46 protein-coding genes, 1 tRNA gene and 1 pseudogene (1 of these 48 running past the window's edge) are annotated in these 57,671 nt (G+C 64.6%); 27 read left to right on the top strand and 21 right to left on the bottom strand.

The window, feature by feature from the left end; all coding sequences use genetic code 11:
- Window positions 1-991, top strand: the 3' portion of a protein-coding gene (locus LCM4576_RS16760; RefSeq protein ID WP_071033218.1) for an MFS transporter. The gene continues 431 nt to the left of window position 1, outside the view; the window shows 991 of its 1,422 coding nt (coding positions 432-1,422); its start codon lies beyond the left edge, outside the window; its stop codon occupies window positions 989-991.
- 33 nt (window positions 992-1,024) lie between these two features.
- Here LCM4576_RS16760 and LCM4576_RS16755 read toward each other — a convergent pair whose 3' ends face one another.
- Both LCM4576_RS16755 and LCM4576_RS16750 read right to left on the bottom strand, forming a co-directional pair.
- Window positions 1,025-1,720 (bottom strand): RlmE family RNA methyltransferase, encoded by a 696-nt coding sequence (locus LCM4576_RS16755; protein ID WP_071033217.1) that lies wholly within the window; start codon window positions 1,718-1,720, stop codon window positions 1,025-1,027.
- Window positions 1,720-3,078 (bottom strand): Ppx/GppA phosphatase family protein, encoded by a 1,359-nt coding sequence (locus tag LCM4576_RS16750; RefSeq protein WP_071033216.1) that lies wholly within the window; start codon window positions 3,076-3,078, stop codon window positions 1,720-1,722. Before LCM4576_RS16750 ends, LCM4576_RS16755 begins: the two co-directional genes overlap by 1 nt.
- Before the next feature lie 264 nt (window positions 3,079-3,342).
- Between LCM4576_RS16750 and LCM4576_RS16745 the strand changes: the two genes are divergently transcribed.
- Together LCM4576_RS16745 and LCM4576_RS16740 are read left to right on the top strand one after the other, a co-directional pair.
- Complete coding sequence (locus LCM4576_RS16745; RefSeq protein ID WP_071033215.1) at window positions 3,343-4,275, top strand: YbhN family protein; 933 nt, start codon at window positions 3,343-3,345, stop codon at window positions 4,273-4,275.
- Window positions 4,276-4,477: 202 nt separating this feature from the next.
- Window positions 4,478-4,551: transfer RNA gene (locus LCM4576_RS16740), tRNA-Gln, on the top strand.
- Between the two features lie 176 nt (window positions 4,552-4,727).
- On the opposite strand, the gene LCM4576_RS16735 is transcribed toward LCM4576_RS16740, so the two are convergent.
- Complete coding sequence (locus tag LCM4576_RS16735) at window positions 4,728-5,177, bottom strand: cupin domain-containing protein (RefSeq protein WP_071033214.1); 450 nt, start codon at window positions 5,175-5,177, stop codon at window positions 4,728-4,730.
- A 424-nt stretch (window positions 5,178-5,601) separates the two neighbouring features.
- Window positions 5,602-7,131, bottom strand: coding sequence for a winged helix-turn-helix domain-containing protein (locus LCM4576_RS16730; RefSeq protein ID WP_071033213.1), 1,530 nt, complete (start codon window positions 7,129-7,131; stop codon window positions 5,602-5,604).
- Window positions 7,132-7,382: 251 nt separating this feature from the next.
- Here LCM4576_RS16730 and LCM4576_RS16725 point away from each other — a divergent pair, with 251 nt between their 5' ends.
- The gene (locus LCM4576_RS16725; protein ID WP_041011524.1) at window positions 7,383-7,616 is read left to right on the top strand and encodes a hypothetical protein; all 234 of its coding nucleotides are present in this window, start codon (window positions 7,383-7,385) and stop codon (window positions 7,614-7,616) included.
- A gap of 509 nt (window positions 7,617-8,125) precedes the next feature.
- Here LCM4576_RS16725 and LCM4576_RS16720 read toward each other — a convergent pair.
- The gene (locus tag LCM4576_RS16720) at window positions 8,126-9,028 is read right to left on the bottom strand and encodes a LysR family transcriptional regulator (RefSeq protein ID WP_071033212.1); all 903 of its coding nucleotides are present in this window, start codon (window positions 9,026-9,028) and stop codon (window positions 8,126-8,128) included.
- Between the two features lie 131 nt (window positions 9,029-9,159).
- Here LCM4576_RS16720 and LCM4576_RS16715 point away from each other — a divergent pair, with 131 nt between their 5' ends.
- Window positions 9,160-9,942, top strand: coding sequence for an aspartate/glutamate racemase family protein (locus LCM4576_RS16715; protein ID WP_071033211.1), 783 nt, complete (start codon window positions 9,160-9,162; stop codon window positions 9,940-9,942).
- 89 nt (window positions 9,943-10,031) lie between these two features.
- On the opposite strand, the gene LCM4576_RS16710 is transcribed toward LCM4576_RS16715, so the two are convergent.
- From LCM4576_RS16710 to LCM4576_RS16700, 3 genes are all read right to left on the bottom strand, one after another.
- A complete protein-coding gene (locus LCM4576_RS16710; protein WP_071033300.1) occupies window positions 10,032-11,465 on the bottom strand; it encodes an aldehyde dehydrogenase family protein in 1,434 nt (477 codons plus the stop codon).
- Window positions 11,466-11,624: 159 nt separating this feature from the next.
- Window positions 11,625-12,032 carry an ACT domain-containing protein gene (locus LCM4576_RS16705; RefSeq protein ID WP_071033210.1) on the bottom strand — a complete coding sequence of 136 codons (408 nt, stop codon included), beginning with the start codon at window positions 12,030-12,032 and terminating at the stop codon, window positions 11,625-11,627.
- Window positions 12,029-12,496, bottom strand: coding sequence for an N-acetyltransferase (locus LCM4576_RS16700; RefSeq protein WP_071033209.1), 468 nt, complete (start codon window positions 12,494-12,496; stop codon window positions 12,029-12,031). The genes LCM4576_RS16705 and LCM4576_RS16700 overlap by 4 nt, the downstream gene beginning before the upstream one ends.
- Before the next feature lie 345 nt (window positions 12,497-12,841).
- Between LCM4576_RS16700 and LCM4576_RS16695 the strand changes: the two genes are divergently transcribed.
- The gene (locus LCM4576_RS16695) at window positions 12,842-13,903 is read left to right on the top strand and encodes a YeiH family protein (protein ID WP_071033299.1); all 1,062 of its coding nucleotides are present in this window, start codon (window positions 12,842-12,844) and stop codon (window positions 13,901-13,903) included.
- 25 nt (window positions 13,904-13,928) lie between these two features.
- Here LCM4576_RS16695 and LCM4576_RS16690 read toward each other — a convergent pair whose 3' ends face one another.
- The gene (locus LCM4576_RS16690; protein ID WP_040983369.1) at window positions 13,929-14,438 is read right to left on the bottom strand and encodes a GAF domain-containing protein; all 510 of its coding nucleotides are present in this window, start codon (window positions 14,436-14,438) and stop codon (window positions 13,929-13,931) included.
- A gap of 90 nt (window positions 14,439-14,528) precedes the next feature.
- Here LCM4576_RS16690 and LCM4576_RS16685 point away from each other — a divergent pair, with 90 nt between their 5' ends.
- The 8 genes from LCM4576_RS16685 (at window position 14,529) to LCM4576_RS16650 (ending at window position 23,516) form a co-directional block, all read left to right on the top strand.
- Window positions 14,529-14,957, top strand: a complete 429-nt coding sequence (locus LCM4576_RS16685) for an NUDIX domain-containing protein (protein WP_071033208.1) — start codon at window positions 14,529-14,531, stop codon at window positions 14,955-14,957.
- Window positions 14,954-15,931: a GlxA family transcriptional regulator gene (locus LCM4576_RS16680; protein WP_071033207.1), complete on the top strand. Its 978-nt coding sequence runs from the start codon at window positions 14,954-14,956 to the stop codon at window positions 15,929-15,931. The genes LCM4576_RS16685 and LCM4576_RS16680 overlap by 4 nt, the downstream gene beginning before the upstream one ends.
- A gap of 297 nt (window positions 15,932-16,228) precedes the next feature.
- Complete coding sequence (locus tag LCM4576_RS16675) at window positions 16,229-17,527, top strand: Xaa-Pro peptidase family protein (protein ID WP_071033206.1); 1,299 nt, start codon at window positions 16,229-16,231, stop codon at window positions 17,525-17,527.
- A 27-nt stretch (window positions 17,528-17,554) separates the two neighbouring features.
- The gene (locus LCM4576_RS16670) at window positions 17,555-18,232 is read left to right on the top strand and encodes an isochorismatase family protein (RefSeq protein WP_071033205.1); all 678 of its coding nucleotides are present in this window, start codon (window positions 17,555-17,557) and stop codon (window positions 18,230-18,232) included.
- 5 nt (window positions 18,233-18,237) lie between these two features.
- Entirely contained in the window at window positions 18,238-19,209 is a 972-nt protein-coding gene (locus tag LCM4576_RS16665; RefSeq protein ID WP_071033204.1) for an alpha/beta hydrolase, read from the top strand.
- A 363-nt stretch (window positions 19,210-19,572) separates the two neighbouring features.
- Complete coding sequence (locus LCM4576_RS16660) at window positions 19,573-21,213, top strand: ABC transporter substrate-binding protein (protein ID WP_071033203.1); 1,641 nt, start codon at window positions 19,573-19,575, stop codon at window positions 21,211-21,213.
- A gap of 190 nt (window positions 21,214-21,403) precedes the next feature.
- Window positions 21,404-21,802: a hypothetical protein gene (locus LCM4576_RS16655; RefSeq protein ID WP_071033202.1), complete on the top strand. Its 399-nt coding sequence runs from the start codon at window positions 21,404-21,406 to the stop codon at window positions 21,800-21,802.
- Between the two features lie 28 nt (window positions 21,803-21,830).
- Window positions 21,831-23,516: a hypothetical protein gene (locus LCM4576_RS16650; protein ID WP_071033201.1), complete on the top strand. Its 1,686-nt coding sequence runs from the start codon at window positions 21,831-21,833 to the stop codon at window positions 23,514-23,516.
- Between the two features lie 156 nt (window positions 23,517-23,672).
- On the opposite strand, the gene LCM4576_RS16645 is transcribed toward LCM4576_RS16650, so the two are convergent.
- Window positions 23,673-24,455 (bottom strand): hypothetical protein, encoded by a 783-nt coding sequence (locus LCM4576_RS16645; protein WP_071033200.1) that lies wholly within the window; start codon window positions 24,453-24,455, stop codon window positions 23,673-23,675.
- Between the two features lie 150 nt (window positions 24,456-24,605).
- Between LCM4576_RS16645 and LCM4576_RS16640 the strand changes: the two genes are divergently transcribed.
- The 6 genes from LCM4576_RS16640 to LCM4576_RS16615 are packed head-to-tail and all read left to right on the top strand — an operon-like array spanning window position 24,606 to window position 30,562.
- Entirely contained in the window at window positions 24,606-25,232 is a 627-nt protein-coding gene (locus tag LCM4576_RS16640; protein WP_071033199.1) for a DUF4129 domain-containing protein, read from the top strand.
- On the top strand, window positions 25,229-26,443 hold the full coding sequence (locus LCM4576_RS16635) for a hypothetical protein (RefSeq protein WP_071033198.1): 1,215 nt from the start codon (window positions 25,229-25,231) through the stop codon (window positions 26,441-26,443). Before LCM4576_RS16640 ends, LCM4576_RS16635 begins: the two co-directional genes overlap by 4 nt.
- Window positions 26,430-27,383, top strand: a complete 954-nt coding sequence (locus LCM4576_RS16630; RefSeq protein ID WP_071033197.1) for a MoxR family ATPase — start codon at window positions 26,430-26,432, stop codon at window positions 27,381-27,383. The genes LCM4576_RS16635 and LCM4576_RS16630 overlap by 14 nt, the downstream gene beginning before the upstream one ends.
- The gene (locus LCM4576_RS16625; RefSeq protein WP_071033196.1) at window positions 27,380-28,684 is read left to right on the top strand and encodes a DUF58 domain-containing protein; all 1,305 of its coding nucleotides are present in this window, start codon (window positions 27,380-27,382) and stop codon (window positions 28,682-28,684) included. The genes LCM4576_RS16630 and LCM4576_RS16625 overlap by 4 nt, the downstream gene beginning before the upstream one ends.
- Window positions 28,681-29,697: a stage II sporulation protein M gene (locus tag LCM4576_RS16620; RefSeq protein ID WP_071033195.1), complete on the top strand. Its 1,017-nt coding sequence runs from the start codon at window positions 28,681-28,683 to the stop codon at window positions 29,695-29,697. Before LCM4576_RS16625 ends, LCM4576_RS16620 begins: the two co-directional genes overlap by 4 nt.
- Entirely contained in the window at window positions 29,684-30,562 is an 879-nt protein-coding gene (locus tag LCM4576_RS16615; protein ID WP_071033194.1) for an RDD family protein, read from the top strand. Before LCM4576_RS16620 ends, LCM4576_RS16615 begins: the two co-directional genes overlap by 14 nt.
- Before the next feature lie 15 nt (window positions 30,563-30,577).
- On the opposite strand, the gene LCM4576_RS16610 is transcribed toward LCM4576_RS16615, so the two are convergent.
- Window positions 30,578-31,264 carry a D-lyxose/D-mannose family sugar isomerase gene (locus tag LCM4576_RS16610; RefSeq protein ID WP_041011546.1) on the bottom strand — a complete coding sequence of 229 codons (687 nt, stop codon included), beginning with the start codon at window positions 31,262-31,264 and terminating at the stop codon, window positions 30,578-30,580.
- Window positions 31,265-31,472: 208 nt separating this feature from the next.
- Here LCM4576_RS16610 and LCM4576_RS16605 point away from each other — a divergent pair, with 208 nt between their 5' ends.
- Window positions 31,473-32,531, top strand: coding sequence for a D-TA family PLP-dependent enzyme (locus tag LCM4576_RS16605; protein ID WP_071033193.1), 1,059 nt, complete (start codon window positions 31,473-31,475; stop codon window positions 32,529-32,531).
- 102 nt (window positions 32,532-32,633) lie between these two features.
- Here the strand turns inward: LCM4576_RS16605 and LCM4576_RS16600 are convergent, their stop codons facing one another.
- From LCM4576_RS16600 to hutI, 8 genes are all read right to left on the bottom strand, one after another.
- The gene (locus tag LCM4576_RS16600) at window positions 32,634-33,446 is read right to left on the bottom strand and encodes a heme ABC transporter permease (RefSeq protein WP_071033192.1); all 813 of its coding nucleotides are present in this window, start codon (window positions 33,444-33,446) and stop codon (window positions 32,634-32,636) included.
- 219 nt (window positions 33,447-33,665) lie between these two features.
- Complete coding sequence (locus tag LCM4576_RS16595; RefSeq protein ID WP_071033191.1) at window positions 33,666-35,435, bottom strand: glucan ABC transporter ATP-binding protein/ permease; 1,770 nt, start codon at window positions 35,433-35,435, stop codon at window positions 33,666-33,668.
- Window positions 35,436-35,810: 375 nt separating this feature from the next.
- Window positions 35,811-44,390 (bottom strand): GH36-type glycosyl hydrolase domain-containing protein, encoded by an 8,580-nt coding sequence (locus LCM4576_RS16590; RefSeq protein ID WP_071033190.1) that lies wholly within the window; start codon window positions 44,388-44,390, stop codon window positions 35,811-35,813.
- 269 nt (window positions 44,391-44,659) lie between these two features.
- Window positions 44,660-45,247 carry a HutD family protein gene (locus LCM4576_RS16585; RefSeq protein ID WP_071033189.1) on the bottom strand — a complete coding sequence of 196 codons (588 nt, stop codon included), beginning with the start codon at window positions 45,245-45,247 and terminating at the stop codon, window positions 44,660-44,662.
- A 115-nt stretch (window positions 45,248-45,362) separates the two neighbouring features.
- Window positions 45,363-47,036: a urocanate hydratase gene (hutU, locus tag LCM4576_RS16580; RefSeq protein ID WP_198540258.1), complete on the bottom strand. Its 1,674-nt coding sequence runs from the start codon at window positions 47,034-47,036 to the stop codon at window positions 45,363-45,365.
- Window positions 47,037-47,067: 31 nt separating this feature from the next.
- Window positions 47,068-47,883, bottom strand: a complete 816-nt coding sequence (hutG, locus tag LCM4576_RS16575) for an N-formylglutamate deformylase (RefSeq protein ID WP_071033187.1) — start codon at window positions 47,881-47,883, stop codon at window positions 47,068-47,070.
- Between the two features lie 220 nt (window positions 47,884-48,103).
- Entirely contained in the window at window positions 48,104-49,639 is a 1,536-nt protein-coding gene (gene hutH, locus LCM4576_RS16570; protein ID WP_071033186.1) for a histidine ammonia-lyase, read from the bottom strand.
- Entirely contained in the window at window positions 49,636-50,865 is a 1,230-nt protein-coding gene (gene hutI, locus LCM4576_RS16565; RefSeq protein ID WP_198540257.1) for an imidazolonepropionase, read from the bottom strand. Before hutI ends, hutH begins: the two co-directional genes overlap by 4 nt.
- Window positions 50,866-50,962: 97 nt before the next feature.
- Here hutI and LCM4576_RS16560 point away from each other — a divergent pair, with 97 nt between their 5' ends.
- Both LCM4576_RS16560 and hutC read left to right on the top strand, forming a co-directional pair.
- Complete coding sequence (locus LCM4576_RS16560; RefSeq protein ID WP_071033185.1) at window positions 50,963-52,318, top strand: formimidoylglutamate deiminase; 1,356 nt, start codon at window positions 50,963-50,965, stop codon at window positions 52,316-52,318.
- A 15-nt stretch (window positions 52,319-52,333) separates the two neighbouring features.
- A pseudogene (gene hutC, locus LCM4576_RS16555) lies at window positions 52,334-53,082 on the top strand (histidine utilization repressor).
- A gap of 199 nt (window positions 53,083-53,281) precedes the next feature.
- Here hutC and LCM4576_RS16550 read toward each other — a convergent pair.
- Window positions 53,282-53,626 carry a RidA family protein gene (locus tag LCM4576_RS16550; protein ID WP_071033184.1) on the bottom strand — a complete coding sequence of 115 codons (345 nt, stop codon included), beginning with the start codon at window positions 53,624-53,626 and terminating at the stop codon, window positions 53,282-53,284.
- 221 nt (window positions 53,627-53,847) lie between these two features.
- On the opposite strand from LCM4576_RS16550, the gene aztA reads away from it, so the two are divergent.
- From aztA to LCM4576_RS16530, 4 genes are all read left to right on the top strand, one after another.
- Window positions 53,848-54,672: a zinc ABC transporter ATP-binding protein AztA gene (aztA, locus tag LCM4576_RS16545; RefSeq protein ID WP_071033183.1), complete on the top strand. Its 825-nt coding sequence runs from the start codon at window positions 53,848-53,850 to the stop codon at window positions 54,670-54,672.
- A complete protein-coding gene (aztB, locus tag LCM4576_RS16540) occupies window positions 54,672-55,547 on the top strand; it encodes a zinc ABC transporter permease AztB (RefSeq protein ID WP_071033297.1) in 876 nt (291 codons plus the stop codon). Before aztA ends, aztB begins: the two co-directional genes overlap by 1 nt.
- 28 nt (window positions 55,548-55,575) lie before the next feature.
- Window positions 55,576-56,517, top strand: coding sequence for a zinc ABC transporter substrate-binding protein AztC (gene aztC, locus LCM4576_RS16535; RefSeq protein WP_071033182.1), 942 nt, complete (start codon window positions 55,576-55,578; stop codon window positions 56,515-56,517).
- A 149-nt stretch (window positions 56,518-56,666) separates the two neighbouring features.
- Entirely contained in the window at window positions 56,667-57,005 is a 339-nt protein-coding gene (locus LCM4576_RS16530) for a TIGR01244 family sulfur transferase (RefSeq protein WP_040986559.1), read from the top strand.
- Here the strand turns inward: LCM4576_RS16530 and LCM4576_RS16525 are convergent.
- Window positions 57,002-57,469: an Lrp/AsnC family transcriptional regulator gene (locus LCM4576_RS16525; protein ID WP_040986687.1), complete on the bottom strand. Its 468-nt coding sequence runs from the start codon at window positions 57,467-57,469 to the stop codon at window positions 57,002-57,004. The two genes, LCM4576_RS16530 and LCM4576_RS16525, sit on opposite strands and share 4 nt — an antisense overlap.
- Window positions 57,470-57,671 lie beyond the last annotated feature (202 nt).

Genomic DNA, 57,671 nt, shown 5'->3' with positions numbered 1-57,671 from the left:
GCCGCCGATTGGCGGCTTCATCACCACCTATTTCACCTGGCACTGGATCTTTCTGATCAACGTGCCGATCGGGTTGCTGGGCATGTGGCTCGCCACGCGGTTCTTACCCGAAACCGAGCCGACGGAGACCCCGCCGCTCGATTTCCCGGGATTTGTGCTCAGCGGTCTCGCAGCGTCCGGCGTCGTCTTCGGCCTTTCCGTCGTCAGCCTGCCGGCGCTGCCGCCGATGGCCGGCTTCATCACGGTGGCGGTCGGGGTGATCTCCGGCTTGCTTTATCTGCTCCATGCCCGCCGCGCCAAGAACCCGCTGCTGGCGCTGGAGCTGTTCCGCAACCAGGTCTTCCGGTCCTCGGTGCTCGGCGGCTCGCTGTTTCGCGTCGGTATYGGCGCGGTGCCGTTCCTTCTGCCGCTGATGTTCCAGATCGGCTTCGGACTGACGCCGTTCCAGTCGGGCATGATCACCTTCGTCTCGGCGATCGGCGCCATCGGCATGAAGTTCGTCACGGCACTGCTGTTCCGGCTTGCCGGCTTCCGGCGCGTGCTGATCTGGGGCTCGCTGGTCGCGGCCGCCTCGATCGCCATCTACGGCCTGTTCACGCCGCAGACGCCCTACGCGCTGATGCTGGCGATCCTTCTGGTCGGCGGCTTCATCCGCTCGATGTTCTTCACCGGCGTCAATRCACTTTCCTATGCCGAGATCACGCCCGCAGACTCCAGCAAGGCGACGCCGATCACCGCGGTTTTCCAGCAATTGTCGATCGCAATGGGCGTGGCGCTGGCCGGCGGCATCCTCGAAGTGTCGACCTCTATCCATGGCGGGCCRCTGACCTTGCGGGATTTCCACATCGCCTTCTTCATCGTGGCAGCCGTCTCGGCGGCAGCCTCGATCACCTTCATGCGGCTTGGGCCGGAGGCCGGCAATGCCGTCTCGGGCCATGGGCGGCTGACCACGCCGAAGACGCTGGAAACGGTTGGGACGGCGGGGAAGTGAGCACGCCTTCCTTCTCCCCTTGTAGAGAAGGCGTTAGCCTTTGAACTCCTTCGCCAGCAGGTAAAGCTCCACCGATTCGTCGCGCGAGGCCGGCGGCTTCACATGATGGACCGAGCGGAAGTTCTGCTTCAGCAGTGACAAGAGCTCGTTCTCAGCGCCGCCCTGGAATGTCTTGGCAAGAAAATGCCCGCCGGGCTTCAGGACATGCAGCGCGAATTCGGCCGCCACTTCGCACAGATGCATGGTGCGCAGGTGGTCGGTGCGGCGGTGCCCTGTCGTAGGCGCCGCCATGTCGGACAGCACAATATCCGGCTGGCCGCCAAGCGCTTCGGCCAGTTTCTGCGGCGCGTCGGGGTCGAGGAAATCCATCTGCAGGATGACGRCGCCCGGAACCGGATCCATTTCGAGATAGTCGATGCCGACAACGTGCGGATTTTCAGCGCTCGACTTGGTCCGCGCGGCCGCCACCTGGCACCAGCCACCGGGGGCAGCACCGAGGTCGATCACCTTCATGCCGGGCTTCAGCAGATGATGCTTGTCGTCGATCTCGATCAGCTTGTAGGCGGCGCGGGAGCGGTAGCCATCGGCCTTGGAGCGCTGCACATAAGGATCGTTCATGTGGCGCTCGAGCCAACGGCGCGAGGATTCCTTCAAGCCGCTCTTCTTCTTGATCCTGGTCTTGAGGACGCGAATGTTTCCCAAGCCCGGCTTTTCGGGTTTCTTGCTCATCACCGGCCACGCCCCTCACTGCGCCAGACGCCGTCATCGGCCATCAGCTCGCTCAAAATCCCCTCGCGCAGGCCGCGGTCGGCGACGCGCAGCCGCTCGGACGGCCACACACCGCGGATCGCCTCCAGGATGGCGCAGCCGGCGAGAACGAGATCGGCGCGGTCGGCGCCGATGCAGGGGTTGGCGCAGCGCTGCTGGAAATCCCAGCCGATCAGCCGCTCTATCATGCGGTCGACGCTGTCGCGGTCCATCCAGAGGCCATCGACGCGGCGGCGGTCGTAGCGATCGAGATCGAGATGCACGCCGGCGAGCGTCGTCACCGTGCCGGAAGTGCCGAGCAGATGGAAGTTGGGGCTAGCCAGCACATGCGCGAGCCGGTCGCGGCCGTCGAAGGCCTTCAGCCGGGCGGCCACGTCCTCGACCATTGCGGCAAAAGTCTCGCGCGTCACCGTGCGGCCGCCGAAGCGCTCCGCGAGCGAGACGACGCCGACGGGCAGCGACGTCCAGGAGACGATGTGGTTGGCGAGCCGCGGAGAGCGCCGTCCGGTCAGGTCGATCAGCGCGATTTCCGACGAGCCGCCGCCAATATCGAACAGCACCACGCCTTGCGTGTCGCGCTCGACCAGCGAGCCGCAGCCGGAAACGGCAAGGCGGGCCTCGGTCTGGCGGTCGATGATCTCGAGCTTCAGCCCGGCCTCGCGCTCGACGCGATCGAGAAACTCGACGCCGTTGGCGGCCGAGCGGCAGGCCTCGGTGGCGATCAGCCTGGCTTTCCTGATCTTGCGGTTGCGCAGCTTCTCGCCGCAGATCTTCAGCGCCTCGACAGCGCGGTCCATCGCCGCCTGGCTGAGCCGGCCGCTCGCCGTCAGCCCCTCGCCCAATCTGACGATGCGCGAGAAAGCGTCGATGACGCGAAACTGGCCGTGACGGCCAGGCACCGCGACCAGCAACCGGCAATTGTTGGTGCCGAGGTCGAGCGCGGCAAAGACGGGCAATTCCGGTCGCGGCGGACGCTGCGGGGCCGTCAGCCTTGGCTCAACCTGCGAAGGCACGCTCTGAGGCTGGCTTGCCGCCGTGGCGGCAGCCGCCAACTGCGGCACGACGCCGTTCTCGTCGCGCGCGAACACCTTGCGGCCGCGCTTGCGCTTGCGGCGCTTGCGCGTCTTGCCTTTCGGCTGATCGCCATGCTGGTCGGCTTGGCCGGTTTGTCTCTGGCCGGCATGTCTGGGGTCGGCATGTCTGGGATGCGCACCCGCGTGGCGGCTGAATCGCGCCGGCTGCGGGCCCGCCGACTGCGCCGGCGATGCCCCGGACATACCCACTGCCGACGCGCCCGCGCCGGTATCGTGGTCTTCCACTTCAGTTCCTTCCGGCGCCGCGCGAACCGGGAACGGACGCAGCAGGCACCTCGATTTGTTTCAAGTTGGCGCCAGAGTAGCAGCGCCGTTCGCAATCACCAAGAGCGCGAGGCCGAATTTCGCCAACCTCACATTTGCCGAGATCACGTTGGGGCAATGTCTTGCCGGTTGAATAGCCGGCTTCAATCAGGCATGTCTCAAATGCGGGTTCGAAGGGGTCGGGCAACATCAAATCAGTGAGCTGCAGCGCATGATGACGACGCCATGAATTGGAGGCGCTATTTCTGGCCGGTCATAGGCATCGCGGCGGTGGCGTTCTCGCTGTGGCTGCTCATCCACGAACTGCGCGGCATTTCGCTCGACGATGTCTGGGCCGGCATCGCCGCCATCCCGCCGCGCGATTGGGTGCTCGCGRCGCTGAGCTCGGTCGTCGCCTATGCCTCGCTCGCCGGCTACGACCACATAGCGCTGCTGCATATCGGCAAAAAAGTATCGTGGCTGTTCGTCACGCTCTGCTCCTTCACCACCTACGCGGTGTCGCACAATATCGGCGGCTCGGTATTTTCCGGCGCGGTGATCCRCTATCGCGCCTACGCCACGCGGGGGCTGACCGGCCAGGAGGTCGGCGTGCTGGTGGCGATCTGCTGGTTCACCTTCATCCTGTCCAGCGTTTTCCTCGGCGGCCTCGTTCTGTTGTTCGAGCCGCAGATCATCGACCGCTTCACCGGCGCGCCCCACCATGGCGCCGCCTTTGCCGCGGGGCTCGCCATGCTCATCCTCGTCGGCGCGTATGCCTTCGGCAGTTGGCTTCGGCTGAGGCCTTTGAAGATAGGCAGCTTCCAGCTCCACTACCCCGCGCTGCAGATCGTGGCGCGACAGTTGCTGGTTGGGCCGGTCGAGCTGCTCGGCGCCGCGGCGATCATCTACTTTGCCCTGCCGGATGCCGGCAATCCCGGCTATTTCGTCGTGCTCGGCGTGTTCATGGTGTCGTTCTCGATCGGGCTGCTGTCGCATGCGCCGGGCGCGCTCGGCGTGTTCGAGGTCGTCTTCCTCACCGGCCTTTCCGACATGGATCCGGTCGGCGTGCTTGCAGCACTTCTGGTGTTCCGCCTGTTCTATCTCATCATTCCGCTGCTGATCGGCCTTGGCGTGGTGCTCTATTTCGAGCATTCGCAGTACAGCCGCGGCGAGAGCTGAAGCCTTCCGCCCGCCCGGCCGAGCCGCCAACGCATGTCGCCAAAAGCGCGGAGCGCTTTGGGCGAATGACATGCATCGGACAAAGGCTTCAAAAAGGCTGCGATTGAACTCAGCTGCGGGCTTGACTATTTTTCGATGGCGGCTACAAGGCAGCGCTCGCGGCACATAGCCGCCCGCTTTGCACGGCACGGGCCGCGCCTGCTGGGGAATAGGTTAACGGTAGACCCACGGACTCTGACTCCGTTAGTCCTGGTTCGAATCCAGGTTCCCCAGCCAAGCTTCTTTTTTCATGGATTTTCAATACGTTAGCGAACGTTAGAGACTGCCAAGTGTTGCGGCTTTGTGGGTACGGATCGAGAAAAGTCGGATAGCCGCCTTCATGCTGCGAGYGCGAATCCACCACGTCTGTATGATGGATCCAACATCATGGCATCGAAGGTCATCACCCGCCCTTAGTCCTTCAGCCACTTTATGCCGTACTTGCGCGACATTGCCGCATAGACCTCGGGCATCGATGCACCGCTTGCCTCAGCCTGCGAAAGGTCCCGGAAGAAACGCTCAAACCCCGCCGGCGACGTTATCGTCAGAAAACGACCGGTGYGCGGCACGATACGCCGATGGGCATGCGGAACGCCCCGCGGCGCGAACATCGTTCCGCCCGGTCCCACCCGAAAATCCCGGTCACGGCAACGGAAGACATGCTCGCCCTCGATCACGTAAAAAAGCTCGTCTTCGTTCGCATGGCAATGAAGGGGCGTATCCAGGGGATCGATCTCCTCAACAACCGAAAAGGCGCCGCCGGTGGTATCGGCGGATGCCTTGACGAGGAAATCAGCGCCGCTGAAATGCAGCCGCTCGCCCTCACCGGCTTCCAGACTATACGCGGCAAGCGTCGTCTTCATGGCATGTCTCCGCTCTCCACGCGGCGGGTATATTATAAAGCTCTCCGGAGAATGGCTGCTCGCGCCCGCCACCGCCGCGGATGGGCTCTCGGCAGCTTTCATGCCAGCGTCCGCCCGCCGGCCAAGACTCTGGGTAGCCCGCCCCTAGTCCTCAGGGGACGTGGGATGCCAGGTTGGAAGATCAGCCCATTCGACCACGGTCATTGTCGAAGGGAGCTCGGTTTGGACTGGAGGCTGCCACTTGGGCAATAAGTGCCTAACTGCACCGAGAAGCCGAGATACGGCGCGCAAGAACGAACTTCTAGATATTCCAATGGCTTGGGACATAACCACCTCCTGTCGATCAACGACAGCGGCAGTCTCGRCTCATCTGGCGGTTTGTGTCCCAAAAGGCCTCCAAAATCTCTCGAAAATTCGCGAGCGCTCAGTCCGGCAGGCCTGCCCTGCGAAGCCCGTCGGCAAGAATACGATAGCGCTCGTGATTGGGGCGCCGATCTAACCTTTCGAAATGCGACATGCGCAGATAGGGAGCGAGGACCAAAACTCTTTCGACTGCCTGTTTGGCTTTCTCAACTTGGCCGAGGTGCCCGTAAGCAGCCGCCAAGGTGTACCAGGACGCCAGCCATTCCCCATTGGCGGCGATGCTCCTAAGCGCCCATTCGACACCGGCCTCAAACTCCTTGCTGAAAATGTGGGAGCAGCTGATGCCCAGTAGGATTTCGTAGTTTACAAGCGCCGCGGGAGAAATCTCATACGCTTTCAAGAACGTTTGCCTTCCCAGTTCCAGGTCACCGACCAGCACATTGCAGAAGGCGAAGAGCGATAGCACGGTTGGGTTATTCGGGTTGGCGAGGCGAGCCTCAGCAAGCATTGCAAGGCCGCGCTCACGCTGGCCGCCAATGATAATGAGGATCAAAGCCGAAATGGCGACGACTTGYGGATCATCATGTCCCAATTCGGCGGCACGTTCGGCAAGTTCGAGCGAACGTCTTCGTTCAGTGTCGCTCATGCCTGTTCCAAATGTGTCTTGTCGCTCATATGCCCAGGCCGCTTGCGCCAATCCGGCGGCAAAGTCCGGATCGAGCCTCACACATTCTTCAAGCAAGCGAATTGCCTCGGCGCGCGCCGTCGGCTCGATGGTTCGAAAGAGCGGAAGTGCTCGCAGGTATAGGTCATAGGCATCCAGACTCTCCGGTCTCTTTCGCCGAGCACGCTCGATTTCCGCCCGACTGATGGCGGGCTCGACCAGGCCTACGATCGCCTCGGTGACCCGGTCTTCAAGGTCGAAGAGGTCGGCAACGACCCCTTCGAAGCGCTCAGCCCAGAGCTGACTGGCGTGGGGCGCATCGAGCAAATGTGCGCTGACACGAACCCGTTCGCCCGAACGAAGCACGGAGCCTTGTAGGAGATAGCGGACGCCTAGCGCCGCTGCGATGTCCCCCGGCGAGGAGTTGTGTGCCAAAGCTGCAGCGGCTGTGAGGGTGGGTGTGACGGAGAGCCCTCGGAAGCGGGACAAGGCGGCGACGATTCCCTCGACGACACCCTCCGCGAAATAAGCTGAATCGCCGGCTCCAGATGGGTCTCTGAAAGGAAGCACCGCAATGACAGGGCGTTTCGGCTCCGAAAGGTAGTCGTCACCGCGCGTGAGCGTTCGCAGCAAGCGGTACCCGAACCGAGGAACCGTCGCGATCCATTCCGCTCCGTTCTCCGCGCGGCCCAGAACCTTGCGAAGTGCCGCGATCTGGACTGAAAGGTTGGCCTCTTCGACCGTCAGRCCCGGCCAGCCGCGCTCAAACAGCGTATCCTTGGAGACCGGCTCGCCGCGCGCCTCGATGAGAGCAGTAAGCAGCGCCACGCCGCGTTGCCCTATGGACAGCGGCTCGCCATCCCGCGTCAGGATACCGGTCAGCGGGTCAAGAACAAACGAACCGAAGGAGTATTTGGCGTCCACCATGAGCTCAGTTCTAGCCCACTGGCTGCGTAGGTGGAACCGACAGTCTGCCCTCGTTGCTCACCATCGCCGCGTTGGGAAAGGCTTCTTCGACAGACAGTCCTGCTTGGCCAATTTCCGTTTGATTGCCGAACATATTAGCAATCAACGATATATTAACAGCTAGGGTGCAGCCTGCTCGAATCGGGAATGTCCCCCGATCGACGATCCGGCGCTCAATGTGCCGAGACGCTCGACCGATGCGGAGCAAACGCATGAGTGTCGAAACAGCATTGGCGCAGATATTGCGCATGATCCATCGTCGCGCCCTGAATTTGGCGACAATGCCGGACGATGAAAGAGATCCATACTACGACAGCATCCGCCGGTCATGTTGCGGAGCAGCCGAGCATATAGGGCAGTCTCCCGACAATGCGGCCATCACGGCAAACAGCATGGTCGAGTTTACCCGGGCAATGGTCGGCATCATCGAGGCGGGGCGCGGGTAAGCCGCAAACGTCGACACGTTTGCGACGAACTCGGGAGGTGCCGAGACGCGCGGCGGCTACGGCGCGTTAGCCGAAGCTCGCAAGGCGATGATTGCCACGGGCGCATCGGCGTCAGGCTTCCGAGCCATCGCTATCTCAGATCGCGCCCCGAGTGTTCGACGACAAATGTTTCGCTATCGGCATTACCGGCCAGCAAATATCCAATTGATTGTCGAACGACAGCCCGTTTCGCATCCGCTTTGGATGGCCGGCATCCCGCGCTTATTTCAAGATCCTTCATGCAATTCTCACCATTGTTGCTGTATCCGGTCTGGCCGGCTCGGCCTATGCTCAGYAGGCAACAGTCAATTCCTGCGTCAACCCTGGCGATTACTGGACCCATTGCCTGAACGGCACGCATGGCAGCCACAATGATGGTCGCGGAAGCGATCGTCGTTAATCGGCACGTCCGCTGAAAAAGAGCCCCGCAGGCATCTCGCCTGCGGGGCTTTTTTTGCGCTTCACCGCACCTACCGGAGGGCTTGGACACCCTGGGACTGCCAGGCCATTTCACGCAGCTTTGAGAGAACGGCGTTCTCGAATTGCGAGGCCTGGTGAAACTCACTAGTGACCACGCCCAGCTTGCGCGGCGGCAGGCCATCCCGCAAGGGAATCACGGCGAGGCCGGGCAGCGGGCATGATCTGGCGGCGATCTCGGGGACGACAGTCAGGCCGATATTCTGCTGCGCGAGCTGGCAACCGGTCATAAGCTGGCGCACTTCGACGACGGTTTTTGGCTGCAGGCCGGATCGCTCGGACATCATGGCGAGCCAGTTGCCCGATGTCGTTCCCGAGGGAAAGCGGATGAAGGGCTCGGCAAGCACATCCTCATCACCCAACTCGGACCGCGCGGCAAGCGGATGCGACGTCGACAGGACGACGCAGGCGCCGTCCTGGCAAAGCGGCTCGAACAGGAGGCCGGGCGATGCGACGAAGAYGCTGCTGATGCCGAAATCGATCTCATTCGACCTCACAAGCTGGAACGTCACCTCGCTGTCGATCTCCACGATATCGAGCACATGGCTCGGAAACCTGGGCCTCAGCGCAAGGAAGGCGGGGCCGATGAACATCGCGGCAAAGGAAGCCACGCTGGYAACCCGCAGGATCTGTTCGGTACCGAGGCTTAGCGAGGCAAGTTGATCGACAATCGCCTCGTTGCCCGCAACGAGCCGACGGAGGCCCGGCAGCAGCGAGCTGCCGGCAKGGCTGAGCCGAAGCCCTTCACGGTCGCGAACCAGCAGCGCGAAGCCCAGTTGTCTCTCCAACTGCGTGACGTGCTGCGAGATGGCCGGCTGGGTAAGGCCCAGCGCGTCCGCCGCCTGGGTGAACGAGTTCAATTCCAGCACCGTCAGCAGGCTGCGCACGCGGCGCACGGATATTTCGTCCCGTCGGGAAAGCATGGCAATGCCTCCATAAGAACCTTCGAACCATCATAAAGAAACGTTATTTCCTGCCGTATTCATAAGCAACTAGCGTCCGCTGCAACGATGTGCGGAGGCTTGGGATGACGGCTCGCGATTCAGGGATCCACAGAATTCATGCCCGCAGGAATCATTCCTGCTACGGAATGGGCCTGGGCATCATCATCCTCGACGAGGTGTACCCGGGATTTCCCGGCGATGTGCGAAACGCGAGCGCCTATCCCTTTCCGATCCAGTACGAAATCGCCGAAGGCGTCGACATCCAGAACCTCGTACGCGGCGACGACAAGAAAGCCTTGCTGGAGCCGATCGTCAGGGCCGCGCGGAAACTGGAACGCATGGGATGCCGGGCGATCGCCRCCRAATGCGGCTACTTCGCCTGGTTCCAGAAGGAGATCGCGGCAAGTGTCGACGTGCCGGTCTTGGCGTCGAGCCTGCTGCAGGTACCTCTCGCCCAGATGACGATCGGCCCCGAAAGGGTCGTCGGCATTCTCGTCGCCGAGGGCGACCGGCTCAGTGACCGGCATCTCACGTCAGTGGGTGTGACGCTCGGGACGAACTATGTCGTTCACGGCGCCAAGGACGACGGGAAGACGCCCCAGTTCGACAGTCTCTGGACAAAGGACATCCGGCCAGAAATCCCGACCGCCGATTACGGCCTGGCGGAGCGCGATATCGTCAAGGTGGCGAAGGATTTCGCCGCCGCCCATCCTCGCATGGGAGCCATGGTGCTGGAATGCACCGGGTTTCAGCCCTTCGGCCGGGCGATACAGCGGGAGATCGACATGCCCGTGTTCAGCTGGTCGACCCTGCTGGACTACGCCTATTCCGTYACCGTGCACCGGGATTTCTACGGCCATGTCTGACCCGCGCGACCAGCCCAAATGGAAAAGGCGCGGCCGAGACCGCGCCCTTCCTAAGCTTCTTCGGAGGCCTGTTCCTCCGCGCGCGGGCCCTACTCCGCCGCCTYGTAGCCGGCGATGCCCTTGATCTCGAGGAAATCCTCCAGGCCGTATTCGGCATATTCGCGGCCGTTGCCGGACTGCTTGTAGCCGCCGAACGGCAGGCCGGCGTCCCAGGTTGGGTAGTTGATGTAGACATTGCCGGAGCGCATGCGGGCCGCTGCCTGGCGCGCCTTCTCGATGTCCTTGGCCTGGATGTAGGAGGCCAGGCCGTAGACGGTATCGTTGGCCTGCTCGACCGCCTGCTCCACCGTGTCGTAAGGCATGATCGACAGTACTGGCCCGAAGATCTCTTCCCTCGCGATGCGCATGTGGTGCGTGACGTTGGCGAAGACGGTCGGGCGGACATAGTAACCGCGGTTGAGTTCGGCCGGACGGCCGGGACCGCCAGCGACCAAGGTGGCGCCTTCATCTATGCCGCTCTGGATCAGATCCTGGATCTTGTCGAACTGGATCTGGCTCACCACGGGGCCGAGCTTGGAGGTAGGCGCGTCGGCTGGGCCGACGGTGAATTTCTCCGCCGCCTTCTTCGCATAGCCTGCCGCCTCGTCGTGACGGTCGCGCGGCACGAACATGCGGGTCGGCGCGTTGCACGACTGGCCGCTGTTGCCGAAGCAGCCGGCGACGCCCTTGGTGACCGCCCGCTCCAGATCGACATCCGGGAACAGGATGTTCGCCGATTTGCCGCCGAGCTCCTGATGCACGCGCTTGACCGTGTCGGCCGCCGCCTTGGCGACCAGGATGCCCGCCCGCGTCGAGCCGGTGAAGGACATCATGTCGACATCCGAGTGGCTGGCCAGAGCCTGGCCGACGGTCGGGCCGTCGCCGTTGACGAGGTTGAACACGCCCTTCGGCACGCCGGCCTCATCGATGATCTCGGCGAAGATGATGGCATCGAGCGGCGCGATCTCGGACGGCTTCAGCACCATGGTGCAGCCGGCGGCGAGCGCCGGACCGACCTTGCAGGTGATCTGGTTGAGCGGCCAGTTCCACGGCGTGATCAGGCCGACGACGCCGATCGGCTCCTTGACGATCAGCGACGAGCCCTTGACGTGGCGGAACTGGAAAGTCTTCAGCACCTCCGCCATCTTTTCCAGATGCGCAAGGCCGACGCCGACCTGGCTGTCCAGCGCCATCTGGCGCGGCGCGCCCATCTCGCGCGAGACGGCGAGCGCAAGGTCCTTGCTGCGCTTCTTGTAGACATCGATGACGCGGTTAAGGATGTCGAGCCGCTCCTCGACTTCAGTGAAGCCGAAGGTGGCGAAGGCGCGCTTGGCGGCGGCCACCGCCTTGTCGACATCGGCCTTGGAGCCCAGCGAAATCTGCGCGAAAGCGTCTTCGTTCGAGGGATCGATAACGTCGAGCGTATTCGGCACAACAGGATCGACCCAGGCGCCATCGATATAGAACTGCAGATTGTGTGACATGGTTTCGCTCCTGCGGACCGCTTTGCTCGATTGTGGTGAGATGGTCGTCGTATATCGCCAGAAATAACGATGCGGCATGTGCTCTGTCAAACGCAAGCGAGAAGTGCTTGAGCCAGCGCGTCGGGTGTTGCGCCAGAGTTGGYGCCACCGCATTCTCGACTAGAGCAGTGTATGYCCTGCCTCGCCCAGCAAGCGTATCGCAGCGGCGCCGTCTGCAGCCTTCACCAACAGATGGTCGCCGTCGAAGGTGGAGACGACGAAGACGCCCAGGCCATTTTCCGACAGCGGCCTGATGACCGACAGCACGATGCCGGTTTCGCCGAAGGCAAAGGGGCCTTCGAATTTGAAGGCGACCCAGTCGCTATCCTGCCTGACGCTATCCGGTACGCGATCCTGCAGACAGGTGATGGAAAGCTCATCCTCGGTTCTGGCGATGCTGACGAAACCCGGTCCGTCTGCCCAATCAGGAATGCCGTGCCMGGCTCCCAACCGCGAAATCGCATACAAGCCGGGCAGTTTCTTCAACCTGATCCCGGCAGGCTTCGTCGCGCTCCGGTTGGCGGTCATCTGGCGATCCTCTTGCTCATATAGACGGTCGTGCCATTCATGAACGGCTCTTCCCGGTCGACCGTATAACCCTGTCGCCGATAGAGCGACACATTCGCTTCGAACGCGCCGTTGGTCAGCAGGCGAAGCTCATCACGCCCGGCTTCGCGCGCCTTGTGCTCCGCCCGTTCGAGCAACAGCCGGCCGATTCCCCTGCCCTGCGCGTTCGGGGCGACGCAGACATTCTCGATCCAGAGGTGATCGTCGGCGAGCATGGTCTCGAGCATGCCGACAATGCGATCCTGCGCAACGGCGAGGTCGAACGGATGCTCGGCGACGGCCTTTTCGTAGTCGGCGCGCATCGGCAGYGGCTCGCGGCCGATCACCGGTACCCATTTGGCATAGGCGGCGCRCACGATATCGCGGATGGCAACGGCATCTGCCGCCTCGGCCGCCCGGAACCGGATGGAAGAATTGATCGTCATTGCTGGACTCCCGATATGAAAAACCCCGCCGRCTGAAGTCGCGGGCGGGGCAGGAAACGAACGAACCGGATCTGTCGTGTCGGGTCTTATCGTCRCGCAATCAGCCTGCCGCTCCGCACTCGGCGAAGGCGGCGTCGCTTGGCATTGGCGGGCGCGAGAGTTGACATCGCGGCAAGCTGGGGCAGGAACCGGCAAGCGTCAAGGCTCGGCCGGTGCTGGTCATTAGGCCAACCCATTAGCGGCTCGCCATCGTTCGACAAAATCGATCATTATAACTCAAATAATTCGTTGGAAAGATCGATTTTGGAATGGCATTTCGGCGGCGAAAGTGCCTGGAGAATTCAATTGTCTTTCCTGCCCGTCACCGCGAACGATCTTCCAAACGGCCTGAACCCGGCCAATGCCGGACGGGAGCGCCCTGCCCTGACCGCGATCTTGGCCGGCGTTGTGCCGGGACTGGTGCTGGTGGCGATGATCACCAGCGTCGCTTATTCGGCGCGCGGCTTTTCCGGCCTCACCTTGTTCAGCCCGATGATCCTCGCCGTCGTCGCCGGCATGATCTATTCCAACGTGCTYGGCATGCCCGCTCACGCCAAGGCCGGCATCGCCTTCTCGYAAAAGCGCCTGCTGCGCTTCGCCATCGTGCTGCTGGGCTTCCAGCTCACGCTCGGCCAGGTGGCGGGCATCGGGTTCGGCGGTGTCGGCATCGTCGCCGCCACGCTCGGCGCCACCTTCCTCTTCACCGCCACGCTCGGCCGGCTGATAGGCGTCGACCGCAAGCTCGCCYAGCTCATCGCCGCCGGCACCTCGATCTGCGGCGCTTCGGCCATCGTCGCCACCAACATCGTCACCGATGYGCGCGACGAGGACGTGACCTACGCCGTTGCCGCCATCACGCTGTTCGGCACTGTCGCCATGCTGGGCTTCCCGCTGCTGGCGCCGGTCTTCGGCCTCGACCAGCACGCCTTCGGTCTGTGGGCGGGCGCCTCGATCCATGAGGTGGCGCAGGTGATCGGCGCCGGCTTCCAGAACGGAACGCTTGCCGGCGAGACGGCGACCGTCGCCAAGCTGACACGCGTCGCCATGCTGGCGCCGATGGTCATCGCGCTCGGCCTGACGGCGCGCCGCGGCAACACCGATGCTTCCGGCGCCAAACCGCCGATGCCCTGGTTCGTTGCGGCTTTTGTGGCGGTGGTGGCGCTGAACAGCCTGGTCGCGATCCCTGCCCAGATCCATGCCGCCATCGCCCTGGCCGCGCAGGTGATGCTGACCATGGGGCTCGCCGCCATGGGCCTGCAGGCCGACATTTCCGAACTGCGCTCGCGCGGCCTGCGGCCGCTGATGCTGGCTTTCTCGGCCTTCCTCTTCATCTCGGGCTTCAGCCTGACGCTGGTGAAGCTCGCCTGAGGCAGGCCGGGCCCGGCCTCATCCCTCAGTCTTCGCCATCGTCCTCGAATTCACACGCCGCGACATAGATCGCGGCGAGTTTCTCGATACCCGCCTGGTCTTCCTTGTCGAAGCGGCCGGGCAGCGGGCTGTCGAGGTCGAGCACGCCGAACGCGCCTTCGGCGTCGCGCAAAAGCACGACCAGCTCGGAGCGCGAATCGGCATCGCAGGCGATGTGGCCGGGAAATTCGTTGACGTCCTTGACCAGCATCGACATGTCGAGCTCGATGGCCTTGCCGCAGACACCCTTGCCGACGGCGATGCGCACGCAGGCGGGCTTGCCCTGGAAGGGCCCGAGCACCAGCTCGTCCTCGGAGGCGAGGAAATAGAAGCCGGCCCAGTTGAGGTCGGGCACCATCTGATAGATCAGCGCCGCCGTGTTGGCGGCATTGGCGACGGAATCGCCCTCGCCTTCCAGCAGCGCTTTCAATTGCGTGGCCAACTCCTTGTAGAAGGCCGGCTTATTGCTTGTGTCGATTGCCGTTGCCGCGAACATCGTGTTGTCTCTCCGTTGCAAGCCGGCCGCGCGGCCAGCTACAGTTCACCTCTCTCTGCCACCAAAACCGCCGCCGGGAAACCGCCTATCGTGACCTCCAGCCATTCCGAAACACAAAGGACCAGGACGATCCGCATCGCCGCCGCCGTGATCCGCGACGATGGCGGCAGGCTGCTTCTGGTCCGCAAGCGCGGCACGAGCGCCTTCATGCAGGCTGGCGGCAAGATCGAGCCGGGCGAGTTGCCGGCCGTCGCCCTGGCGCGCGAATTGCGCGAGGAGTTGGGCGTTGCCGTCGATCCGGCCGCTGCCTTCCATCTCGGCTCGTTTTCTGCCCCCGCCGCCAATGAGCCGGATGCCCGCGTCGAGGCCGAGCTGTTCGAACTCTCTATCACCGGCGAGCCGCTCCCGGCGGCCGAGATCGAGGAGATGATGTGGCTCAGCCCGGAACTGGCAAGCGGCATGGAACTGGCGCCGCTCACCGCCGATGTGGTGCTGCCGCGCTTCGGCCGCCAGCCATGAGTTCACGCAACGAGGAAAAACCGGCGGCGGGCGGAGCGCCCCTCACCTTCGCGGTGCTGGTCTTTCCCGGCTTTCCGATGATGGCGTTTTCGTCGGTCATCGAACCCTTGCGCGCCGTCAACATTCTTGCAAAGCGGGACCGCTACCGCTGGGTGATCGTCGGCGCCGATCCCGGCACGGTCGAAGCGTCGAACGGCGTCGTCATCCAGCCCGGCTTTTCCGCGGCGGACGCGCCGAAGGCCGACCGCATCGTCGTCTGCTCGGGCGGCGATGCCGACCATATCGTGGCCGATGAGGCGATGAGTTGGATCCGCAAAAGCCTGCGCGGCGGCGCGCATATCGGCGCTGTCGCCGACGCTGCCTTCTTCCTCGCCCGCGCCGGCCTGCTCGACGGCCATGCCTGCACCTTGCACTGGACCAGCCAGGCCGCCTTCACCGAAGCCTTTCCGGATATCGAGCTCAGGCGTGACCTCTTCGTCATCGACCGCAAGCGTTTCACCTCGGCCGGCGGCGTCGGCAGCCTCGACATGATGCTGGAAATCATCACGCGCGACTGCGGCGCCGAGATCGCGGCGGGCGTCGCGGAATGGTTCGTGCACTCGCCTTTGCGGTCGAGCGTCGATCGCAAGCTGATGCCACTCAGATTGCGCACCGGCATCCAGAACGAGCTGGTGCTGTCGGCCATCGCCATCATGGAGGACGCGGTGGAGGAGCGGCTCGGCATGGCGGAGCTGGCGGAACGGCTCGGCGTGTCACCCGACAAGCTCGAGCGCAATTTCCGCGCCGAGCTGGATATCTCGCCCAATGGATATTACCGGCGGCTTAGGCTGAAGCGGGCAGCCGACCTGTTGGCACATTCGAAGCTGATGGTGCGCGACGTGGCGCTGGCGTGCGGGTTTGCTTCGATGTCGAGCTTTGCGAGGGCGTTTCGCGAGGAGCATGGGCACGCGCCGAAGGCGATGAGGAGGCATTAGGGGCGCGGCGTCCTCTCTGGTTAGGCCGAGTTCCGTCACACCCCCCTCTGCCCTGCCGGGCATCTCTCCCGCAAGGGGGGAGATTAGCAGCTCCACCGACGGCGTTCGTTCTGCAACGTCGGCGATTGGCGAAATCGACGGCGACATCCAATCTCCCCCCTTGCGGGGGAGATGTCCGGCAGGACAGAGAGGGGTGCTGTCCCGCCGACATCTCTGCGGTATCCAGCACAACAATCGCGGAATGCCGCACAAGCCAGAAACCTCATCCGGCTATGGTCTCCCCATCAGGAGGCGCCCATGAGCATCGTCGTATTTGACCCCGACAGCACCGAGGACGTAGACTTCAAGGACCGCATGCGCCATCCGGCTGCGGCCGATCCCGCCGGCGGYATGTGGCTGTCCGACACCGAACCGTCTTTCATCGATGCCGATGCGCTGCGCAAGGGCCGGCTCGCCAAGCTGCGCGCCTGGATGCGCGAAGCGGGCTATGGCGGCGTCGTTTTATTCGACCCCTACAACCAGCGCTACGCGACCGGCTCGCGCAACATGTTCGGCTATTTCCTGCGCAACTCGACGCGCTACTTCTTCGTGCCCACCGATGGGCCGGTCGTGCTGTTCGAATACCCGCAGAGCTACCATGTCTCGATGGTGCTCGATACGATCGACGAGGCGCGCCCCTCCAAGCTCGTCTGGTCGTCCGTCTCCGGCCGCGACGACGAGACCGCCGGGCCGTTCGCGGACGAGATCACCGAGCTGCTGAAGAAGCATGGCGGCGGGTCGATGAAGCTCGGGCTCGACCGCTGCAGCCATCTGCAGGCGCTGGCACTGGAAAGGCGCGGCTGCGAGGTGAAGGACTGCCAGGGCGAAATCCTGGCYGTACGCGCGGTCAAGACGCCGGAGGAAGTGAAATGCCTGCAGGCCTCGATGGCGGGCGCCGAAGCCGCGGTGGCGGCGGTGCGCGAGGCGATCAAGCCCGGCGTTTCCGAAAACGAGCTGTTCGCCATCATGTATCATGAGGTGATCCGCCAGGGCGGCGAGTTCATCGAGACGCGGCTGCTCACCTCGGGACAGCGTACCAATCCGTGGTTCAACGAGGCGAGCGGCCGCAAGATCAGGCCGGGCGAGCTGGTCGCGCTCGATACCGACACGATCGGCTGCTACGGCTATTATTCCGACTTCTCGCGCACCTTCCGCTGCGGTCCAGGCAAGCCGACGCCCTACCAGAAATCGCTCTACCGCATGGCGCATGACCAGGTGCAGCACAATATCGGCATCGTGAAGCCCGGCATGGCCTTCCGCGAGATCGCCGAGAAGGCGTGGAAAATCCCGGACCGCTTCGTCGACCAGCGCTACACCTCTGTCATGCATGGCGTCGGCATGCATGGCGAGACGCCTTTCATCGCGCACTCGATGGATTACGAGACCTATGGCCGCGACGGCATCATCGTGCCGGGCATGGTGGTGAGCGTCGAAAGCTATATCGGCGAGAAAGGCGGCCGCGAGGGCGTCAAGCTGGAGGACGAGATCCTGATCACCGAGACGGGAACGGAGCTGCTCTCCCGGTTTCCGTATGAAGATGAATTTCTTGACAAGTAGCGCCTACGCATCGACAGCAAGACCAGCATGAAAACGCCCATTTCCATCCGACGCGGTACGGTGGCCGCGGTATTCATCGATCTCCAGGAGGAGCATCGCAAGGACAAGCGCTATCTGGTCGAGGGATTTGGCGACATCCTCGCCAATGTGCAGCGCCTGCAGGAGGCGGCGCGGCGTAATTTCGTGCCGCTTTACCACTGGGCCTATATCGTCGACCTCGCCGAGGCGCGGCCTTTCCACCCGGTGGACGAAAGCGGCAAGTCGGCCTTTTCCGACAAGGACGATCCGCTGACCGCGATCTGCCACGAAGTGGCGCCGCAAAACGGCGAAGCCATGCTGGTCAAGCAGGAAGCCAGCGCCTTCGGCAAGAACGACTTTGGCGACAAGCTCAAGGCGGCCGGCATCGAATGGCTGGTGATTGCCGGCGTCTGGACCGAGGCCTGCATCGACGCCACGGTGAAGGACGCGGTGGCGCGCGGGTTTCGCGTGCTTCTGGTGAAGGACGCCTGCGGCAGCGCGAGTGCCGCCATGCACCAGACCGGCATCCTCAACCTCGCCAACCGTCTCTATGGCGGCGCCGTCACCAACACGCTGGACGCCTGCCGGCTGATGGCCGGCGATACGGTGAAGGTGTGGCAGGTCGAGGGCTCGGTGCCTCTGCGCTTCACCTTCGAGAACGCGGCGCAGCTTTACGCCGAGCTCTGACGGCCGTGGCCAGCAACCCAGGCAATTCGGCGAGCCGCGGCAGATATGCCGACCGGCTCGATCCGGAACTCTGGGACTATATCGACGAGGTCAACARCTGGTATCCGCCGGAGATCATCGCCGCGCCCATTGCCGAGCAGCGCGCGGTCTATGACCGGATGTGCATCGCATTTCACCAAGGCCATCCGGAGGGCGTGACGGCCAGCGACGGTCTGGTCGCCACGGCGGCGCATGCGATTCCGGTGCGGCGCTACCGCATGGCCGGTAAGGCGGCGGCAGCGATCGTCATCTACTACCATGGCGGCGGCTTCGTGCTCGGCAATCTCGACAGCCATGACGACATCTGCGCCGAAATATGCGCCGGTACCGGTTTCGAGGTGGTCTCGGCCGATTACCGCCTGTCGCCGGAGCATCTCCATCCCGCCTCCTTCGACGATGCTTCTGCGGTGTTCGAATGGGTCGCCTCGACCAGCACGCTGCCGATCGTGTTGTGCGGCGAAAGCGCCGGCGGCAACCTCGGCGCCGCGGTGGCGCAGGCGACGCGCCGCCATTCCCGGCATGCGATCGGCCAGATGCTGATCTATCCCGGCCTGGGCGGCGACGAGACCGGGCGCTCTTATCTCGAGCACGCCGAGGCGCCGCTGCTGACGGTCGCCGACATTGAGTTCTACCGGCGTATCCGCGCAGCGCCTGGGCAGGCTTTGGACGACCCGACGTTCTCGCCGCTCGGGGATCGCGATTTTTCCGGCCTGCCGCCAACCGTCATCGTCACCGCCGAATGCGATCCGCTGTCCTCCGACGGCGAAGTCTATCGCGACCGGATTGTGGCCGCCGGCGGGCAAGCGTGGTGGCGCGAGGAGCCGCGGCTGGTGCATAGTTTTCTGCGGGCAAGGTCTACGGTGCCGCGCGCGGCGGAGGCGTTTGCGAGGATTGTTGCGGATATCGGCGCGCTTGGGCGGGGCGAGTGGCCGTATTGAATGGCGCTCCCCCTCACCCAGCCTCCGCTTCGCTCGGCTGACCTCTCCCCAAGGGGAGAGGAGCCTGTCAGCGCCGGCGCGAACCTCTTCTCCCCTCGGGGAGAAGGTGGCCGCGAAGCGGCCGGATGAGGGGGCGGCGCCGTCTGAGGCGACTTTAGCCTGCGGAACAGCGCACAAGAACTGCGGAAAACCAAACATTTCGCCGCGGAAAGCGGACCTATCATTCCCCTGCAGGCAACGGCGCCTTGGCGGTCGCATCCGCCCCCGCGCCTGGCGATCCCGGGGCGGCCGTTGCTTCATGCAAGTCCTTGCCCCAACAGACCGCCGCACGGGCAACGAGCGCCAACAACAGAGGGAACGACGATGAAATTCATGCTGACCGACAGAAAACTGCACCCGCAGGCGAAGCCGACTGCCGACGATTTCAAGACGGGCGCGATCAGCCGGCGCGAATATCTGGCGCTGATGGCGGGCCTCGGCGTCAGCGCCGCCGGCGCGATGGCGCTGGGCGGGATCGTTCCCTCGCCTGCCCGCGCCGCCGAGCCGAAAAAGGGCGGCGTGCTGCGCGTGGCGATGAACGTCAAGGGCTTCAAGGACCCGCGCACGTTCGACGGCGTCGAGATGTCGAACGTCGCGCGCCACTGCAACGAATATCTGGTGCGCTGGAAAACCGACTTCAGCTTCGAACCCTGGCTCTTGGAAAGCTGGGAAACCAGCGACGACGCCAAGACGATCACGCTCAACGTGCGCAAGGGCATCACATGGTCGAACGGCGACATTTTCAACGCCGACGACGTGATCCACAATCTCAACCGCTGGTGCGATGCCTCGGTCGCCGGCAATTCGGTCGCCGCCCGCATGGGCGCGCTGGTCAACGCCGACACCAAGAAGCCCGTCGAAGGCGGCATCCAGAAGGTCGACGACTACACAGTCAAGCTCAACCTGCCCAAGCCCGACATCTCGCTGATCGCCGGCATGGCCGACTATCCGGCGCTGATCATGCACCGCTCCTATGAGGGCGATGCCGATCCGAAGAAAGCTTTGGCCATCACCACCGGGCCATGCGAGCTGGTCAGTTGGGACGCCGAGACCGGCGCCGAGGTGAAGCGCAAGGACAAGCCCTGGTGGAAGGGCGAGTTCTATCTCGACGGCATCAAATGGGTCGACTACGGCTCCGATCCCAACGCTATGCTGTCGGCCTTCGAATCCGGCGAGATCGACACCGACCACGAGACCGCGTCGGACGCCGTCTCGCAGACCGAGCAGATGGGCCTGCAGAACTCCGAGATCGCCACCGGCTCGACCATCGTGGCGCGCTTCAATGTCTCCAACGCACCCTATGACGACGTCAAGGTGCGCCGCGCCGCCCAGCTTGCCGTCGACAATGCGGCTGTGCTGAAGCTCGGGCTCGATGGCCRCGGCAAGCCCGCCGACAACCACCATGTCGGCCCCATGCACCCGGAATTCGCCGATATCGGGCCGGCCWAGCAAGACGTCGATCAGGCCAAGAAGCTGATCACGGAAGCCGGCAAGGCCGACCACGAATATGAGYTGATCTCGGTCGACATCGAATGGCAAAAGAGCACCGCCGACGCGATCGCCGCACAAATCCGCGAGGCGGGCTTCAAGATCAAGCGGACCGTGCTGCCGGCCGCGACCTTCTGGAACGACTGGAGCAAGTTCCCCTATTCCTGCACCGAATGGCTCGGCCGCCCGCTCRGCGTGCAGGTGCTGGCGCTAGCCTACAAATCGGGCGGCGCCTGGAACGAAAGCGCCTATTCGAACAAGGAGTTCGACGAGCTTCTCGACAAGGCGCTTGCGACGCCCGACGCCRCACAGCGCAAGGAGATCATGGCCAAGATCGAGACGAACCTGCGCGATTCCGGCATCATCATCCAGCCCTACTGGCGCTCGGTCTACCGCACCTACCGCAAGGGCGTGCAAGGCTGCGAGCAACACCAGGCGCTCGAGCAGCATTTCGAGAAAGTGTGGCTGGAGTCCTGATTTTCCGGAAACTTGCCGCCTTCTGACCCGCGCGACAAAAGTCGTTCGGGTCAGACAAACTTAGCACATTGCATTTCTAGACAACTCACATCGGTTTGTTTGCCTTGACACGGCAATTGCTGATCTGCCTGTAATCTGAATGCGCCCGCAACGGGTTGCCGAAGGATTCATGCCGACAGGGAATATTCCGATGCGCGCCCGCTGGGCTTTCTTCGTTGCACCCATTATTCCGGCGATCCTGCCCGGCTACAATTGGCATAYCCACCACCCTGAAGCAGCGCCTCTATCGGGCTTCCTATTTATATGCCTTGCTTTCTATTTTCTGGAGGCATTGATCGGAATACCTGCATTCTACATTCTTACCCGGCGGCGCTGGCGGCGTTTTTGGRTATACACCGTCGTTGGCTTTCTGGCGGTTTTCGTTCCACTATTTGTCTTCGRCCTTGTCCGGTGGCATGCGCCGTACGGCATGGTTTTGTATTTGTGTTCCTTGGCAGGAATCTTCGGCGCCGCTACAGGCCTGATTTTCTGGCTCTTGGTGCGCCCGGACAAAGATCCGATAGAGCAGCTTGCGTCGCACTTTACCTAGGTCGATTTAGTTTCGCGGGCGAACAACGATGGACCACTTCGACCTCGGCACCTATCGCCGTCCCATCTCGACCTCCTCGGCCGAGACGCAGCGTTGGTTCGATATCGGGCTGAACTGGTGCTACGGCTTCAACCACGAGGAAGGCATAAAGTGCTTCGAGAAGGCGCTGGAGACCGATCCTGGCTGCGCCTTCGTRCATTGGGGAATCGCCTATGCCGCCGGGCCATTCTACAATTTGACCTGGAAGGAGCATGGCAAGGCCGAGGCCGACCATGTCGCCAAGCGCYGCTTCGAACATGTGCGGCTGGCACGAGCCAATGCGGCGAGCGCGAGCCCCGTCGAACGGCGGCTGATCGAGGCGCTCGGCGCGCGCTTCCAGCAGCCGCATGGCGTGAGCGCCRCCGAGTTCGAAAAATGGGACGACGCCTATGCCGCGGCGATGCGCCAAGTCTATCGCGACTATACCGATGACCATGACGTGATGGCGCTGACCGTCGAGGCGCTGATGATGCGGACGGTGCGGCGCCTGTGGAACCTCCGGAACGGCGCGCCGGCGCCGAATTCCGATGTGTTGGAGGCGCTGGAGATCTGTGAGCGCTCGATCCGCCTCTCGGACGAAGCAGGGGCCGCGCCCCACCCGGCAGCGCTCCATCTCCATATCCACCTGCTCGAAATGTCGACGCAGCCCGAGCGTGGCATGCGCTCGGCGGAGCGGCTGGGCACGATGTGTCCCGATGCCGGCCWTATGAACCACATGCCGGGGCACATTTACGTGCTCTGCGGCGAATACGAGAAGGCCAAGATCGCCAGCGAGAAGGCGGTGCGTGCCAACGACCTCTACCTCGCCTATGCCGGCGAGCCGACCTACTACCTGCTCGGATGCTGCCACGACCTGCATCTGATGATGTTCACCTGCATGTTGCTTGGCCAATACCGCCCTGCCCTGTGGGCCGCCGACAAGGTGCGCAGCCTGGTGACGCGCGACGTCGTCAGCATTCCGGAACGGCCGAAGCTGACGCAGACGGTCGAGGGCTATCACGCGATGAAATCGCATGTGCAGGTGCGCTTCGGGCGCTGGCGCGAAATCATCGACGAGCCGATGAACGGCGAGCCCGACCTCTATGTGGTGACCGCCGCGCTGCAGCATTACGCCAAGGGCGTGGCGCATGCGACGCTGCGCGAATTCGCGGCGGCCGAACGCGAACGCGAGTTGTTTAGCCGGCAGATCGACAGCATTCCGCCGGAGCGCCGCTTCCTCAGCAACCCGACGAAAGCCTCGCTCGCGGTGGGCGCGGCACTTCTCGACGGCGAGCTCGCCTATCACCAGGGCCGTCACGACGAGGCCTACGGGCATCTGCGGCACGCGGTCGAGCTCGACGACAATTTGTCCTACACGGAGCCATGGGCGTGGATGCACCCGCCGCGCCACGCGTTGGCGGCGCTTTTGCTCGACCAGGGCCATGCGGCGGAAGCCGAGCAGGTCTATCGCGACGATCTGGGCTTGAGCGGTGCCGTGCAGCGCTGCGCCCAGCACCCGGACAATGTCTGGGCGCTGCACGGGCTGGTCGAATGCCTGAAGCGGCGCGGCGAGAAAGACGAGCTGCCGGACCTGCAGGCCAGGTTGGCGACAGCGCTTGCCAAGACGGACGTGCCGATCACCTCGTCCTGCCTGTGCCGGACGAGTGTGCATGCGGACCATTGCTGCTATCACTAATTCCACGGCACAGGGATTAGTTCGGGTCTGCGCGCGTCGCTTCGCTCCTTGCTCCGCCCGTGGATGACGACCGGGTGGGCGTTTCGGCCAATCTCCAAGGCATGCCACCTGCCACCGCAAACAGAGCCGATCGAATTCCCTGCGTAGCGCCACCCGCTACGAGAATATCTCCGCCAGTTCGTCGATGCTTGCACCGTCCTTCGCCTGACGCAGCTCGACATAGCTTACCGCCGTGGCAATCGACAGCACCATCGACACCACGGTCTGCACCAGCGCGGCTCCGATCTCGGCAATGATGCCGCCGAACAGCACGAGAACGAGCAATATTCCCCACTGGATGATCATCGCGATGATGATGAGAATGAGGAACAGGCCGAAAAGCGCCCAGCGGCTGCCCTTGGTCAAGGCCCGGCTGCGCGACATCGAGCCGAACACGCCCCGCCGCTCCTGGATCAGGACCGGCACCGACATCGACCAGCCAAGCCACAGGATGATGCCCGGCACGATCAGCAGTACCAGGCCGATACCGGSGCCGATAGCGACGAGAATGCCGATCGCCAGCGTCGGCAGCAGGAAGYGGATCGCAATCTGGATGCAGTCGCCGAAGGACGGCCRCTTGCCGTTGAGGTCCTCGATGGTCGCCCGCACCAGCGCCGATTGCAGCAGCAGCGTGAACACAAATGAAATCAGGCCGGCGATGACGGTGATGTAGGAATTGCGAAACGCCGCGCTCGGATCCGGCATGGCACCGGATTCCGTTTGCAGGATTGCATTGATCTGCGGCTGGGTCGCCATCCGGACCAGCAACGTCGGCAGCCCCGCAAACAGCGCCGCCAATCCGACGCAAAGTCCGATGTTTCGGCCGATCACGCCAAAGGTGTTGCTGAATACCCTGCCGATCTCGAACCTACCGGGTCGTCCCAATGTCGCAGTGGTCATGATAATTTCCCCCGAGTCGCCGCCCGCATCCAATCGGTGACTTCAAAGTAAATTTGCCAAGATTGCGGGGTTCCGTCCAGTGCGCTTGCAATTGTCATGGCGTATTGCCAGTGTCGGCCCCGAACCGCAGGTTGCAGGGGGAACGAGCGGGTGACGGCCGCAGGGACGGAAGACGCCGGACGGCTGGCGCAGTTGCATAAGCAGCTGCTCACTGACGCTTCGATCCAGTTCGGGCTGCCGACCTATGTGCAGCCACAGCCGCCGGAGTGGCTGAAACCGTTTCTGGACGGCCTGGCCAAGCTTGGTCCCTATATGATCTATCTGTTCTGGGGCGCGGTGATCATCGGCGTCGCGATCATCGCTTTCCTGCTTTTCCTTGAAGCCAAAGGCATCGCCTGGCGCCTGCCCTGGCGACGCAAGCGTCTGGAGGCCGAAGCGAAGGAAGAGTGGCGCCCTGACGCAGGGGCTGCCCAGATCCTGCTCTCGGAGGCCGATGCGCTCGCCGCGCGCGGCGAATATGACGAGGCGGTGCATCTTCTGTTGCGCCGCAGCGTCGCCGACATCGCCACCCGGTTGCCCGATTTCCTGCGGCCGTCGCTGACCGCGCGCGACATCGCCGCGGCGGGGTCGATCCCCACCCGGCCCCGCGCCGCCTTCAGCGAGATCGCCCGGATCGTCGAGGCGGCCTTGTTCGCCCGCCGTCCCGTCGGCGCCGAGGGCTGGCGGCAGGCGCGCGGCGCCTATGAGCGTTTCGCCTTCCGGGATGCGTGGGCATGAGCGCGCAGGTGACAGGGGCAGCACAAGAACCGTTCAGCCGCAAAACCCTGTTCTGGGGTATTTTCGCCAGTCTGCTGGCGGCGGCGGGGTTTTTCCTGCTCTCCACCTATGCGCCCGATTTCCGCGAGCCCGCAGGCGGCGGTACGCCATTTTCCAAGGGCGGCACCGGTTATGCCGGGCTTGTCGAATGGCTGAAGCTCACCAATGGACAGGCGCCGCCGATGGAACGCGGCGAGAAGGGCCTGGCGTCCCCGCTCGCCTCGACCTTCCTGCTCGTCGTCACCATCGCGCCGAGCAGCGACCCGGCCGCGCTCGACCGGCTCATCAAGRCACGCTCGGGCAAGGACACGCTGTTCGTCCTGCCGAAATGGCAGACCTTTCCCCTGCTGGGGCACGATGGTTGGGAGACGAAGATCGAGCGGCTGCCCAACAGCGTCGTCAACGATTGGCTCGGCCGCATCGCCAAGGCAAAGCTCGGCGAGGCAAGGAACACGCTCTCGCAGATCAATATCGCCGGCCGCATGGTCGCCGCGCCGGACGAGTTGCAATGGGTGGCGGACGAGCATCCGCTGATCGCGGCGGGCGACGGCAGGGCTATCCTGACCGAGCTCGACAATGAGCCCTTCTACATCCTCACCGATCCCGATTTCATCAACAATGCYGGGCTGAAGGACGAGCAGACGGCGGCCGCCGCCCTCGACATGATCGCCATGATCGAGCCCGCCAAGGGCGCGGTCATGTTCGACCTGACGCTGCACGGCATCGGCCAGAAATACGATCTCGCCAAGCTTCTGGTCGAACCGCCCTTCCTCGCGCTGACGCTGTCGGTGCTGGTGGCGGCCGCGCTTGCGTTCCTGCACGGGCTCGGCCGCTTCGGCCCGCCGCGCGCCGAGGGGCGCGCCATCGCCTTCGGCAAGCAGGCGCTGGTCGACACCACGGCGATGCTGCTCAGGCGCGCCGGGCRATTGCAAGGGCTTGGCGACCGCTATGCCGCGCTGATGCGTCAGCGCGCCGCCGCGCTGCTCGGCGCGCCGCACGGGCTGCAGGGCGAGGCGCTCGACCGCTGGCTCGATTCCCGCGACAAGGGCGAGGCTCATGGCTTCACCGCGCGGTTCAAGGCAGTGAACGATTCCAACAGTTTGGCCGCAATGCATGAAGCAGCGGAAAAGCTGCATGACTGGACGGCAAGGAGGCTCGGTGAACGTCGATGAAGTGAAGGCCCTGGCGAACGCGATCAGGGAAGAGGTGGCGAAAGCCATCACCGGGCAGCGCGACACGGTCGACCTGATGCTGACGGCTTTATTCGCCGGCGGGCATATCCTGCTCGAAGGCCCGCCAGGCACCGCCAAGACCATGACGGCGCGTTGCTTCGCGCAGGCGCTCGGCGTCGCCTATGGCCGCATCCAGTTCACGCCCGATTTGATGCCCGGCGACATCGTCGGCTCCAACATCTACAATTTCCAGACCGGGCAGTTCACGCTGACGCGCGGGCCGATCTTCTGCGATCTTCTGCTCGCCGACGAAATCAACCGTACGCCGCCGAAGACACAAGCCGCCCTGCTCGAGGCCATGCAGGAGCACGCCGTCACCTTCGACGGCACCACGCATTCGCTCGGCCGGAATTTCATGGTGGTGGCGACGCAGAACCCGATCGAGCATCAGGGCGTCTACCCGCTGCCCGAGGCGCAGCTTGACCGCTTCCTGTTCAAGCATCGGGTGAGTTATCCGGACCTCACGGAGGAGCGCGCGATCATCGTCAATCACGGCGGCTCGGCCTCGCACGACATCGAGCAATACGGCATCAAGGCGCGGACCGACCGCAAGGTGCTTGAAGCCGCGCTCGCCACGGTCGGCGACGTCACGCTGGTCGACGATGTCGTCGGCTATATCGCGGCCCTTGTGCGCGGTACGCGCGAAAGCCCCGACCTCGAGGTCGGCGCCAGCCCGCGCGCGGGCGCCATGCTGGCGCGCGCCGCGCGCGCCAGGGCGGCGCTCGACGGCCGCAACTACGTCATCCCGGACGACGTCAAGGCCTTGGCCGTGCCGGCGCTGCGCCACCGCGTCGTGCTCTCACCGGCCGCGCAGATCGACGGGCGCCTGGTCGAGCAGATCGTCTCCGACCTCGTCGACCACACGGAAGCGCCGCGTTGATCTATCCGAGCGGCAGAGCGGTATGGGCAGCGGCGGCGGGGGCGATCCCCGCCTTCCTGATCGCGCTCGCGCTTCCGCATGTCTGGTATCTCGGCCTATTGTGGATCTGCGTGCTGCTTGCCTTCCTGGCGGTGGACGCGGCCGCGAGCAGAGGCCGCGCCGCGCTCGACGCCACGCTGACGGCGCCGCCGCAAGTGGGCATTGGCGGGCRCTTCACGCTGCACATCGCGGCCGGTCTCGGGGCAAGGCTTAGGCGCCTGCAGGCGCGTGTGGGGCATGACCAGCGCCTGCAGCCGGTCGCGGGCACCGGCGGCGCGCTGCCGGCCGATGGCGGCACGCTCGACCTCGAATTCGAGGCGATCCGGCGCGGCATCGCCAGCTTCGACCGGCTCTGGCTGCGCTGGCAGGGCCCGTTCGGGCTGGTGTGGAACCAGGTCATATTGCCGATCGACCGCAAGGTTGCGGTGCTGCCCAATGTCAACAGCGCGCGCGACGAGGCGATCACGCTGCTGCAGCGCTCGGCCCTTGCCGACGGCCATGCGCAGAAGCGCGCCGGCCAGGGCCGCGAGTTCGAGGCGCTGAAGGATTACCAGCCCGGCATGGGCCGGCGCATGATCGACTGGAAGCGCAGCGCCCGCCACGGCAAGCTTTTGGCGCGCGAGTTCCGGATCGAGGAAAACAACAACATCGTGCTTGCCATCGACAGCGGCCGCCTGATGTGCGAGCCGGTCGACGGCGTGCCGAAGGTCGACCGCGCGGTGACGGCCGCGCTTCTGTCGGCCTTCATCGCGCTCAAGGGCGGTGATCTCGTCAGCCTGTTTTCCTTCGACGCCCGGCCGCGCGTCTCCAGCGGCGCGGTGCGCGGCTCGCCGAGCTTCACCATGATCCAGAAGCGCGCCGCCGAGATCGACYATTCGACCGAGGAGACCAACTTCACCCTGGCGCTGACCACGCTTTCGGCCAGGCTCGACCGGCGCTCGCTGGTCATCGTCTTCACCGATTTCGTCGATCCGATCAGCGCCGAGCTGATGCTGCGCACCGTCGGCCGGCTGACCGAGCGGCATCTGGTGCTGTTCATGCTGATGAAGGATGTGGAGCTGGAAACGCTGGCCGACATGGCGCCGGCGGCGCCCGAGGATGTCGCCCGCTCCGTCACCGCCGGCGACCTCCTGAAGCAGCGGCAGGTGGTGATCGGCAGGCTCAGGCTGCTTGGCGCGCATGTCATCGAGGCCGACCACCAGCGGCTCGGCCCGGCGCTGGTCGAGCGCTATATCCAGCTCAAGGAGGAGAACCTCTTATGACGCTGTCCGCCGGCACCGATGCTGTCCGCCAGTCGCTGGCAAGCTTCCGCCTGGAGCGCGAGGCTGACTGGAAAGCCTTCGAGGCGCTGCTGGCGCGCGTCGAGAAGCGCGCGCCGCGCGCGCTGTCGGAAGACGAGCTGCTGTCGCTGCCGCTGCTTTACCGTTCGGCGCTGTCGTCGCTTTCGGTGGCGCGCGCGACCTCGCTCGACAGCGCGCTGATCGCCTATCTCGAGGCGCTTTGCCTGCGCGGCTATTTCTATCTCTACGGCGCGCGGCGATCCTTGAGGACGCGCATCGGCGACTTCTTCCTGCACGACTGGCCGGCCGCGATCCGCGATCTTTGGCGGGAGGTATGGACATCCGTCGGTTTGACGGTGATCGGCGCCATCGCCGGCTATTGGCTGGTCGCCTCCGACAAGCGCTGGTACGACGCCATCATCGCGCCGAGCCTGGCGGGCGGGCGCAACCCGGATTCGTCGGCTGAGACGCTGCGCGCCGTGCTTTACGGCGGCGGCGACCATTTCCTGTCGGGGTTCGCCGCCTATCTCTTCACCCACAACACGCAGGTCTCGATCCTGGCCTTCGCGCTGGGCTTCGCCTTCGCCGTGCCGAGCGTGCTGATCATCCTGATGAATGGCTGCATGCTCGGCGCCATTTTCCAGATCTATGCCGCCAAAGGCCTGGGCTTCCAGCTCGGTGGTTGGCTGTCGATCCATGGCACGACGGAACTGTTCGCCATCGCGATTGCGGGTGCCGCCGGCATGCGCATCGGCACCAGCATCGCCTTTCCCGGCGAGCTGACCCGCATGGCGGCTGCCGCCCGGGCCGGGCGCGTGGCCGCGACCGCCATGATCGGCGTCACGGTGATGCTGCTTTTCGCCGGACTGTTGGAAGGCATCGGTCGGCAGACGATCACCAGCGATCTCGCCCGCTATTCGATCGGCGGYGGCATGCTGGCCTTCTGGATTTGCTATTTCTACCTGTTCCGGATGGTGCGGCATGGCGACCGCTAGGGCAGCGAAGGTCAAGGACCCGGCGRCATTGATCCGCCCGTTGGTGACACCGGAGGGCGTCGACCTCAGGGTGAAGCTCGCCGACGCCGGCACCCGGGCTTCCGGATTCCTRCTCGACGTGGTGATCATCATCGTGGCTGCGGTCGTGGTAAGCCTCGTCGCCCTGTTCGGACTTGGCGGGCTTGGCGTGCAGGATGCCGAACCGCTGTTCATCGTCTGGATCATTTTCATCTTCTTCCTGCGCAACGTCTATTTCATCGCCTTCGAGGCGGGACGGCGGGCAGCCACGCCGGGCAAGCGCATGGTCGGCGTGAGGGTCGCCTCGCGCAGCGGCGCCGGCCTGACGCTCGACCAAGTCATCGCGCGCAACCTGATGCGCGAGATCGAAGTCTTTCTGCCGCTGTCGATCCTGGCCGCGCGCGCCAGCGCCGATGTCGCCGACACGCTGACGACCATCTTCGGCCTGGTCTGGGCGCTGCTCTTCTCGCTGTTCCCGCTGTTCAACCGCGACCGTCTGAGGATCGGCGACCTGCTCGCCGGCACCTGGGTGGTCGAGGYGCCGAAAGTGGCGCTGCTCGAGGACCTTTCGCGGCGCAAGGACCCGATCGCGGCACGCTTCCAGTTCAGCCCCGCGCAGCTCGACGCCTACGGCATCGCCGAGCTGCAGAAACTGGAGGAAGTGCTGCGCCGCGACGATCATTCCGCGCTCAAAGCAGTGGCGGAGACAATCGCCCGCAAGATCGGCGCCAGGGTCGAACCGGTCGATTCAAAGGCTTTCCTCACCGCCTATTACGGCGAGCTGYGCGCCCATCTGGAACGCAAGCTGCTGCTCGGGAATAGGAAGGCGGATAAGTACGCGCGGTAGCGAAGCGTCCCTCGCCTACCCCACCCACTTTTCATAGTCCGACACCAGGAGATGCAGCGGCGCGACGTCCTCGTCGATGTTGGAGAAGCGGCCGATCGGCTCGCGGAAGACGTTGTCGGTGAGGTCGTCATTGACGGTCGAGACCTCGCCGATCAGCACATCCTTGCCCTCGGCCCAGAAGGCGTGCCAGACGCCGGGCAGCAGCGTGACGCTCTGGCCGGGATCGAGCTTCAGCAGTCCTCCCGCCGGCAACCTGGTGATGGTGCCGTCGACCGGCACCGAGACTTCGGCCTTCGGGTCGATGCCGCCGTCGCGGTCRTGCATGAAAAGCTCCAGCACCAGCTTGCCGCCGCCGCGGTTAATGATGTCCTCGGCCTTGATGTTGTGGCGGTGCATCGGCGACAGCTGGTCCTTGCGCGAGATCATGATCTTCTCGGCATAGAGCATGCCCATGCCGAGCTTCATGTCCTCGTAGCGGCCGTTTCGCACGGTGAACAGGAACAGGCCGAGCTCGTCGAACTTCTCCTGGCCGTAATCGGTGATGTCCCAGCCAAGGCGGGAGGTGAAGATGGCCGAGGAGTCGGCCTTGTGCGCCTTCATCTCTTCCGGCGACCAATAGGCGAAGGGCGGCATGATATAGCCGAAGGAGCGGATGAAGGCGTCGGCTTCGCGGATGATGTCGTTGATCTTGGAGCGCTTCATGGTGGTTCTCCTCCGGCCGATGCCTTGCTGAATCTGCCCATCCGAATAGCCCAATGCCGGTCCGCTGTCGACRCAAACCCGCTGCTCTGGCCCCRTGACATCCGGCCGGATCGGGACCATAAACCCAGCCGGACTTTTCGATTTTGCGCATGTCTTTGTCCCGAAACCGGATCCCGCTCTCGGGAGACATGCTTTGAATGGTGATCTCATGCCAAGCATAGACGACCTCGACACGCCGGCGATCCTGATCGATGCGGCCCGCGCCGAAGCCAACATCAGGAAGGCGCAGGCGCATGCCGACGCCCACGGGCTGAAGCTGCGCCCGCACATCAAGACGCACAAGCTGCCTTATTGGGCGAAGAAGCAGGTGGCGGCGGGCGCCGTCGGCATCACCTGCCAGAAGATCGGCGAGGCAGAGGTGATGGCCGACGCCGGGCTCAAGGATATTTTCCTGCCCTACAACATTCTCGGCCGCGCCAAGCTGGAGCGGCTCAAGGCGCTGCATGGGCGTGTCACGCTGTCGGTGACGGCGGACAGCCATGAGACGCTGGAGGGCCTTGCCGCCACCTTCACCGATGCCGGCCATCCATTGCAGGTGCTGGTCGAGTGCGACACCGGCATGGGCCGCTGCGGCGTCCAGAGCGCCGAAGACGCTGTGACGCTGGCAAAGGTCATCGATCAGGCGAAAGGCCTCTCCTTCGGCGGGCTGATGACCTATCCGGCGGYGGGTCGCGCCGCCGAGGCAGACGCCTGGCTGAAGGCCGCGCGTGATGCGCTTGCGGCGGCAGGGCTCGCATGCGAACGCATCTCCAGCGGCGGCACGCCGGACATGTGGCGCTCCGGCGAGGACAGCGTCGTCACCGAATACCGGCCCGGCACCTACATCTATCTCGACCGCTACCAGGTCGCCAAAGGCGTCGGCACACTCGACGATTGTGCGCTGACGGTGCTCGCCACCGTCGTCAGCCACCCGACGAAGACGCGCGCCATCCTCGACAGCGGCAGCAAGGCGCTGTCGTCCGATACGCTGGGCCTGCCGGAGTTCGGCGAACTGCTCGGCGTGCCGGGCGCCCGAGTGACCGGTTTGAGCGAAGAGCACGGCACCGTCACGCTCTCCGACGGCGCCGGCTTGCGCATAGGCGAGCGTGTGCGCGTCGTGCCCGACCATTGCTGCGTGGTCACGAATTTGTTCGATCAGGTGCATCTGATCGACGGCGACACGGTGCTGGAAACGCTGCCGGTGGCAGCAAGGGGGCGGATGGGGTGAGGAGCGCCTCTCCTTCTCCCCTTGTGGGAGAAGGTGTCGCCGAAGGCGACGGATGAGGGGTGCTCCAGGGAAAGCCAGCGTCTCACTCCGCTGGAACACCCCTCATCCGTCTCGGCGATACCGCGCCGATCCACCTTCTCCCACAAGGGGAGAAGGGGGAGCCTTCTCCGCCTGCCTTGCCGCAACCCTGCGCATCGCGGTCACGCGCCTGCGGAAAATCTCCGTGCGCATCGCCATCAGGTGCAGCACGAAGAACAGCACGGTGAAGCCGAGCGCCATGACGGCGAGCGGCCACAGCATCGAAGGGTCGAWGGTCGGGCCGCCGAGGCGGAAGACCGACGCCGGCTGGTGCAGCGTGTTCCACCAGTCGACCGAGAATTTGATGATCGGGATGTTGATGAAGCCGACCAGCGTGATGATTGCCGCGGCCCAGGCGGCCCGGCCAGCATCGTCGAGCGCGCGGGTCAGCGCGATGATGCCAAGATACATCAGGAAAAGCACGAAGACCGAGGTCAGCCGCGCRTCCCAGACCCACCAGGTGCCCCACATCGGCTTACCCCAGATGGAACCGGTGATCAGCGCCAGCGCGGTGAAGGTGGCGCCGATCGGGGCCGCCGATTTCAGCGCCACATCGGCCAGCGGATGACGCCAGACCAGCGTGCCCAGCGCCGAGATCGCCATGATCGTGTAGCACATCATGGCGAGCCAGGCGAAAGGCACGTGGATATACATGATGCGCACGGTGATGCCCTGCTGGAAATCCTCCGGCGCGGTGAAGCTCATATAGAGGCCGACGGCGAGCAGGATCGTCGCGGCCGCCGCCAGCCATGGAATGACCTTGTCCGCCAGCCCGACGAAGCGCGTCGGGTTGGCGAGGTCAGTCCATGCGGAAAAGCGTGAGGCGGTGTCGCTCATGCCGATCTAAATAGACCGGCATGAGGTTTGGGGCAATTGGACGGATGTCGCAGACGGGAGTGCTTTCCCTTCTCCCCTTGTGGGAGAAGGTGGATCGGCGCGTTAGCGCCGAGACGGATGAGGGGTGTTCCAGCGGAATGAGACGTTGGTGTTCCCTGGAACACCCCTCATCCGGCCGCTTCGCGGCCACCTTCTCCCACAAGGGGAGAAGGGAAGAACTTACGCCGCTTCCGTCACCGGACGGCTGAGGCGGCGGACCTCCTCGTCGTTGAGCAGACCGCCGGCGCGCAGCAGGGCGGCGAAGCGGCCGTTGCGCAGCGACAGCTCGGTGAAGCCGCCCATCTCGACCACCTTGCCCTTGTCCATGAAGACGACGAGGTCGGCGTCGCGGACCGTGGTCAGGCGGTGGGCGATGATGAAGGTGGTGCGGTTGCGACGCARCTCGTCGATCGCTTCCTTGACGCGGTCCTCGGTCTCGACGTCGAGCGCGCTGGTCGCCTCGTCGAGCACTAGGATCGGCGCGTCCTTCAGCACGGCGCGGGCGATGGCGATACGCTGGCGCTCRCCGCCCGAGAGCTGGCCGCCCCGCTCGCCGACGACGGTGTCGTAGCCGCCGCTCTTGGACAGGATGAAGTCCTGCGCGGCGGCGGCATTGGCGGCGGCGTGCACCTCGTCATTGCTCGCGTCGGCGCGGCCGACGCGGATGTTGTCCTCGATCGAGCGGTTGAGCAGGCCGGCGTCCTGGAAGACGGTGGCGATCGAGTGGCGCAGCGACTTGCGGGTCACCGTGCGGGTGTCGATGCCGTCGATCAGGATACGGCCGTGGGACGGCGTGAAGACGCGCTGCAGGAGATTGATGAGCGTCGTCTTGCCGGCGCCGGTCGGGCCGACGATGGCGACCGTCTGGCCAGCCTGGACCTCGAAGGAGACGTCCTCGATGCCGTGGCCGGAATTGGCGAACTCGAAGCTGACATTCTCGAAGCGGACATGGCCGGTGACGTTGGTCAACTCGCGCAAGCCGTCAGGCTCGGCAACCTCGGCAGCCGAGTCCTCGAGACGATAGAAGTCCTCGAGCTTGGCGCGCGCTTCGGAAATCTGGGTGGTGAAGGCCGACATCTGGTCGAGACGGGCGATCAGCATACCAGCAAAGCCGGTGAAGGCGACGACATCGCCGACGCGGAGCTGGCCAAGGGTGACGAGATAAGCGCCGATCGACAGCACGATCATCATCGAGATGGTCGACGACAGCCGGTTCAGCGCATTGGCGATCGCCCACCAGTCGAGCACCGGGTTCTGGGCGTCGAGCAGATCCTTTACGTAGCGCTTCAGCGTCGCGGTCTCGTGGCCGATGCGGTTGTAGCTCTGCAGCACGGCGACATTGCTGACGCTGTCGGAGACATGCGCGAAGACCTTGTGGTAGTGGCGCTCGACGGCGGTCTGCCCCGACTTGGTGCGGCGCATGACGATGCGGCCGATGCCGACGTAAAGCACGCCCAGGCCAAGCAGCACGACGGACATGCGGATGTCCATGGACAGCGCGGTCGGAACCAGCAGCACCAGCGCGATGGCCRTCGAGAGATGGAMGCRCATGAATTCAAGCCAGAGGCTGAACAGGGTCTCGACGGCGCGCAGCAGCGTGTGCAGCGAATTGGAGGTACCGCGCTGGTGGTGCCAGGCAAGCGGCATGGTGATGACGCGCTCGAAGGACTGGCACAGCACTTCCGAGCGGCGGGCGTGGGCAAAACGGTCGGCGCCACGCGCCACCAGCACGAAGGCTATGACATTGAAGACACCGATGGCTGCCCAGACGGCGAGCGTCGAAAACACCGCGCCTTTTTCGGAGATGGCACCGATCACCCTGCCCAGCAGGATCGGCTCGAGGATCGCGATCGCCGCGAGCGCGACGTTGGCGCCGCAAATCAGCGCGACGCGCTTCTTGTCGGCCGCCAGATAACCCAGCGCTCTAAAGTAGATCTGCAGAAGTGACACTTCAGCTACTCCGCCAAACTCTTGTCTGTGCTCAATGCCCGAATTGTGCACCGCACCATTTTTTGACACGTATCGGTTAATGTGTCGCGAAACAATGCGTCGTCTATCCMTTCCGTTCCCATTTAGCGAACAAAAGATGACGACGGTACGAAATCTGACGTGATCACCTAACGGTTTGAGATAAAAGGTGAAATGTCAGGCTTACGGCAAAATAATGGCACTTGGCTCCCGCTGCCACATTTTTAATCACAAGCTGCTTGCTTAGCCTGCCCTAAAGGAAGGCACACGATCGGGCACAGGGGCCTTGCCAAGTAAAAAACGGCGATCGGCCGCGCACCCCGAGGGATGCGCGGCCGACAAGCCAAGCCTTTGATTTTACGCAGGTATCCTGACGACGACCTCGGTCTTGCCGCCGGCCTTCGGCTCGAAAGACGCCGATTTTTTCTTCGAGCCGTCGACTTCTAGCGAGATCGACTTGGTCTTTTTGTCGCGGATGACGCGAAGCTTGATCTCGCCGTCGAACATCTTGAGCGTCGCGGCGTAGCCATCCCAGTGCCCGGGCAGCTTCGGTCTAAACGTGAWCTCCTTGCCGCGCCGCTCGATGCCGAGGATGCCTTCCACCGCGGCCCGGTAAAGCCAGCCGGCCGAGCCCGTGTACCAGGTCCAGCCGCCGCGCCCCCCCTTGCCTTCGCCGGCATAGATGTCAGCGGCCACCACATAGGGTTCGACGCGGTAGTGCTCGGCCGCCGCCTCATCCGAGGCGTGGTTGACGGGGTTCAGCATCGAGAAGCAGCGATAGGCCTCGTCGGTGCGGCCCATCTCGGCCAGCGCGATCACGAACCAGGTGGCGGCATGGGTGTACTGGCCGCCATTCTCGCGCACGCCCGGCGGATAGCTCTTGATGTAACCGGGATCCTTCTCGCTCTTCGAGAAGGGCGRCGTGAACAGCTTGACGATCTTGAGCTCGTCATCGACCAGCATCTCGGTCGCCTGTTCCATGGCCGTCGTCGAACGGGCCGGATCGCCCTCGCCCGACAGCACGCTCCAGGACTGGGCGATCGAGTCGATCTTGCACTCGTCGGAGTTATGCGAACCGAGCGGCGTGCCGTCGTCGAAGCTGCCGCGCCGGTACCATTGGCCGTCCCAGGCGGTGCTTTCCAGGGCCCGCTTCAGCGCATCCGCGTGCTTGGACCAGGCCTGCGCCCGCTTGGTGTCGCCCTGCCCCTTGGCGACGGGCGCGAAGTCGGTGAGCGTCTTCAGCAGGAACCAGCCCAGCCACACGCTCTCGCCCTTGCCGCCCTCGCCGACACGGTTCATGCCGTCGTTCCAGTCGCCGCCGAGGATGAGCGGCAGGCCGGCGGGGCTGCTGCGCTTGATCGCCAGATCGAGCGCCCGCGCGCAGTGGTCATAGAGCGGCGCGGTGTTCTTGGTGACTTCCGGCGTGAAGAAGGCGTCGTGCTCGCCCTCGCCGAGCTCCTGCCCGTCGATGAAGGGCAATTGCTCCTTGAGGATGCCGGCATCGCCCGTCACCTCGATGTAGCGGGCCGTCGCGTGCGCCAGCCAGACGACATCGTCCGAGATCATGGTGCGCACCCCGGCATCGGTGCGTGGCAGCCACCAGTGCTGCACGTCGCCTTCCGGGAACTGCCGGCGCGCGGCATTGAGGATCTGGTCACGCGCCAGCTTCGGATCGTGCGCCAGAAGGGCGAGCGTGTCCTGCAACTGGTCGCGGAAGCCGAAGGCGCCGCTCGCCTGGTAGAAGGCCGAGCGCGCGCGGATGCGGCAGGCCAGGCTCTGGTAAGGCAGCCAGTGGTTGACCATGGCGTTCATCGCCTCGTCCGGCGTCTCGACCTGGATGGTGTCGAGGAAGCCGCGCCAGGCCYTTTCGTTATCGGCCAGGCGCTGGTCAAAGTCCTTACCGCGATGGATTTGCGCCAGCGCGCTTGCCTCGGCGGGCGTGGCCGCGTCGCCAAGCAGCCAGAGCAGCGTGACGTCGCCGCCGGCCGGAATGTCGATGTCGCTGGCGAGAACAGCGCAAGGATCGTCGCCCGCCTCGATACGGCCGGAGAGCGCAAGTCCACCGAGCACGGCCTGCGGATATTCGGTCGTGCCGTGCCTGCCGATGAATTCGGAGCGGTCGGCGGTCACCGAATGGACCGGATGACTTGCCGCCAGGAAGGCGACGCGCTCGCCGAAGTCGAGCCCATAGGGGTTTTGCGCCAGCATGGCGCCGGTCGCTGCGTCCCGGGAGGGCACGATGGTCGCCGCGGTGYGCGAGCGATGGCCGCCCAGCACCCACTCGGCATAGGCGTAAATGCGCAGCCGCGCCGGCGCCGGGCCGGCATTCTGGATGCGCAACCGCGTGATCTTCACCGGATCGGTCGGATCGACCACCTGCGTCAGGTCCATCGACAGCGGCCCGCGCTTCGAGCGGAAGGTGGAGAACCCCTGCCCGTGCCAGGTCTCGTAGGTCATCGACGGATCGCGCACCACTGCCGCCATCGGCGAGAACGCCTTACCGCTCAGCTGGTCATAGATATAGAAGCCCTCGCCCGGCCGGTTCGACACCGGATCGTTCGACCACGGCGTCAGCTGGTAGTCGCGGCTGTTGCGGCTCCAGGTGAAGCCGGYGCCTTCCGCCGAGACGTGGAAACCGAAGGAGGGGTTGGAGATCACGTTGATCCAGGGCTGCGGTGTCACACGCCGTCCGGTCAACCGCGTCACATAGTGGCGGCCGTCGCCGTCGAAGCCGCCAAAGCCGTTCCACAGGCTGAGACCRCTGCCATCGGCGGCGATATCGCCTCCACCCTGACTTGCCGGCACCGGCAAAGGCAGCGGCGGAGCAGGTTCGCGCGGCGAACCGCCCTCCGCCTGCAGCAAGGCGTCGCGCGCCTGGAGGGCCGCCGTCTCGGCGCGTTCGAGCTGATCGAAGATCGTGCCGTTGCGGGTGTGAAGAACCACCCGCGCGACCGACAGCAGGGTCTTGTAGATCGGCTCGTCCATCAGGTCGCGGCGCACCGCGAAGATGTGCTGRCGAGGCCCGAGCTCACGGCCGCGCAGGCGGCTGTTCTCGCACAGCGTCTCCACCGCGCGCTGCAGGTCCTGCACATAGGACGAGGCCTGCTCGTTGACGACGACGAAGTCGATCATCATGCCGCGGGCACGCATGTATTCCTGGAAGCGCAACGCCTGGGCGACGATCTCGAGATCGGCGACGTCGCCGATGCGCACCAGAAAGATCGGAAAATCGCCGGAGATGCTGGTCGGCCACAGRCTCGACTGGCGGCCGAGGCCGGAAGCGATGGATTCGGCCGGCAGGCGCAGGAACGGATCGGGATAGATCAGGTAGCGCGCCAGCTTCTGCACATTGGCGGCGTCGGTGAGGCTCAAGCCCAGATGGCGCGTCTGCACCTGGCTGCGCGTCCAGGCGAGCATGGCCTGGCGGGCGAAGCTCTCCTGGTGGTCGAGGCGGGCGATCGCCTCGTCGAGCTCTGAGCGATTGGCGCCGACGGCGGTCCAGAAGGTCAACGAGATCTTCTTGTTGGCCGGCACGCGCACCTGGCGGCRCAGCGCCGCCACCGGGTCCAGCGTGAAGCCCTGGCTGCCGGAAAGCCGGACGCCGGGGTCGAAGGCGACGGCATCGGCGATGGTGCGGCCTCGGCCGATGAAGGCGCRCCGGTCGGTCTCGGCCTCGGCATCGCGCGACGGGCCCGACGGATCGGTGACGAAATGCACCATGGTGAGGTCGGGGTCGTTCTTGTCGCGCTTGCGCCTCGTGGCGAAGATCGCGCCATTGTTCGGCGCGATCTCGGTCTCGACGAACATCTTGGAGAAGGCCGGATGGGCGTTGTCGGAAGCCTCATTGCCGAGCACCAGCTCGGCGAAAGAGGTCACCTCGATATGCCGGTCGATCGGGCCATCATTATAGAGCGTGATGCGGCGGCCTTCGCCATTGCCTTCGGAAATGACGATGCATTCGACTTCGGAACGCAGCGAGCCGACGGACTTGGTGAAGCTCGCCTTGTCGTCGCCGAACAGCGTCTGGACGCGCTCGCCCTCGGCGCGCTTCGGCTCGGCGGTGGCCGACCACCAGTCGCCCGTCGCGGTGTCGCGCAGGAAGATGTAGGAGCCGAGGCGATCCTCGCTCGGATCCGGCTGCCAGCGGGTAACGGCAAGCTCGCCGAAGCGGCTGTAGCCGGAGCCCGTCGCGGTGACCATGACCGAATAGCGGCCATTGGACATGACGTTGGTCGCGCGCAGYGCCTTGATGGGATCGAGGATGACGCGGCTGTCCGGGCTTTCGGCCTCGGTCTCGTCCTTGGAGCGCTCGTCGGCCTCCGTCCTGACGGTTGCCGTCGGAATGTCGCGCGGCGCCTTCTCCTGCAAGAGAAGCTCGGCCGACTCGATCACCGGATCGCTGTGGAAACGCTCGCGCAGCCGGCCCTCGAAGATGGCGTCGGCAACGGCGGCGATCGACATGCCGGAATGGTGCGCCATGTAGTTCTGCACCACGGCGTGGTCGGTGCCTTCGGGCACGCGCTGCGGCGTGAAATCGACCGCGTCGTAGAAACCGTGGCGGCCAAGGGCGCCGATCGAGCGCAGCCGCTGCAGGTTCTGCACCGCCTCGCRCGGGCTGAACTGCGCGGCCAGGATCGTCGCATAGGGCGCGATCACGGTGTTCTGGCCAAGGCCGCGCTTCAGRCCGAGGCCGGGCACGCCGAAATTGGTGTATTGATAGGTGAGCTCGCGGTCGCGGGCGTTGTAGGCCGCTTCCGAAATGCCCCAGGGCACGTTCTTGGAACGCGCATACTGGATCTGGCGCTTGATGATGAGCTTGCTGGTCTGGTTGAGGATCGAGCCCTGCGGCTCCTTCATCACCAGCGGCGGCATCAGATACTCGAACATCGAGCCCGACCAGGACATCAGCGCGCCCTGGAAGCCGATCTCGACGATCGGCCGTCCCAGACGGAACCAGTGCTCGGTCGGCAGGTCGCCCTTGGCGATGGCGAACAGGCTGGTGAGCCGCGCCTCGGAGGCAAGAAGGTCGTAGCAGCTCTCGTCGAGCTGGCGGTCCTCGACGCGGTAGCCGATCGAGAGCAGCTTGCGCTCCTGGCGCATCAGGAAGGAGAAATCCATCTCGAAGGCATAGCGGCGGCAGCGCTCGCGCAGGGCGAGCAGCTTGGCGCGCAACGCGGCGACGGCGCTCTCGTCATTGTGCGAATCGTGCACATGCGCCTCGCAGGTCGCCTCGAGCCTCGCCGCCCAGTCGGCGATGACATCACTTTTCGGCGAGGCCGCCTCGGTGTGGATGGCGGTGGCGAGCTTGCGGATCTCGCCGGCAAGAACGGCAAGGTTGATGGTGCGGATCGACGCCATTTCGGGCTGCGCCTTGATGGTCGCAACCGCGCGGCGCATGCCGTCGAGACGGTCGGCCAGGCGCTGGCGCAGCGGCCGCAGCTGCCGGCGGTCGTCCGGCAGCTCGTCCAGGCTTTCGTCGAGAATGGTGACGGTGTCGATGATGCCTTCGAAATCGCCCTGCAGATGCACGGACGGCGCTTCGGCCCATTCGGCGCAGGAGGCGGCAACGGCGACCAGATGTCCGGCGAGATTGCCGCTGTCGACCGCGGAGATATAGAGCGGATAGAGCGGCTTCAGCGTCGTCGTGTCGTACCAGTTGTAGAGATGGCCGCGTTCGCGCGGCATGTTCTCGATGGTCGTCATCGTGGCGTCGATGCGGGTGATGGCGTCCGACAGGCTGATCCAGCCGAAATCGCGCGCCGWCACCACCGACAGCAGATAGACGCCGATATTGGTCGGCGAGGTGCGCGGCGCCACCACCGGCGCCGGGCTTTCCTGGAAATTGTCCGGCGGCAGGTGATGCTGCTCGGGCGTGACGAAGGTCTCGAAATAGTGCCAGGTGCGGCGCGCGAAGGTGCGCAGCGCGTGGATGTCGGCGGTCGAGATGCGCAGCCTGTCCTCGGTCTCGGCCGAACGGCTGATCCAGCAGGCGACGGCGGGGRAAGCGATCCAGAAGATGGCGAAGAAGAAAGCGACGAAGGCCCCGGTGGAATCGGCGAGCACCGGAATGGCGAGGCCGACGACGCCGACGATCACCGCGCCATACATCATGCCGTAATAGGCGCCGAGATCGTTGCCGCCCTTGGCCGCCTGCGAAGCGGTGCGCCATTCGAGCAGGTTCTGCCGGCTGACGAAGAGCCGGTAGATGGTGCGGATGATGGCGTCGCCCATCATCCAGGCGAGATGCGCCATCAAGAGCACTTTCAGCGCCACCAGCGCGGTGCCGAACACGGTATCGCGCGCCAAAGCGGAGAAATGGCCGCGCGGCGTCTGATCGCCGCTCTTCGGCAGGATGCCGTTCACGATGTCGAAGGTCGGAGCCATGAACAGGGTGAGGATCAGAAGCGCCTGCCACTGCGCGGCCTGAGTGAAGGGCAGCAGCGTCCAGCCGGCGACGCAGGCCATGACCCAGAAGATCGGAGTGACCGAGCGGCGCAGATTGTCGACCATCTTCCAGCGCGACAGCGCCGGCACGCCGGAGCGCGGGTCGAAGATATAGCCGAGCAGCTGCCAGTCGCCACGCGCCCAGCGGTGGTGGCGCGAGGCGTCGACCGAGTAGCGGGTCGGATAGTCCTCGACCAGCTCGACGTCGGTGACCAAAGCGGCGCGCGCCAGCGCGCCCTCGAGCAGATCGTGGCTGAGGATGGTGTTTTCGTCGATGCGGTTCTTCAGCGCCGCCTCGAAGGCGTCGACATGGTAAAGGCCCTTGCCGGTGAAGGACCCGTCGCCGAAGACGTCCTGATAGACGTCTGAGACGGCAAACACATAAGGGTCGAGACCACGATTGGCAGAGAAGACGCGCTGGAAGAAGGAGGCGTCGTCGCCGCTGGTCAGCGAGGCCGTGATGCGCGGCTGCAGGATGGTGTAGCCGGCGCTGACGACGCGCTTGACCGGATCGAAATGCGGACGGTTGAGCGGATGGGCGAGCTTGCCGACAAGGCTCGAAACCGCGTCGCGCGTGGTGCGTGTGTCGRCGTCGAGCGTCATCACATAGACGACCTTTTCCGGCAGCGGCACGTCGAGCGGCAGGAAGGTGGTGTCGCTGTCGCCGCGCAAGAGAAGATTCAGCTCATGCAGCTTGCCGCGCTTGCGCTCCCAGCCCATCCAGCAGCCCTGCGCCTGGTTGTAGAGCCGGCGCCGGTGCAGGAGATAGAAGCGCGGCGAGCCTTCCGACGGATAGCGCGCGTTGAGCCTGGCGATCTCGTCGCGGGCATATTGCAGGATCTCGATGTCGGCGGCGTCGATCTCGGTCTTGGAATCCGGCCAGTCGGACAACAGCGYGAAATGGATCTCTTCGGCAGTGTTGGYGAGGTGGTGCACCTCGATGTTGCGGATGTTTTCCTCGACATCGTCGCGCGAGCCGATCAGCGAGGGCACCACGACCAGCGTGCGCGCCCCGGCYGGAATGCCGTGCTTGTTGTAGTCGTAGCCGACAAGCCTGGTCGGCTTGAGGAACAGCGCCACCACGGTGTTGAAGAAGGCCAGCGCGCCCTCGCTTGCCGGCAYGGCGAACAGCGCCAGCATCAGCGTGATCGATTCCACCGACAGGCCGAGATTGGCGAGCGCCCTGCCCGAGAGCACCAGCAGCAGCACCGTCAGCAGGAAGACCGGCACGACGATGCCCAGCCAGCCGGCGCTGGCAAAGCCGCGCTTGAAGGTCACATAGAAAGGCGGGCGGTAGCCGATCGCTTTTTCCAGTTCCTGCCGGCGCGGCCCGACCAGGAAGAAGCCGACATCGGTATGCACGGYGGGGTCCGCCGTCTCCGGCACGCCGGACGCATCGGTGAGCCCGGGCGTATGACCGGCAAGCTCGATCGCCTTTTCGGCGACGCGGTATTCGGAGAGATCCGAGCGGCGTGCCAGCTGCTCGATCGCGGTGCGGTACTGGTCGCGCGAGAAGAAATCGAGGTCGGCGAAATCGGTTTTTTCACGCAGCAGCGTGTCGATGCGGCTGACGCCTTCGAACCAGACCGTCCAGTCGACGTCGTTGATGAGGCGCAGGCCGCGAATGATGTTGCCGGTGGTGACGTTGCCCGAAGACAGCGTCTGATGCTCGGAGATGATGATCTCCTCGGCGTCGGAGCCGCTCTTCTCAAGCTCGCCTTCCAACCATTCCAGCGCGCGGCCGGCATTCTGCGACCCGTCGCGCAGGCGGTAAAGCAGCTGTGTGGCGAAAGTGGTGTCCTGCGCATGCGCGCTGTAGTTGGACAGGATCCTGGTGCGGTCGGCATTGTCGTCGGTCGCAAGCACCCGGTCGGCGACCTCGTTTGCGGTCTGGCGCATCTGCCTGGTACGCTCGACGCGCACGGCGATGCGGCGCAGGTTCTCGATCAGCACGAAGCGCAGCAGCGACGGCAGCGCCCAGAGTTCGCCGATCTTCATCGGCTCGACCGACTGGAAGCCCTCGACGATCGCCTTGAACATGTTGGCCGAGACGGAGCTGTCGGAATGCTCGACATAGCTCCAGGCAACGACGAAGGCGCGTGGCAGCACCGTGCCGTCGCCGAGTGTCAGCGTCGGCAGTTGCCGGTAGAAGCGGCGCGGCAGGTCGCGCTTGACCTGGAAGATGGTCTCCTCGACCAGGTAATTGTTGTCGAGCAGCCATTGCGCGGCCGGCGTGATGGTCTCGCCCTTGGCCTGGGCCGCATTGGTCGAGCGGTAGACTTCGAGAATCTTCTTGGCGCTATCGCGAATGCGGGCCTGGAACTCGAACGGGGCAAGGCCGAACAATTCCTTGACCTCGCCCTTGGCGAGCGCGACGCCCAAGGCGCGCAGCCGGTCCTCAGGCAGGAAATTGGAGCGTATCGGCGCTTCCGTCACCGTCGGGAAGCCGGCGCTTGTCTGTTCGATTTTGTTCGGATTCGTCTGAATGTTCATTGAAAATTCCGTAAGCGGGGGCGCAATGCGGCGTCACCGCCACGGCAATGGCCCTAAAACCGGTTCAATTGCAATTGGTTGCATGATTGATCGGCCGAAAGTTTGTTTTGCGCACCACAATGGGGGCGTGCCCTTTCGACAGCTCATGGGCGAACGCCCCTCGCTCTCCGCCCCGGTTGGATCAGGGCAAGGATTCAGGCTTTTTCGTGATACATGCAAGGGGCCGGGCGATAATTCGCCTGAGCCGCGATCATGTTTGGAAACAGCCGTTAACGGTTGGCGGCGAAGCGGTGGAGCCCGATCACGAAAAGCAGGCCCTGCCCCTTGGGCTGAAGCCGCAATTCCGGCCTGTCCCGGTCGACGATCAGCATATCGAGTGGTTCCAAGCTCGGCCCATCGTCCGTGAAGAGCGTGGCGCCGGCGCCGACGGCAAGAACGAGCGTGGCGTCGGCGTGCGGCGCGAGGCGAATCTCGGCGGAGAAAGGCCGGCGCTCGACCTCATGGGCCATGYGGCCACGGCGGGTCATGATGTTGAGATCGGTGATCGGACCGCCGATCAGCGCAGCACTGGTCGGCACGTCGCCCGGAAAGGCGAATGGCACTGAGGCTGTGGTCAGCCGCGTCGGAGGCAGGCCGGCGACGTCGAGGACAATCCCCTCGCCCTCCAGCACCGACAATGTTCGGTCGATGCCGGCGAAGCTCGAGAACGGTCCGCTGGTTTCGACGCGGGCCATGGAGATGCGCCAGTCGAAATCGTCGAGCCCGGCTCGTTCCGGCGAAACGGCGATCTCGGTGGTCGTGCCGCCGCCATTCTTCCACGGCATGACGCGGTAATCGACGGCACGGAGGATGCGCATCGGCTTAGAGCCGGACGATTTCAAGTCGATTCGACCTGAAATCGTCCGGATCTGTCTTCTTGGTTTGGAGCATGATGTTGTCCGAAACCCGTTTCACACTTTTCGGCATCATGCTCTAGCCCAGTATGCCCGGCAGGTTGAGCTGGTGCTCCTTGGCGCATTCAATGGCGATGTCGTAGCCGGCATCGGCATGACGCATGACGCCGGTCGCCGGGTCGTTCCACAGCACGCGCTCCAGACGCCTGGCCGCTTCGGGCGTGCCGTCGGCGACGATCACCATGCCGGCATGCTGGGAGAAGCCCATGCCGACGCCGCCGCCATGGTGCAGCGACACCCAGGTGGCGCCGGAGGCGGTGTTGAGCAGCGCGTTGAGCAGCGGCCAGTCGGAAATGGCGTCGGAGCCGTCCTTCATCGCTTCCGTCTCGCGGTTCGGCGAGGCGACCGAACCGGAATCGAGGTGGTCGCGGCCGATGACGACCGGCGCCTTCAGTTCGCCCTTGGCCACCATTTCGTTGAAGGCGAGGCCGAGCCGGTGGCGGTCGCCGAGGCCGACCCAGCAGATGCGCGCCGGCAACCCTTGAAAGGAGATGCGCTTGCGCGCCATGTCGAGCCAGTTGTGCAGATGCGTGTTGCCGGGGGTGAGCTCGCGCACCTTGGCGTCGGTCTTGTAGATGTCCTCCGGATCGCCCGAGAGCGCGGCCCAGCGGAACGGACCGATGCCGCGGCAAAACAGCGGCCGGATATAGGCCGGCACGAAGCCCGGGAAAGCGAAGGCGTTCTCAAAACCTTCGTCCTTGGCGACCTGGCGGATGTTGTTGCCATAGTCGAGCGTCGGCACGCCGGCGTTCCAGAACGCCACCATCGCCTCGACATGCTCGCGCATCGATGCACGGGCGGCTTTCTCGACGGCCTTCGGATCGGACGTGCGCTTCTCGCGCCATTCGGCCATCGTCCAGCCCTTCGGCAGATAGCCGTTGATCGGGTCGTGCGCCGAGGTCTGGTCGGTCAGAATGTCGGGGCGGATGCCGCGCTTGAACATCTCCGGCACGATCTCGGCGGCGTTGCCGAGCAGGCCGACCGACTTTGCTTCGCCGGCCTTGGTCCAGCGATCGATCATTTCCATCGCTTCGTCGAGCGTCTCGGCCTTCTCGTCGAGATAGCGGGTGCGCAGGCGGAAATCGATCGAATCCGGGTTGCACTCGATGGCAAGACAGGAGGCGCCTGCCATGACGGCGGCCAAAGGCTGGGCGCCGCCCATGCCGCCGAGACCGCCGGTCAGGATCCATTTGCCCTTGAGGTTGCCGTTGTAGTGTTGGCGGCCGGCCTCGACGAAAGTCTCGTAGGTGCCCTGAACGATGCCTTGCGTGCCGATATAGATCCAGGAGCCGGCCGTCATCTGGCCGTACATCATCAGGCCCTTCCTATCGAGCTCGTTGAACTTCTCCCAGGTCGCCCAGTGCGGCACGATGTTGGAGTTGGCGATGAGCACGCGCGGCGCGTTGGAATGGGTCTTGAAGACGCCGACCGGCTTGCCGGWCTGCACCAGCAGCGTCTCATCCTCGCCAAGCGTCTTCAGCGAGACGACGATGCGGTCGAAATCGTTCCAGGTACGCGCCGCCCTGCCGATGCCGCCGTAGACGACCAGCTCGTTCGGGTTCTCGGCGACCTCCGGGTCGAGATTGTTCATCAGCATGCGCAGCGGCGCCTCGGTCGTCCAGTAGCGGGCGTTGAGCTTGTCGCCGCGCGGGGCGCGCACTTCGCGGATGTTGTGACGAGGATCGGTCATCATTGTCCCTTTCAAGCGAGGCGGGCGGCGCTGGTCAGCGCCCGGCCCAGTCAATGGCGGTTTCAAGGATCGTTTTCAGCGTGGCGCGGATCGGCGCCGCGTAGCTGGGGTCGTAGGGCTCGGGCCAGTTTTCCGGCGAGCCCTTCTTGTTCGGCTCGCGCATGTAGCCACGGTTGGAGAGTTCCATCTGCAGCGCATGGACGCCGTTCTCGGGCCGGCCGAAATGGCGCGTGATCCAGCCGCCCTTGAAGCGGCCGTTGACCACCCAGCTCTCGCCAGTCGCGGCGAGGATCTCCGTCACCCTTGCCTGCAGCGACGGATCGGTGCTCCTGCCGTCATTGGTGCCGAGATTGAAGACCGGCAGTGTGCCTTCGAAAAGGCGGGGCAGCACCGAGCGGATCGAATGGCAGTCGTAAAGCACGATGTTTTCGTGCATGCCACGCAGCCGGTCGATCTCGGCYTGCAGGGCGTCGTGGTAAGGCGCGAAATAGGTCTCGCGGCGCTCATCGATCTCTGATGGCGTCGGCTCATCGCCCATGCGGTAGAGGGGATCGCCATCGAAGGTATCCGTCGGGCAAAGGGTCGTCGTCGCCTGGCCGGGATAGAGCGGGACGCCGGACGGGTCGCGGTTGAYGTCTATAACGGTGCGAGAGATGGCAGTATGCACGACGGTCGCGCCGAGATCGGCTGCAAAGTCATAGAGTTTGTCGATCCACCAGTCGCAGTCGCGTCGGCCGAGCCAGGTCGAGACCAGGCGGGAGTCGAGGCCGGCCAGATCGATGCCGGTGTGCGGGATCGAGACCAGAAGGGGGGCCGTGCCCTGGGTGACGGTGAGCCATGAAGGGGTCATGCGAGACCTCCGCAAGTTGGAGCTCTACGGCGCCCCCCTCTGCCCTGCCGGGCATCTCCCCCACGAGGGGGGAGATTGGCTGTTTCGGCGCCTCGCTCCATCCTACCACGTCGGTGATTGGCGAAGGCCGACGCGACGGCTGATCTCCCCCCTCGTGGGGGAGATGGCCGGTAGGCCAGAGGGGGGCGCGAAGGATCGCGACCTATCAGGGCGTTCAATCTCACGATGCAATCCCCGGCAGCTTTACCGCGCCCGCCGCATTCACTGCCGCGCCGCTGCGGACCAAGGCGATCGCCTTTTCCATGTCGGGATGGAAATGGCGGTCATTGTCGAGATGAGGCACCTCGGCCCGGACCAGCTTGCGCACCGCCTCGAGGGCTTCGCTCGAAGCGAGCGGAGCGTGGAAATCGCAGCCCTGTGCAGCTGCCAGGAGTTCAATGCCGATGACGGCGGTCGCATTCTCGATCATGCCGAGCAGGCGGCGCGCGCCGTGCGCGGCCATCGAGACATGATCTTCCTGGTTGGCCGAGGTCGGAATGGAATCGACGCTTGCCGGATAGGCCTTCTGCTTGTTTTCCGAAACGAGCGCAGCCGCCGTCACCTGCGGGATCATGAAGCCGGAGTTCAAACCCGGCTTGGGCGTCAGGAAAGCCGGCATGCCGGACAGCGCCGGATCGACCAGCATGGCGATGCGCCGCTCCGACAGCGAGCCGATCTCGCAGACGGCAAGCGCGATCATGTCGGCGGCGAAGGCCACCGGCTCGGCATGGAAATTGCCGCCCGAAAGCGCGGTGTCGTCCTCGGCGAAGATCAACGGGTTGTCGGTGACACCGTTGGCCTCGGTTTCCAGCGTGTCGGCGGCCTTGCGCAGCACGTCGAGCGCGGCGCCCATCACCTGCGGCTGGCAGCGCAGGCAATACGGGTCCTGCACGCGCTCGTCTCCGACGCGGTGCGATTCCCGGATGGCGCTGCCGGCCATGAGATTGCGCAGCGCATCCGCCGTTTCGATCTGGCCGCGATGTTTGCGCAGCAGGTGGATGCGCGGATCGAAGGGGGCGTCCGAACCTTTGGCAGCGTCGGTCGACAGCGCGCCGGCGACCAGCGCGGACTGGTAGAGCGTCTCGGCCTCGAACAGGCCGGCCAGCGCGAAAGCGGTCGAGAACTGCGTGCCGTTGAGCAGCGCCAGCCCCTCCTTGGCGCCGAGCGTCACTGGCTCCAGCCCATGCGAGACGAAGGCGACCTTGGCGGGGAAGCGGCCGTGCGGGGTAAAGCACTCGCCGACGCCGATCATGACAGCCGTCATATGCGAGAGCGGCGCGAGGTCGCCGGACGCGCCGACCGAGCCCTGCGCGGGCACGACGGGGATGACGTCGTTGGCGAGCATCCCTTGAAGCAGGTCGATGGTCTCGGCGCGCACGCCGGAAGCGCCCTGGGCAAGGCTGGCGAGCTTGAGCGCCATCATCAGCCGCACCACTGGGACCGGCATCGGCTCGCCGACGCCGGCCGCATGCGACAGCACGATGTTGCGCTGGAGCGTTTCGAGATCGTCGGCCGGGATGCGGACGCTCGCGAGCTTGCCGAAGCCGGTGTTGATGCCATAGACCGGCTCGCCCTTGGCGAGGATGCGGGCGACCGCCTCAGCGCTGGCTTTGATCTTCGGCCGGCAGGCGGCGTCGAGCTTCGGCACGGCCCCGCGATAGATGGCGCGCCAGTCGGCAAGCGTCGCGCTGCCGGGCTTCAGGGTCAGTTCCGTCATTGTCCTCTCCAGATACGGGCATGGAGCGGATTGAAGCCCATGCGGTAGACGAGTTCGGCCGGGCGTTCGATGTCCCAGATGGCGAGATCGGCCGATTTGCCGGCCTCCAGCGTGCCGGTCTGTTCCAGCAAGCCCAACGCGCGCGCGGCCTCACGGGTGACGCCGGCAAGGCATTCGTCGACGGTCATGCCGAACAGCGTCGCAGCCATGTTCATGGTGAGCAGCAACGAGGTGAGCGGCGAGGTGCCGGGATTGCTGTCGGTGGCGACCGCCATCTTGACGCCGTGGCGGCGGAACAGGTCGACCGGCGGCTTCTTCGTCTCGCGGATGAAATAGTAGGCGCCGGGCAGGATGGTCGCCACGGTGCCGGCCTTGGCCATCGCCGCGGCGCCCTCCTCGTCCGTGTATTCGAGGTGGTCGGCCGACAAGGCGCCATAGCGGGCGGCAAGGGCCGCGCCATGCAGGTTGGAAAGCTGGTCGGCATGGAGCTTCACCGGCAGACCGAGCGCCTTGGCCTTTTCGAAGACACGCGCCATCTGCTMCGGCGAAAACGCAATGCCCTCGCAAAAACCGTCGACGGCGTCGGCGAGCTTTTCGGCAGCGACTGCAGGCAGGATCGTGCCGGCGACGAGATCGATGAACGCATCCTTGTCGCCCTTGGCTTCCGGCGGCAGCGCATGGGCCGCAAGGCAGGTCGTACGGACCGTGACCGGGCGCTCGTCGGCCAGGCGGCGGGCGGCGCGCAACGACTTCTTCTCGTTGTCGGCATCGAGACCGTAGCCGGACTTGACCTCGACGGTGGTGACACCTTCGGCCAGCAGCGCGTCGAGACGCGGCCGCGTCTCGGCGACAAGCTCGTCCTCGCTCGCTGCGCGCAGCGACTTGACCGAGGAGACAATGCCGCCGCCGGCGCGGGCCACTTCTTCATAGGTGGCGCCGGCCAACCGCATTTCGAATTCGTTGGCACGGTTGCCGGCATAGACCAGATGCGTGTGGCAATCGATCAGCCCTGGCGTGATCCAGCGGCCCTGGCAATCGACGACCTCGGCGCCCTGCCCGGTTGCAGCCGGCATATCGGCCTCGGGGCCGGCATAAACGATCAACCCGTCGTGCGCGGCGACCGCGCCTTTCTCGACGATGYCGAGACCGGCARCACCCCCGGCCATGGTCGCCAGGCGCGCATTGCGCCAGACCCGATGGCCGCTCTTCCCGTTTGCTCCACCCATCATCTTTTCCATTTGCTTGGATGACGATTATGTATATACATATTGGAACGCGACGCAAGTGATAATGTCGCCTGGGCATTCAGATTCGGAGAGGAACGTGACGGCGATCTTTGCGGAACAGGCGCTGCTGCCCGGCGGTTGGCAGGACAATGTCAGGATCGCTTTTGAAGATGGCCGCATCTCTTCAGTCGAAGTCGGCGCTTCCCCTCAGGCGGGCGACGAGCGCCACGCCATCGTCCTGCCGGGCATGCCCAATCTGCACAGCCACGCCTTCCAGCGCGGCATGGCGGGTTTGGCCGAGCTACGCGGCCCTTCGACCGACAGTTTCTGGAGCTGGCGCGAGGTGATGTACCGCTTCGCGCTGTCGATGACGCTGGACCAGGTCGAGGCGGTGGCGGCGCAACTCTATGTCGAGATGTTGGAGGCCGGCTTTTCGCGCGTCGGCGAATTCCACTATCTGCATCACGACCGCGACGGGCAGCCTTACGCCAATATCGCCGAGATGGCCGAGCGGATCGCCGCTGCCGCGGCAGATACCGGTATCGGGCTGACGCTGCTGCCGGTCTTCTATGCCCATTCCGCCTTCGGGGGCGCCGCTCCCGGCGATGGCCAGCGGCGATTCATCAATGATGTCGAGCGTTTCGGGTGCTTGCTTGAGAAAAGCCGCGAGGGCGTTCGCTCATTAGAACAGGCCGTCGTCGGCGTCGCGCCGCATAGTTTGCGCGCCGCAACGCCGGACGAGCTCAATGCCGTCGCTGCGATGGCGCCGAACGGGCCCATCCATATCCATGTCGCCGAACAGGTGAAGGAGGTCGAGGACTGCATCGCCTGGTCGGGCAAGCGCCCGGTCGAATTCCTGCTCGCCAATGCAAAGGTGGACCAACGCTGGTGCCTGATCCACGCCACGCATATGACCGAGGCCGAAACGGTTGCGATGGCCCGGACCGGTGCGATCGCCGGGCTCTGTCCGATCACCGAGGCCAATCTCGGCGACGGCACTTTCGCGGCCCCGCTCTTCATCGAGCAAGGCGGCCGCTTCGGCGTCGGTTCCGATTCCAATGTGCTGATCGGCCTGCCGGACGAGCTTCGGCAGCTTGAATATTCGCAACGCCTTGTCCACCGCGCCCGCAACGTGCTGGCGCGGGCCGGCGGCTCGACCGGGCGGGCTCTGTTCGATGCGGCGCTTAACGGCGGCAGTCGGGCGCTTGGGGCAGGTCCTTCACAGATTGCCGCCGGCTGCCCTGCCGATCTCGTCTCGCTCGACCAAAACCATCCATCGCTGGCCGGCAAGGCAGGCGATGCGATCCTCGATGCCTGGATCTTCGCCAATGGCGGCACGGTCGATTGCGTGTGGGTGCATGGCAGGAAACAGGTCAGCGGCGGCCGGCATGCGAAGCGCGAAGCTGTCGCCGCGCGGTTCCGCGAAGTGATGACCGCATTGTCGCAAGGCTGAAGCAGGATCCATCCGATGAGCCTGGTCGAGACAGACGATGTCGAGGGCGGCGAGATCCTCTCGCTGCACCAGCGCATCTTGTCCGACATCCGTGAAAAGATCCTGTCGGGCGCTTGGGCGCCTGGACATCGCATCCCCTTCGAGCACGAGCTGACGGCTCAGTACAATTGCTCGCGCATGACGGTGAACAAGGCGCTATCGCAGCTGGCCAAGGCGGGGCTGATCGAGCGTCGCCGCCGTTCCGGCAGTTTCGTCCGCCAGCCGCAGTCGCAGGCGGCGGTGCTGGAGCTACACGACATCAGGATCGAGGTCGAAGCCCTTGGCCTTCCCTATCGCGCTATGAGCGGCTGGAGCGGGTCAAGCGGCGCAGCGGCGCCGAGGACCGCGCGTTGCTCGGGCTTTCAGCATCAGGTGCGGTGCTTGCGCTGGAGGGTCTGCATTTTGCCGGCGAACGGCCATTCGCGCTGGAGCAGCGGCTGATCAACCTTTCCGCGGTGGCCGAGGCAGCCGAAGAGGAGTTTCTCGATATCGCGCCGGGCCCCTGGCTGATCGGCCGCGTGCCGTGGAGCGAGGCCGAGCACCGCATCCGCGCTATGGCGGCGGACGAGGCAATCGCCGATGCGCTCGACATCGATCCCGGCGCCCCATGCCTGGTGGTCGAGCGCCGCACCTGGAGCGCCGAGCATCCGGTGACGCATGTGCGCTTCATCTATCCGGCGGAGAGCCATACGCTGGTGGCGAGGTTTACCCCGTCGCAGGGATAGCGCCAGCGCTCCCTTCTCCCCTTGCGAGAGAAGGTGGATCGGCGCGCAGCGCCGAGACGGATGAGGGTGCTGGAAGAAACGAGGTGCTGAAGAAAAGAGTGCTTCAAGCGCCCACTTCTTCCACGCCGCGATCCTCCAACACCCCTCATCCGGCCGCTTCGCGGCCATCTTCTCCCACAGGGGAGAAGGAGAAGTCGGCTCAGATTGCCGCGGTGATGATGATCTCGACCAGATATTCCGGGCCGGCAAGCTTGGCTTCGCCGGTGGCGCGCGCCGGGGTGTGGCCCTGCGGCACCCACTTGTCCCATTCCGAGTTCATCTCGGCAAAGGTCTTCATGTCGTCCAGYCAGATGATCGCCTGCACGATCTTGGTCTTGTYGGTGCCGGCCTTGGCCAGCAATTCGTCGATGGTCTTCAGGATGTCGCGCGTCTGGGATGCGACGTTGCCGCCGGGCTGACCGACCTGGCCGGCCAGATAGACGGTGTTGCCATGAATGACGATCTGGCTCATGCGCGGGCCGACATCGATGCGACGAATGCTCATTGGAGGTTCCTTCGTTGTGGGAGTCGCTGCTCTTTAGAGTCCCGGCCGGCGCGGGGCAAGGCCGGCGGGCGCGAAACCAATTGAGCCAATTGTCCGGTTCCGAACGGCCCGCCTACACGGTGAGTTGACCGGACGTGTCACAATTCCGCCGGACCGCCATGTTGACTAATGTAATAACATCACATATCGACGGCGTACTCGAATTCGCGGACCGACGTTTGATGACCAATGCCTGCCTGACCTTCCGCGACCTGACGCTTGGCTATAACAGCCATCCGGCGATCCATCATCTCAATGGCATCGTGCGCAAAGGCTCGCTGACCGCCGTGGTCGGCGCCAATGGTTCGGGCAAGTCGACGCTGATGAAGGGCATTGTCGGCGTGCTGAAGYCGATGGAAGGCGCGGTGGTCCGCATGCCGGGCGTGCGCACCGCCTATCTGCCGCAGCAATCGGAGCTCGACCGCTCCTTTCCGGCGCGCGTCGTCGATCTGGTCTCGCTCGGCCTATGGCCGAAGCGCGGCATRCTTGGCCGCTATACGAAAGAGGATCGCGAGTCGGTCAGCAGGGCGCTGATGGCGGTCGGACTCGGCGGCTTCGAGAAACGGCCGATCGATACGCTGTCGGGCGGCCAATTGCAGCGCACGCTGTTTGCCCGCGTGCTTTTGCAGGACGCCGACCTCATCCTGCTCGATGAGCCGTTCAACGCGGTCGACGCCAAGACGGTCGGCGACCTCATCCAATTGATCAAACGCTGGCATGGGGAGGAGCGCACCATCATGGTCGTCGTCCACGACCTCGATCTGGTGCGGCAGAATTTCCCCGAAACGCTGCTGCTTGCCCGCCAGCCGGTCGCCTGGGGCGACACAAAGGAAACGCTGCGGCCCGAAAACCTGCTCAAGGCACGGCGCTTCCACGAGGCGTGGGAAGAGAACGCGCCCTGGTGCGAGCCCGAGGATCATGATCATAGCCATGATCACGCGCATCACGATCATGCGCATGATCACCATCACGACCACCAGCACGGCTCCGGACCGAGGGCGGCGTGATGGATTTCGTCTACGGCCTCTTCATCGCGCCCTTTGCCGATTTCGCCTTCATGCAGCGGGCACTGTTCGGCTCGCTGATGCTGTCGCTCGGCGCCTGCCCGGTCGGCGTCTTCCTGATGCTCAGGCGCATGAGCCTGTCGGGCGACGCGATGGCGCATGCCATCCTGCCGGGCGCGGCCGCCGGCTTCCTGCTCTATGGGCTCGAGATCCTGCCGATGACGGTCGGCGGGCTGATCGCCGGCATCATCGTGGCGCTCGGCGCGGGCGCCGTCTCGCGCTTCACCATCCAGCGCGAGGACGCCTCGATGGCGGCCTTCTATCTGATTTCGCTGGCCGTCGGCGTGCTGATGGTGTCGATCCGCGGCTCAAGCGTCGACCTCATGCATGTGCTGTTCGGCACGGTGCTCGCGCTCAACAATGAGGCGCTGATCTTGATCGGCGGYATCGTGGCGGTGACGCTCGCCTGTCTCGCTATCTTCTGGCGCGCGCTGGTCGCCGAATGCCTCGATCCGCTGTTCCTRCGCTCGGTGAGCCGCATGGGCAGCCCGGTGCATTTCATCTTCCTGGGCCTGGTCGTGCTCAACCTCGTCGGCGGCTTCCAGGCGCTGGGCACGCTGCTCTCGGTCGGGCTGATGATGCTGCCGGCAGCCGCCGCCCGCTTCTGGACGGTGCGCGTCGAGCCGATGTGCGCGCTGGCCGTGCTGATCGGCTTTGCCTCCTGCATCGCCGGGCTGCTTTTGTCCTACCATGCGTCGCTGCCCTCCGGCCCCGCGATCATCCTTTCGTCCGGCGTCGTTTATTTCTGCTCGATCCTGTTCGGCACGCGCGGCGTGCTGCGCGCCCGCATCGTGCATCACCGACACCGCACCGCCTGACCCCATCCCCAAGCAAGGAGACCACCCAATGCTGAAATCCTTCCGTGCCGCGCTGGCGTTGAGCGTTATAACATTAAGCGCATTCGCAACATCCTCCGCTTTCGCGGCACCGCTGAAAGTGGTGGCAAGCTTCACCGTGATTGCGGACTTTGCGAAAAATGTCGGCGGCAACCGGGTCAACATCACCACCATCGTCGGGCCGGACGGCGAYGCGCATGTCTATGAGCCGAGCCCGGCCGACGCGGTAGCGATGGCAGGCGCCGACGTCGTGCTGGTCAACGGCTTGCATTTCGAAGGCTTCCTGCAGCGCCTGGTTGACGCCAGCGCCACCAAGGCCGCGATCGTGACGCTGACCAAGGGCGTGACGCCGATCGACTTCAAGCCGGAATTCGCCGACGCGGACGCGGCCGAAGGGGCCGACACCAGYGGCGGCAAGACCGTCACCGACCCGCACGCCTTCCAATCGATCGCCAATGCCAAGATCTATGTGAAGAATATCGCCGAGGCGTTCTGCGCGGCCGACGCCGAGGGCTGCGACAGCTACAAGGCCAACGCCGCCGCCTACACTACCAAGCTCGATGCGCTGGAAGGCGAAGTGAACGCGGCAATCCAGTCGATCCCACAAGCCAAGCGCGTCGTCATCACCTCGCATGACGCCTTCGGCTATTTCGAGCATGAATACGGGCTGACCTTCCTGGCGCCGCAGGGCATCTCGACCGATTCCGAGCCRTCGGCCGCGGACGTCGCCAAGCTCGTGGAGCAGATYAAGYAGGACAAGGCGGCGGCGATCTTCATCGAGAACATCACCAATCCGCGGCTGATCGAGCAGATCGCCGGCGAGACCGGCATCAAGGTCGGCGGCACGCTCTATTCGGACGCGCTGTCGGGATCGGACGGCCCGGCCTCGACCTATATCGACATGATGCACAACAACATCACGCAGATCAAAGGCGCGATCCTGGGAAGCTGAGCGACGCGGCAGCCAACCGGGTCGAAAAACGGCCCGGTTGGATTTTTCGATCGGTCGTCGCTATTTGGCAGGGAATTCCTTTAATGCGGATTGCCGCCCTTCTCCCGGAGTGGCAAGACTGCCGCCAAAGAGATCGCGAGGACGACACCATGGAATACCGCCAGATCAGCGACGACTATTCGGTCTCCGGCCAGATCCAGCCCGAGGATATCGCCGCCATCAAGGACGCCGGCTTCAAAAGCGTGATCTGCAACCGGCCGGACGAGGAGCAGCCCGGCCAGCCTTCGGCCGGAAGCATTCAGGCCGCAGCCGAGGCGGCCGGGCTTGCCTTCCGCTACATCCCCGTGATCAGCGGCCAGATCACCATGGACAATGTCGAGGACCAGGCTGCCGCGCTGGACGAGCTCGAAGGGCCGGTGTTCGCTTATTGCCGTTCAGGCGCGCGCTGCACCAACCTTTACGGGCTGATCCAGCAGCAGCGCGGCTAAATAGGCAGCGCACCGGTTTCCTTGAGTGTTTCCAGCACGATCGCCGTCTTCACGTGCTGCACGGATTCATGCGGCAGGAGCACGCCGTTGACGAACTCCGACAGTGATTTGAGGTCGGGCGTCACGACCTTCAGGATGTAATCCATCTCTCCCGTTAAGGCGTGCGCCTCCTGCACCTCGGGCAGGCGAGCCACCAGTTCGCCGAAGCGGCGGGCATTGTCCCGGTTGTGGGTGGCCAAGGTCACCGAGATGACGTTGACCAGCGAAAAGCCCAGACGGTCGCGGTCGAGCACCGCGCGATAGCCCTTGATATAGCCGTCCTCCTCCAGCCGCAGACGGCGGCGCGAGCATTGCGAGGGCGACAGGTTCACGCGCTCCGCCAAATCGTTGTTGGTGAATCGCGCATCGTCCTGCAAAAGCGCCATTATCTTGCGGTCGAATTGATCGAGGCGCGCATCATCCATGAATTTTTCTCCATTTATGCACGGTTTGCGCGCATGATGCGCATTTCAAGCGGTTGAATGCAAGCACCGTGCGGAGGTGTCGGGCTATCATGGTGAAGATGGTCAAGCCCGGCCAAAACAGCTTTCGGAGGACTGCCATGGGCCCCTTCCCGCACGACGCCCCACCCGCCAAGATCAGCAAGCAGAACCCCGCCGGCACCGA

The sequence above is a fragment of the Mesorhizobium sp. LCM 4576 genome (assembly GCF_001854815.1).
Lineage (GTDB): Bacteria > Pseudomonadota > Alphaproteobacteria > Rhizobiales > Rhizobiaceae > Mesorhizobium > Mesorhizobium plurifarium.
The sequence above is the reverse complement of the archived record's forward strand: the minus strand, read 5'-3'. Positions and strand labels throughout refer to the sequence as shown.

Excerpts from the sequence above, each read along its gene's own strand:
- LCM4576_RS16725 (WP_041011524.1), top strand. The coding sequence starts at position 7,383 with ATGAGTGTCGAAACAGCATTGGCGCAGATATTGCGCATGATCCATCGT.
- LCM4576_RS16690 (WP_040983369.1), bottom strand. The coding sequence starts at position 14,438 with ATGTTCGCGGCAACGGCAATCGACACAAGCAATAAGCCGGCCTTCTAC.
- LCM4576_RS16680 (WP_071033207.1), top strand. The coding sequence starts at position 14,954 with ATGAGTTCACGCAACGAGGAAAAACCGGCGGCGGGCGGAGCGCCCCTC.
- LCM4576_RS16670 (WP_071033205.1), top strand. The coding sequence starts at position 17,555 with ATGAAAACGCCCATTTCCATCCGACGCGGTACGGTGGCCGCGGTATTC.
- hutH (WP_071033186.1), bottom strand. The coding sequence starts at position 49,639 with ATGACGGAACTGACCCTGAAGCCCGGCAGCGCGACGCTTGCCGACTGG.
- LCM4576_RS16530 (WP_040986559.1), top strand. The coding sequence starts at position 56,667 with ATGGAATACCGCCAGATCAGCGACGACTATTCGGTCTCCGGCCAGATC.
- LCM4576_RS16525 (WP_040986687.1), bottom strand. The coding sequence starts at position 57,469 with ATGGATGATGCGCGCCTCGATCAATTCGACCGCAAGATAATGGCGCTT.